The following is a 57,671-nucleotide window of genomic DNA, read 5'->3' on the forward strand; positions in this document are numbered from 1 at the left end:
AAAGTAATCTTTTCAATCACTTCTTTCAATGATTCGGCATTCTTTTTGTTTAATGCATCCTGTAATTTTTCTTCTTCTTTATTTGCCGCTACGATTTCTTTTCCTGTTTCAGTAGCAATAACAGCTAATCCGTTTTTAATCAGATAGTTTTGTCCGTAACCATCTGCAACTTTCACGATATCACCTTTTTTTCCTAATTTTTTTACATCTTGAGTTAAAATTACTCTCATCTTATTCCCCTCTTTCTTCTAAATATTGACTGATCTGCACCTCTAACTCATTGGTTGCATCGTCTAATTTATAATCATGGAGCTGACAGGCCGCCATTGAAAAATGTCCGCCACCGCCAAGTGCTTCCATAATAATCTGTACATTAATATTTCTTGAAGAACGTGCTGATATAGCCACTTCTCCTTCTTCTACATACCCCAAAGTAAAGACTGCATCGATTCCGACTGTTGCCAGTAATTCGTTTCCGACTTTAGCCAGTAATGCACGACTCACATAAGAGTCTTCATTATTATACGCAATTAAAATATTGTCTTGATAACGATACGCTGTCTGCATAATGCTGATACGCGCCATGACATCCTTGAAATCGTCTTCCAAATACTCATAAGCCGTACATACATTAGCGCCTTGTTCTTTTAATTTAGTTGCCGATTGGAATGTACGCACACCCACACGTGCTCTAAAGTTATTCGTATCGACCAGCATCCCAGCATACATAATCGTTGCTTCTTCTTCGGTCAGTTTTATCGCAGATTCCTGATAATCGAACAATTCGGTAATTAATTCCACTGTCGAAGAGGAAGTGGGTTCCATATACGTTAATACCGGTGAATCAATAAATTCTTCACCGCGTCGATGATGATCGATCACAACTACATTTTTCGTGACATCGATGACTTTATGATCAATCGCCAATGATGGCTTATGATTATCGACTATAATAAGCAATGTTGTCGGCTTAGTCAATTCGATAGCTCGATTCGGTGAAATCATCACACCTTGATAGACCGCTTGTTGTTTCATTTCCGCTACCACTCGTCCGGTTTTATCTTCTAATGAGTTGCCATCTATAATAATATTTGCAGGAATTCCATAAGACTGAACGATTTTATACATTCCCAAAGAGCCACCAAAGGAATCCAAATCAGATTGCTTATGTCCCATGATCATAACATTACTGCTTGATTTAATTAGACTACGTAACGTTTTGGCAATAACACGTGCTCTTACTTTATTGTTCTTAGAAGAGGATTCACTGTTTCCGCCAAAGAAACGAATCTGTTCATCCATTGACTTAATGACGACTTGATCTCCACCACGTGAGAACGCCAGATTCAAGGCAGATGCTGACATTTCTTCTAATTCCTTTAAGGAATCATATTTTCTTGCAATTCCCATACTTAATGTCAATACTACACCTAGCTTATCGGCTTCCTCTTTAATTAATTCTAAGATATCAAATTTATTGTGTACTAACGAATCATAAATTTGCTCATTAAAAACTAAAATATACCCATCGGATTTAAAACGACGTAAAACAATACCGTAGTCACTTGCCCATTTTGATATATCATTACGAACAGCGGATTGAATCATTGCCATTTTTTGTTCATCGACACTTGCGATCGTATCATCGTAATTATCAATCGACAAATAGCCAAAGACTGCTCTCTCATTATGATAAGATTCACTTAATTCATTAAAATCAGTCACATCACGTAAATATAAAACACGTGAGCTGGCATTATTAAAAACTTCAAAACGACGTTTGTTTGCTTCAATCATTTTCACAGATTCTTCTTCAAACAAGATTTCTAATCCCGGCTGCCATTCTAATAATTTTTGTCCAACTAAATCCATGCCTAATTCTTTCAAAAGTTCACTCGTCCACATGATGTTGCGATTCTCGTCATACATGATCAAACCAATCCCACCAAAGATACAGGCATTTCCAACATCTTCACCTAAAACTGTGGAAATATCAACCTGCTCTTGATCAAACTGCCGACATAACAGATATAGGATTGCAATCATAATACTGTTTTTAACAAAAATATATAAACTTAAGGCTAATATGAAACTGGATGTCGTTAACGCACTTATAGAAACCACAATAATAAATTCTACCAATAAGATAAACATCACAGCGTTCCTATACTTAAATAATGTTTTTGACAATTCAATCACCACCTTTTACTGCATATGTTTATTATACAGTAATTTTTTCTTTATACCAATCATTATGTCAATAAAACCGAGGATTCCATAGATATACCAGACATATGGAATAATCAGCAAAAGCATTGACAAGAAGTAAAAAACAATCTTTTTATTGAGGGTAAAATAGAGTCCTACAAGCGAAGCCCCCTGAACAATCAGGATCGTTTTTAAAATAACATCTAAATAATGGAGAAACAAGCCACCATCAATAAAGGAGTTCAACGCTATAATAATAAGACTGATAATACCAAATCCTTTAGGAAACTGCATCAATAAAAAATTAAAACGAAACGAAAATGGGACTTTCAATCTCGGCAAAATCAACATCATTAAAAGAATCATGACATATGCTTCAATAATCCCCATAAAGAAGATGACCAAGGGAACAAACTGTAAGAATATCTCAAGGGCAATCATGCTTCCCGTTGGCATAAAGCCTTCTACCAAATGATAAATTGAAGTGGCTTCACTGATCAGATCCATTTCAAACAATTTTGAAAATAGTGTATATATTAATATATTAGACAGCAATGTAATCGTGGTTGTTACTAAAAACAAAGTCGTGGCATTGACTTTCTTTTTTACACAATACCCAACCACGATTCCTGCCAGTAATGCGGATACTGCATAATAAAGACTAATCGGTGACGCTACAAACAGCGTAATAAAGAAAATTGCTACGCTTAGTGTCAACGAATCTTTCAATTCATATTTATATCCATACCAAACAATTAAAGTCGGTAATATAAAATACAAGTAATAACCAAATAATCCCCCGCTGTACATATCAATTAAAAAGAGGGTACCAAAAATAGCGGTAATCGCTGCCCCTTCTACAATTTTTCTTGTTTTTTTCTGTCTCATTTTCTCACCTGATTTGCATATTTTAAAACTTCTGTCGTATAGCTATTGTTTTTCATATCATTTTAATATAATTATAGCCTTTTGACCACTGTTTTTTATCATAATTTGTCATTATCAGCATAATATTCCCAGTATTATATTCTCAAATCGGATTTTATTCACTTAAACAATTAAGATTTATAAGCTAAACTGCAAATAAAAAAACTCCTGTTTACTCAAGAGTTTCATATCATAAGCAGATATAACAGTAGAGAATCTGTCTAAATTATATTGCTTTAGTTCCTTACATAGTTACATTATTTAATAAATAAAAACAACAATCACAGTATATACGATTAAAGTCACGATCATAAACAACGATATAAAGGCGGATTGGAAATCTGCATCTTCTTCGGATTTGTTCAGTGGTGATATCAGCATCGGAATCGCAAAACCGGTAGGACACATGAAGTAGATTAGAACTGCGATCATATAAATCTTATCTGCCATTAAGTGCGGAAAGAAAATAAAGAATCCAATAATCACACCGATGTAAAATAAGACCCTAACTGTTAATAGTTTTATGAGTGACCCTAATGTTTCTTTTTTAATTTTTAAGTTATAACCAATGATGAACAAAATCATTCCAACAATAGGTCCGGTTGCTTGCGAAACCGTATTCGTATAAATATCTATAAACGGAGTGGTGCAAAAAAACGCATAGACTCCTGTAAGGTTCAATATTAATGCAAGACTCACCGCGATAACAAATGAGTTTGTCAGAATTGTTTTCATCAATTCTTTTGCACTTGTTTTTTCTGCTGCGGATTTAGCTGTCAGTATAGGAATCACCACAAACGCAATCAAAGTTCCGGCAATATCAAAAATAACAGTATTGCTTGCAAAACTTAATCCTACAATAGATGTATATAATGGCAAAGCGACATTTCCACCTTCACAAGTCGTTAACAAATAAGGTGAAATATGGACAACTTTTTTGCCGGTAAAGCGTCCTAGCAGCTTCCCTGCAATAATCGCTAATATAAAAGCAATAAATACGTACAGAATAATCCATATTGCAGAAGTTTCTATTGTCGCAGTGAACAACACATTAAAAATCATAATCGGAAATAAGATATTAAAAACAATGTTATTGGCGCCATCTTTTTGCTCCGGTGTAATCCATTCTTTTATTCTTGCCAGCAAACCTAATCCGATCATAAAAAAGACTGGCAATAACGTTGATAATGCTGTCATATTCATTTCTCCTCTCGTATGGGTTTTATTATACCTATTCGTTTTTCTATATCAAATACTTATATTTTATACTTGAGTATAATTAATAGGCATAGATAAACATAACAATTACTACAAGAGGTTGAGGCAATAAAAATCATGCTATATACCTTTTTCGGTTTACGAAGGTGTAAACGCAACATATGAGACTGTATTTATTACTTTTTACTGATAATAAGCATTACTGGAGACTGCTTCTATCATTAGGGACGAAAGGTTTTCTCTTCATACTTGTTCCTATTCTAAAGTAAAATCATTATTTTACAGAATATACAGGCATAAGAAAAGCCAAGAAGCAGCAACTGTCCCTCATGGCTTTATATCCCAACAACGTTATAATTGCATCTGTCAGTATTCCATTTAACGTTTTAATTAACCAATAAGAAAAAATCATTGTAAAGTAATCATAAAATAGAAATGATATTTCCATGAGAAATCGTCATTATTGGTTTAAATTGGTTGTTAGTAGTTGGTTTTTAAATACACAAACCCTATTAGCAATCTGCTCACTGCACGCTATGTATTTCACACTTTTTTCTAATAGATATATTAAAGTTTGGTCATCTACTCTATTAAAGTGTTTTGCATATCCTTCTTCAAAATTTTTTAATATATTTAGTATTAATGATCGATCTTTATCGTTCGTACTGTTACCCAATACGCTTAAATAATGAACAATATATTTTAAAAGCAGTTCTGTTTTATCTTTTGATAACATAGCTCCGTCCTTGAATGGTTCAATATTTTCTTTAAAATTCAATTTATTATGAATATCGTTTACACGCAGACGCCAATTCGTATCTTTTTCATGAGTATCATTTAGTATCTTTTGTATATCAACGTCTTTAAACTTTTTAGTGGACTTCAGTGCCTCTGCCATCCAAAAGAGTGCTCCCCGATTATAAATCTTCACAATATTGTCAGCAACACTTTTCCCGTTATCTGCCCTAGCTAAAAAATAAAGTACCATATGTTCTTGCTGATTCATCCAATACATATTATTTGCTTGGGGAAAATATTCATCATACTTTTGTGATATCTTCAATTCTTCATCAACATTCATCAATATATTGATAAAACAAAAATTCTGTTCTAAGTTATCCATTATTGTCATTTATCTCCATTCTTTCCTAGGATTTTCATTTTAAAATTCAATAAAAAAGCCCATAAACACTAGGTTATCCAGTATTTAAAGGCTTAATTCTTGTTTAGCTTTTAGACTAGTTTTAATTATTCACCAACGTATGGTAATAAAGCCATTTGTCTAGCTCTTTTGATAGCAGTTGCTAACATTCTTTGATATTTAGCACTTGTACCAGTTACACGTCTTGGGATAATTTTTCCGTTAGCTGAAATAAATCTTTTTAATAATTCTACATCTTTATAATCGATTTCAGTAATTTTATTTTTTGTAAAATAACAGATTTTCTTTCTACCCATTCTTTGTTTTCTGTAAGCCATGTTTACACATCCTTCCTAATTAAAATTGTATGTCATCATCCATAATGTCGAATGCATTGCTGACATTGTCAAAATCATTACTAAAATCATTTGACTCAACATTATAGAATGATTGATTTGATGTATCGATTTGTGGTTGCGCTTTTTCACGAGCCGCTTTTGTTTCTAAGAACTGAACAGAATCACATACAACTTCAACAACAGTACGCTTTGTACCATCTTGAGCGTCATATTGACGTGATTGAATTCTTCCTTCTACTCCTACTAAAGAACCTTTTGAACAATAACGTTCAACATTTTCAGCGGCTTTATTCCAAACGACACAGTTAATAAAATCTGTTTGACGTTCTCCATTAGCACTTGAAAAATTACGGTTGATTGCAAGTGAGAAGCTTGTTACAGCTGCTCCAGAAGGAGTTCTTCTAAGTTCAGGGTCTCTTGTCATACGCCCCACCAATACTACACGATTTATCATATCTCTACCTCTTATTTACGAATGATCATATGACGTAAAATGTTGGCGTTGATTCTTGATAAACGATCTAACTCAGCAACATCTGCAGCTGAAGTTGTTGTATCAACAATGACATAGTAACCTCTTGTGAAGTCTTTGATTTCATACGCTAATTCACGTACTCCCCATTCGTTCACATTGTCAACAGTTCCATTATTAGCAGTTAAAATGTTTTTCACATTTTCCAATAATGCAGCTCTTGTATCGTCTTCTAAATTAGGACGAAGGATAAACATAATTTCGTATTTATTCATCTCTTGTGCACCTCCCTATGGTCTATTGGCTTATATTTGATATATAAGCAGGCAGTAAATTATTTTTACATGCTCAATCATTTTAGCATAACCTTAGACCTTTGTAAACAAAAATTACTATGAATCTTCCAACATTTTTCGTTATTTATAAAACATGGCTAACTTCTGCTACCTATCTTTCTATACACTTTATTTTAATAAATTCCTTAAAGATCTTCCGGCGTTGTTATTTTTATATTACCATAATCGCCCTCAACCATCTTTACTTGTACATTTGTCAGCATCTCAACTAATGAAGCATCATCTGTTCCTAAGACTTGCTGTTGTTTTGCTAAACTATAGGCTTCTTTAATAATGGCAGTTTTAAACGCCTGAGGAGTCTGTGCATGCATAAGGCTTGCACGATTCGGTGTCTCTTTCACAAAACCATCTTCATCTACGATTTTAATCGTATCTTTTGCCGGCACCATCAATAAACAAGCTGTATATTGTTCCAATGTCAGCAATAATCGGTTGATACAGGCTTTTGTCAAGTAAGGACGTGCACCATCATGAATCATGACATCATCAGATTTAACACGCAATAGTCCCTGGTACACACTGTCCTGTCTTTCTTTTCCGCCTAAGCACCATTCCACTTTTTTACTGGAACTAAATAATTTCTCAAATTCTTTTTGATCTTTAGGACTAATCACTAAAATAATTTGAACACAACGATCGTCTTCAATAAAAATTTCAACGGTTTTTTCAATAACTGTTTTTTGTCCGTCCATTTTATAAAAAAGTTTATTATAGCCTAAGCCCATTCTTTTTCCCATACCTGCACAAGGTATGACTACACTATAGTTCATAAAAATCACCCATGTGTATTATATCACACATGGGTGTTGTTTAATATCTGCTTGTACATATATTGTTTTACGGCACGCTTTATTGCTCTTGCCCCATACTTTTGAATTTCTTCTTTAGGCAGTAATTCATTTAGTTTATTACTTTCATACCGGATATCCATATTCAACTGCTTATTGTAGGTTTCAATCTGCATATCGGCAATCTGGCGTGCTGCTTCCTCACTGATTGGATCAAAATATATGACCTGATCAATGCGATTCAGCCATTCTTTTGGGAAAATGGAATCGATCACATTATTCTTTTTCTGATCTTTTTTAAATCCAATAGAATCTTTCAAGGCGTCACAGCCTGCATTGGAAGTCATAATAATAATACATTCTTTAAAGTCAATGGTTTTTCCACGCTGATCTTTTAAAACTCCTTCATCAAAAACGGATAAGAAAAGATTTAATACATCACGATGTGCTTTTTCAATTTCATCTAACAAAATGACACTTCGTGGATGACTGCTCATATGCTTTACCAGCAAGGATTGTTCATCGTATCCGATATATCCGGGACTTGCCCCAATAATCTTACTTACACTGCTCGATTCTTTATACTCCGACATATCCAGTTTAATAAAATGATGTTCATCATCTAAATAATACTTTGCCAGCAGTTTTGCAATTTCTGTTTTCCCTACTCCTGTAGGTCCAACAAATAAAGAAACCCATTTAGGTTGTCCATCTTCATATAATCCGCTTTCTACTAAGGAAAGCTGCTGAATGATTGTTTCTATCGCTTCATCTTGGCCTTTTATATACCTGAGTAATTGGCCTTTTAAGTATTGCAAACGATTGCTATGGGCTTTCATATTGGTGAGTTCCTCAACCATTTTATCCACATCACGCTTGTCAATACTTTCACTTTTATTCATTTTCGCTCTGACCAAGATCAAATCCAATAGATCTATGGCACTATCTGGCATAAAGCGATTGTGAAAATGACGCGATGCATTTTCGACCAGATAGGGAATCAAGCTATCCTCTAACTTTACTTGATGAAATTTTTCAAAGGATTCTTTTAACCCTTCAATAATTGCCGTTGTTTCGGTAATTGTTGTAGGATCTAAGTGAACATACTGAAAACGGCGGTTTAAAGCTTCATCTTTTTCAAAATACTTGTAGTATTCATCTTGAGTAGTAGCTCCGATACAAGTAAACTGTCTTCTGGCAATATAGGGCTTGATAATATTTGAAGCATCAATTGCCCCCTCTGCTCCACCGGCACCAATAATATTATGGATTTCGTCGATAAAAATAATGCAATGAGGATCATTGCATACTTTACGTATGATCTTCTTAAACTTTTCTTCAAATTCACCACGATATTTTGTTCCCGCTACAACGCTGACAAGATCTAATTCGTAGAGCGTACATTCTTTCAAGGATTCCGGTACATTCCCATTATTGATTTCTATGGCCAACTTTTCTACTAAAGCAGTTTTTCCAACCCCTGCTTTTCCAACGATGATTGCATTATTCTTTTCTTTACGACTGAGGACTTCTATTAACTGATGAAGTTCCTTATCCCGACCGATGACGATAGTGTTTTGAGCTTTAACTCGTTTATTGATATTGATTAATTCATTGATTTGATCAAGCTCATTTTCTGTCTTTGTCATTTCTTCCAATTCCTCTTTTACTTCTTCAATATCGACATCATACTTTTTTAACAATTCTATAGCAACACTGTCTTCTATGCTTAAAAGCCCTAAACATAGACATTCCACGCTTACCTTTTTTTCACCACGCTGATGTGATTCTTTGATTGCTTTATCTAAGATAACGCGAACAATATTTGTATATTCCATATAAAAGGGCTGCATGTCATTTGTTCCAAACAAGCGAATGATGTCATCCTGCAGTTTCTGCTCCGTAATCTGATACTTTTCCAGTAAGGGATACATTGCATTATCTTTCATTTTCATAATCGATAATAGCAGATGCTCGCTGCCTACGTTTGCATGTCCCAAATCAAACGCAACACTTTCAGCTATCACAATGATCTTTTGTGCTTTTTCACTAAACTTAGTTAACATAGTACACCTACTTTCTCTTTCTATTGTATGAAATTACTTTTAAATTATTAACCTTTTATCCCTGCTTTAAACAACACACAAAAGTTTATTCAAAGCTCGTTATTTTATACTTGAGTATGCTACAATTAATGACAAGGAGATGTATATATGAAACATTTAGATACTAAGCGATTAGTACTCAGAGATTGGGAACAAACTGATTTAGAAGATTTTTTTGCCTATGCTTCAAAGCCTTCTATCGGTCCAGCTGCTGGTTGGCCGCCCCATACTTGTATCACAACTTCACAGAAAATTTTAGATAGCTTTATTAAAAGCCAAGAGGTTTGGGCAATCACAGATAAACTATCCCAGCGTGTCATTGGCTCTTTGGGATTACATCCTGATGAACATCGCAAAAATCCTAATTGTCGGATGATCGGTTATGTTTTAGATGATCTTTACTGGGGGAAAGGGCTGATGAAAGAAGCTGTAGAAGCAGTTTTAGACTACGCCTTTAATGATCTGGCATTGGATCTTATTTCCGTTTATCACTATCCATTCAACCATCAATCCAAAAGAGTCATTGAAAAATGCGGTTTTACTTATGAGGGAACTATGCGCCGGGCTCTTATTCATTTCGATAAAGGTGTAACAGACAGCTGTTGCTATTCCATGACAAAAGAAGAATATGTCCATAAAAAAAGATCTTAGACATTACCAAGATCTCTTTTTTCTTATTGTTTTATCATCACAAATTGAAATGGTTTCAACTCTCCCAGTTGATATTCTGGATAGTTATTTAATAATACTATCCCCTCAATATTTCTTATTTTAATACTATTTCGGCTAAAATTACATAGACAGCTGATCGTTCCTTCTGCACTCACACGTGAATAGGCGATGACATCATCCGGCATTTCTGATAATTCTTCAAAATCGCCTTCCACTAAGATTGGCTCTGCTTTGCGAAGGGCAATCATTTTTTTATAGAATTGGAAAACGGATGGCTCTTTACTAAGTTGATTAGCTACATTGATTTCTTTATAATTATCCATCATTTTTATCCAAGGCTCTGTATCTGAAAATCCAGCGTATTCACTGTCATCCCAATGCATTGGTGTACGTGTATTATCGCGGCTTCTCAAATTTACAAAATGCAATGCTTCTTCCTTACTATACCCTTCTTCTATCGCTCTTTGATATTGCCCGATACTTCCAATATCATTGAATTCATCAATACTTTGACGAGTAAAATTGACCATTCCTATTTCTTGACCCTGATAAATAAACGGGGTTCCTCTTAAATGAAAGAACATTCCTGCCAACATTGTTTTTGAATAATAATTGTGATCTTCTTTATTTACAATCAATTTATCAATTGAACGTGGTTGATCATGATTTTCTAAAAAGCTTGCAACCCAGCCTATTTTTTGAATCTCTCTTTGACTTGTAAATAATAATTCACGATAGTCTTTAGGTGACCATGTTTTTCTTTTAAACCATTCCTCATCTTCACCAATATCAAAGTTAGAGTAGTTAAAATCGAACATCATTGAAAAGCATCCTTGATCCCCAATGAAAATGCCTAAATCAGGGTAGTTGACTCCCACTGCTTCAGCCACTGTCATACAATGATGTTTCGCAAAAGTTTCTCTTTTCATTTCTTCAAAGAATTTTTCTATTCCCGGCTGATTTCTTGAAAAAGCAAAACAAGCAGATAGTCCATCAGCACCATCAACCGCTCCATCTTGATAACGTTGATCTTTTTTAATAAAATTGATTGCATCTACTCGAAATCCTGCAATTCCCTTTTCCAGCCACCAATTGATCATCTTATATAAATCTTGACGCATTTGCGGATTTTCCCAATTCAAATCAGGTTGACGCTTTGAAAAAGCATGGAAATAATAATCCTCAGTATCCCCCACTTTTTCCCAGACTGATCCGCCAAAAACACTTCGCCAATTTGTCGGTGCTTTGCCATTTTTTGCCGATTTAAAGATATAATAATCGCGATAAGGACTATGTGGATTAGTCATTGCTTCTTTAAACCAAGGATGTTCATCCGATGTATGATTGATGACCAGATCCATGATTATTTTAATATTTTTCTTTTTAGCTTCTTGAATTAACTCTTCCAAGTCCTGCATGGTTCCAAATTCCGGATTAATATCATAATAATCGGAAATGTCATAACCATTATCATCCATGGGTGATTTATAAATGGGACACAGCCACAGTAATGTCACCCCTAAATTCTCCAAATAATCTAATTTCTCTGTGATTCCTTTAATATCACCAATCCCATCATGATTTGTATCCTTGAAACTTCTCGGATAGATCTGATAGGCCACTTCATTTTTCCACCATTCGTTCATAAGTTATCCTCCATATATAGTTATATTATACAAAATTAAATCCACAATTTGTGGTTTTTTTGATTTTATACAGTACATTTTTGACAAAAAAACATGCCTAAGCATGTTTAATACAAAGCATTATATGAGGGATAAATAGCGATCAATGCATCTGACTGCAATCGCTGCATCACGCTGGCAAGAACATTTTCCGGTATTGCTACACATCCGTATGTATAAGATCCGATATCACAGTGAATAAAGATAGCAGATCCTACTCCAGGTGTACAGTTTGGATTATAATTAATATTGACGCAATAATTATAGTACCCCGGAAATTCTACAATATGCTCTGCACTATCCCAATCCGGTGTTGTCTGTGAGATATCCACAAATTGATTATAGTATTTTGAATTCACATCATCCACCCAATAATGATTGCTGTTGGCTTGAGTATAACCGTAAGTGGCACCGGGATCACCATTCAAGCCAAAATTTTTTCCTAAACTAAAAACTCCATTTGGCGTTGTTCTTGACCATTCTGTGGTCGGTCCGATACCATTAACCCCGACACGTGCACTGCATTGAAGCACTTCAACCCAAACACCATTGCGTTTTTCATGTAAGGCAAAGTCCGCATTCGATCCGCCTGTTCCCACTACTGTAAGCAATTGTGTCGTGTTACTCGAAGCACTAAGGCTCGCCGCTAAAGATTGCTGAACAGTGGATGCATTCGAAGATTGATTTCCTGTATTTGGTGTCGATGCCCCATTAGCATTACTTGCTGTATTATAGTTTCCTGACTGCGAAGCATCTGTTGTTCCCGTTGCTTCTTCTTTATCTGCGGCCTTTTCGATGACCGTGACAGTTACTGTTTTTTGTGTTTCATTTCCGGCTGCATCTTTTACTGAAACACTCATCGAATATTCCCCGGGTTCATCCTTATTGATAAGAGAGGTATCATATTTTATTTCTTCTAACTCATTTAAGTCTTTTGCTGTGAATAAGTTCTCTGTTGATAATTCTTCTCCCTGAGTCAATTCTATTTGATCAGGTCCGACTAATTCCGGCTTAACAGTATCTTCAATCACAATCTTAAATTGAAGTTCTTCTTTTTTATAAGTAATGATAGCTGAATATTCCCCGGTTTTTATAAAAGAAAGTTCATTTTTCGTTATTTTAGCCTCATCGGGTATATTGATAACGAATTCCATTTTTTCTAATTCCTCTTGAGTTATATTCTCTGTATCCAAATAATCTTTTATTTCTGTATTTAATGTCGTTCCCAATTCTGTTTTAAATACATCTTGCTTTAATTTCAACTCTTTTTTCTGACTGCATCCTACTATTGTGATAATCAATCCCATAGCGACCAAAAATTTACACATCTTTTTCATTTTTATCCCACCTAACACTCTCATTATATCAACTCCCCTACACAAAAACCAAACACTTTCTTTAAAAAAGAAAAGAATGAGTTTTCTCATTCTTAACTAGCTAACACCTTTATGACACCACAAGCAATTTTTTTACCTGCATTTCCTGCCGGCTGACTAGTAAAATCATCTACCTTTTCATGAATAATAATTGTCCGATTCACAATTTGATCAGGTGAAAATTTATCCGTATAGACACACATCCAAGCATATCCTTGATTGGAGAATAAAGGCGGTAAATCTCCAGTATGGTAAGGGTGCGGACAATCGTTCATAGAAAAATGACTGCCTGCATTTTTATAAGGATCTTCTTTATCTCCCATACAGCTATCTCCAGCGTGAATGTGTAAGGCATGGATTCCCTGATTACAGTTTGTTTGTGGAAGTCCAGAGACCTCAACCATGACTAAAGAACCATCAAGATATTTATACGCTGTCATCATACCGGTAATCTCTTTTCCTGAAATTGAAGCATAAACCTGTGGTGTATCATAATATAAAACTTTCAAGATATCAAACGAGTTCAAAGCAATTCCCCCTAGCATACTATATGTTTATCGCTTTGAATTTGTGCCATTTATTATCCACAATATTTACATAATAAGTTGTTTAATAGTTCAACATGATGTTTCTCATCCAAAATAATTCTTTCTAGCATATTTACTATATTTTCATCCGTGATGATAGCTGCTTGCTGCTGATATTTTTTGATTGCTTCTTGTTCGCCTTGAATGGCATACTTTAATAAACAGCTTAATTCTTTTGGATAAGCATGAAATTGCGGTGACCAGTATTCAAAACTTCCTTGATCGCACGACCACCATCGAGGATCAACCCCTTCCAACAAGCAAAATTGACTAAAAATATCTAAATGATGCATTTCGACAATACTGATTCCGTGAAATGTATCTGATATTTCTTTAAATCCGGGATGAGTAATAATTTTATTATAAGTGTATAAACTCACTGCATTGACTTCAGAATTACTGCTTCCAATGTTAGATAAAAGCATATACCCATATTCAGGATAAACGCCACTGATTTGAATTGGCGGGTAGGGTAAATCAACTTTATAATGGCTCATATCAGCACCTCCATTATAAATATACGGTGTCTTTATACATTTATGTAAAGAAAACAAAAAAAGTGGTTTTCACCACTTATATATCTTATTATAACATATAAACCTATTAAAGGAATAGGCTTTTTTAAACATAGAAAAATGATTGTATTTCAAATTATGTATGATTATTATATAAGTAGAAAGAGGAAGAAGTTCTTCAATGATGTAATAATAAAAAGAAGAACAAGTCCTTTGAGCATTGTTAATCTTAACCTATTTACCCCAAACACAACGTCCACAAAGTTAAGATTGAACAGTGGAACAGGTCATCTGATATGGATCGTACAATAGAGCTTTCAAGAAAATTCTAACTCATAGTTAACTAACTGATGATCAACTATTAGATGCAATGTTCAAAAAGAGTTATGACAAAAGTCATAGCTCTTTTTCATTATTTTCATCTTCACTCACAACAAGGGTTGATTCAATTGATTCAATGGCCGGACCATCCAGAACTTTACCTGTATAGTCGAAACGTGAACCATGACATGGACATTCAAAAGTATGTTCCGCTGAATTATATTTTAATATGCATCCCAAGTGACTGCATACAGGAACAAATCCATAATAATGACCGTTTTCTTTATAAACGGCAACCATTGTATCATTTAAGTCTGTAACGGTTCCACTGTGGTTATCCATATTCTCAATATCCACCTTTTTTAATACAATACGATCTACAATTTCTGCTTTCATCGTTCTTAATACTAATCTTGAAAAAGCAGAAGCACTGGTTATAGGTTTAAAACGATGTGGCTCATACAAATCCTGATACTCGCTTGCTTTATTCAAAATTAATTCACTGATTAATTTTCCGGCAACATGACTCATTGTAATGCCCCATTTATTATAACCAGTTGCAACGAACATTGTATGATCCCCTTTATCATAATATCCAACCATCGGCAAACCGTCATGACTGATGCAGTCTTGATTATGCCAAGTTTGAATTTTATCATAGACTCGCAGCGGCTTTTCTTTATCTCCTACAAGCCGTTCATTTGTGACATGCAAATTATAATGATCGATATTGCGGCGACTATAAATATCATCATCTTCACATAAAACAATACGACGATCCCTCTGTGGCGTTAAAAACAGTGCCGAACGAACTTGATGCATTTTTAAAAAATACATGCTAGGAAAATTGAAGATAGGATAACGTGTAGCCACTACTACATATTTAGCCGTAATACGATGATGTTCAGTTTTTAAAATATGTTTGTGCTGAATCTTAGTATGATTAAGAACTTTTGTGTGTTCATAAATATTAACATTATCCAATGTATCTACAATGCCCTTCATATACTTAACGGGATCAAAGGTTCCCAAGGGAAACATCTTAATTTGATTGGTTGTAAATTCCATGGTGGAAATACTTCCTTCCAACATATCATAAACTGTTTTCAAATCCTGTGGTTTATCAATTGAATAGAAGTAATGTGGATTCACACTAAAATCACATTGAATATTGTTTTTCTCTATGATTTCAACCAAAGAAATATATGCTTCCAAATTTGATTTAAAATAACGCAACGCTGTCAGTTCATTAAAACCCTGTTTAATGTTTTTTAAGACACTTGGTTGAAAATACGAAATTTTTCCTGTCATATGAGAAGAAGAATGAGAGCCAATTTCATCTGCTTCTACAAGTGTAATATGATAAGGACTGTCTTTTAAAAAATATGCACACATAAGACCAGTTAGTCCGCCTCCAATAATTAGAACATCTGTTTCAACATCATGGTCTAATGTTGGGAATTGTTTAATTTTAGTTTTTTGTTGCCAATAAGATTCTTTCATTTTATCACCCTAATAAGTATGACCAGAAAATAAAAGAAATATCTATTTCTAATACAAATGTTGATAAATATTCGTCCTTACACCATGCTTCTTCCCGTTTATAAATAGGCAAACAGCAAAATCCGAAATATACATTCCGGATTTTAACTATGAATATTATTTTTTAAATTTCTCGTCATCTGCCACTTGCATTATAAATTTTTTATCTTCTCCAAAAGAAAAGAGAAGATATTTAGCTTTTTTCGTATCAGGTATTTTATAGGACAAAGTCACAATTTTACTTTCTCCGACTGTCACTTGAAAAGTCTTCTCAAATAAAATAGTGTTTTCATATCTTTTTCCATCTATTTCTAACTGCCATAAAGAGCTGTCAAAAGAAAGAGTTTCTTTTGATTGATTATCTACCTTTATATCGATATATAGCGTTGATATATCTGCAACAATAATTTCAGTTAGTTCGGTATCTGCAACACTGATCAATACATTTTTATATTCAATGGTGTCACTCAACTTATAAACTTTTGGTTTCGTACATCCCATTAACAGTAAGAAAAAACAAATAATAATTATTTTGTTATTGGATTTTCTTAGATTTAATAATTTCATCTAAACATTGGATCCACTGTTCAACACTTGTCCACTTATGCCAAATGGGCAAATCAAAATGATTTGGGTCCCCTTTCTTAACAAATTCACTGAAATAATAATTCATTTTATCTGACAATTCATAATCTCCGGGTGTAAATGGTCTCCAACATCTTTTTAAAGTACCAAATTCATACCATAATTCCCCCGAGTGGAATGCTCCCGCCTGATCACCGGGTAATTCTCTTTCAAAGGAATAGACATAGATTGGAGAAGCGTGCAGTTGGCTTTGCAGTTTAGCAAACCCTTTTGTAGATTCAAGAATAGCGTGAGCAGTTTCTTTAGAAAACAATTCATCTTTCGTACACCCAATCATATAAGGAATATCATGGAAAGCCGCTTTTGACAAGATTTTGTCACATTCTTCTGCCAGTAATTCTCCATCGATATTCGGACCCAGTAATTCCAGTGGGTTCATTTGATGTTCACTCATATACTGATGAATATCATGAATAAGTACTTTATACGGTGTCGCTCTTAACTGTGCTAAATCTTTATAGCCCAATCCAGCAATCACTTCTTTCATTATACTTGCCTGCTTTTCTTGAGTAATTTCCTGACAGATGCTGTTTGTTCCGGCTGCACTTTGCATAATGGCTTTAGAAAAAAGTCCTTTTGTCTTATCTGTTGAACAAATAATTTGAACACTTCGGCTTCCTGCAGATTGTCCCATAATTGTAATATTATCAGCATCCCCGCCAAACGCTTCAATATGCTCATGAATAAATTGAATAGCCGCTATTTGATCATAAATTCCAAAATTCCCTCTTTCATTTTCTTCTTGGAGCCATGGATGAGACAAAAACCCCATTACACCTAAACGATAATTAACGGTTACCAGAATGACCTTTCTTGAACAAAACTTTGCTCCATCAAATTCTATTTCATGTCCATATCCACCAGTATACGCTCCCCCATGAATCCATAGCAAAACAGGTAATTTTTCTTCCCTTGACATTGCTGGTGTCCAAATATTCAAATACAAACTATCTTCTGACATCGCTTCTTGATGCTCAAAAAATTCTTTTTGGTAAAATGAACCCAATTCATGTCTAGGTTGAACACTGATTGGACTAAATGTATCCGCAGTATAAACACCATGAAACGCTTCAAGCGGCTGTGGCTTTTTCCAGCGCAAATTTCCAAGTGGTGCCTTTGCATAGGCAATTCCTTTAAATACTGTATACTGTGGATGGTCATCTTGAACCCCCACATAAGTTCCCAATTTTGTTTTTGCTTCTAATAATGCCATAAACAAACCTCCTTGTCCTCATTATACTACAACTTTAATTTAATTATATCGTACTCCCTCATTAATTGTACAACTTCTTTATACACTTGTGCATCTACTTGTTTTAAGTCTCCTAAAATCCGCCCTATCATCGCTTTGTTAATTGTTGTTTGTTTATGGCATCGAATAAAACATTGCTCATGAAGTCCTAATTAATGGCACAGATTCCATGATAAACAATAATCAAATTGGGGAGAATAAAATTCTCTGCGTTTCAATGTCGCAATAGGCAATACCAGAAATTCCTCATCCGATAAAGGATAACTTGCCATGATTAAAGCGGGTCTGGCCTTGTAAGCATAATGATGATTTTGTACGTTATAATAAGGAAACAAAGTAATCACAATTTTACCTGTCCACATCTGCATGTTCTTCAAAGAAGCAACCCCAATCTGTATCAAATGGTTGTATCTTTTTAGCATCTTTTGCTATATCACTTATTTTTAATGGCGCTGTTCCAATTTCATTCTTTTGCATCGATTTTCTCGAATTTTTCCAAGAAGTTTCCATATGTGTTAGATGACACAAATCTAAAGACTGACGATTCCCATACTGCTTTAGCACACTGTCAATTAATATTCTTGCTTGAAGCGATATAGGAACCGAAAAATTTTCAATACGATAAAATACGCTTCTCACTTCCAAAGATACCGGTCCATGCACCCAGCCAAGCAATGACTCGTTAAATAATGGTCGATTATAAAAAGCCAAAGCTTCGCGCTGTAATAAATATAATAATTTATGAAGTTTCATCTCATCAAGCTTCTGTCCGTAAAGTATACAATAACGATTATAAAGATATGCCGCTATATGTTCTACCTGATCCATAATATCACCATCTATATTATAACAGGTCTCAGCTAACCATTCGTCCCATCTTCATTTCAACTTCACAACAAAAATCCCACTGGTTAAGCAGTTTAACCCGTCGGAATTAAATAAAGAATACTATTATGATTTTTGTGGGGTTTCCCTGATAATTTCATCTTCCATCCAATGAAGCTTGCGATCAATAACGAAATGGTCAATCAGCAAACCCAATGATACAGCAAGCAATAAGCCACGATACAAATTAAAGCCTCCACAGAAATAATTCAGTCCGTAAAAAATAAGAAGTCCCAAAATTCTTCCTGCTGCTGTAGGAAATTCACAGGCAATAATGTAGTCACCATCATTAAATCCATCTTTCGCCCTAGAAGAAAGCTGATACTTCATAGTTTGAAAGATAACAGAATTCCAACATAGGATTACCCCATTTAAAATAAAGCACATGACCAAGCTCCATGGTTTAGCTACAATAGCCAAAGTTCCAATAGAAATCAAGTAAATAATTGAAGCCCATAAATGATATTTCTTTTGATTTTCCAGAGTAAATTTACTCGCAATAAAAATTGAACTTAACACTCCAATCAATGACATCGCTGAGTTCAAATTTCCGATGATCTGCTCATTATTTAATATAATATAAGCAAATACCATGAATATCTGTCCGTAAATCGCTTCTCTTAATCCAAAACTAAAATTATAATAACGATTCGCATCCCAATACTTATTATGCTTTAATTTTAAAATTGGTAAAACATGGTATTCCTCATCAAACTTGACGTTTTTAAGCAAACAAGAAATAACAATAGCTAGAATATAAACAATAACACTAAAGGCAAATAAGATATAGTATCCGGTTAATTCACTATAGCGTACTATAATTGCCCCGGAAATCATAGGTGCTACAACTCCAAAAATATAGCTAAATGAGGTTTGATAGCTAAAGAAGGTTGCACGATGTTTTTCACCGGTAAATTTTCCTACCAGAATATTGAACGCAAAATAATACATTCCCATTCCAATCCCATTGAAAATTCCTAAATAAATTAAATATTTACTTGCCTCCGCCTGCAGCAGCAAAATAAGGCTGTAATAAATAACCGATGATATAATCCCTACTTTTAATAAAGTAAGGATAGATCCTTTCTTAACATAATATGTTCCAAACAAAAACGAACCTAATAACGCAATATAATTGGAAACATTTTGCAAAATCATCAATCCCATATTATCCGTTAAACGAATAAGATATACATTAACAAACGTTGCGGCAATCGTCATCCCTGATAGGAATAAAATGCCTACTATTAATAAGATTTTCGCATCTCTGGATAAAGGCTCTCGCTTCTTTTTCTTCTTCATATGATTTTCCCCCTATTAAAGCGATAATAGCGCGTTTATAAGAGGAAATAATCTTTTTTTCAAAGCATGAAAGTGTTTTCATAAATAGGAAATAAGGTCTAGTTTTTTGTTTCTTTTAATAGATCTCTAATCTCCGTAAGAAGTAATTCTTCTTTTGTTGCTTCAGGCACCTTGGGTGTCTCTTCTTGTTTTTGTTTTTCTTTCATCAATTTTCCAATCACTTTCATCATACAAAAAATACTAAACGCGACAATAATAAAACTGATAATAGCATTCAGGAAATTTCCATAATTTATCAGTGCCTCACCAAATTTAAAACTTAAATTTTCAAAATTAGCTACCCCTGTAATGGCTGAAATGAGAGGGGTAAAAATATCTTTAACTAATGAGTTAACAATAGCTGTGAAGGCACTCCCCATTACAACCCCGATTGCCATATCTAATACATTGCCCCTCATAGCAAAATTTTTAAACTCTGTAAAAAATTTTTTCATTGACAATTCCTCCTTTCATTTCATTATACGGACTTATTGACAAAATGCAACATCATACATTTTAGTACCATTTCACATTAATTTATGTTACACTGTTAAACGGAATTGGAGTGATATAATGGACAATTTTTGGTATGAACTTAAACATGTGTGCAAACAAACAGGAGCTCGTTATGGCATCCTGCACACACCTCATGGTGATGTAGAAACACCTATTTTTATGCCGGTAGGCACTTTAGCAACAGTTAAAGGAATTTCTCCTGAGCAGTTAAAAGAAATGAACAGTGGGATTATTCTTTCAAATACGTATCATCTTTGGCTAAGACCCGGTGAAGATGTAGTTGAGCAAGCCGGGGGGCTGCATAAATTTATGAACTATGACCGCCCGATCCTAACAGACAGCGGTGGTTTTCAAGTATTCTCATTAGGAAAAACAAGAAAAATTGAAGAAGAAGGCGTAACATTTAAAAGTATCATTGATGGAAGCAAATTATTTCTTTCACCTGAAAAAGCTATTGAGATACAAAATAAATTAGGAGCAGATATCATAATGTCATTTGATGAATGTGCCCCTTATCCTTGTACTCATGATTATATGAAACATAGTGTTGAAAGAACCTTAAGATGGGCAAAGCGCGGACAGAATGCACATCAAAAAAGTGATCAGCAAGCGCTTTTTGGAATCGTTCAGGGCGGTGAATTTGCGGACCTTAGAGAAATGTGTGCCAAAGCTTTAGTAGAAATGGATTTCCCGGGTTATTCCATCGGTGGTACAAGTGTCGGTGAACCTAAAGATATTATGTATAAAATGATTGATGACGCCGTTAAGTGGCTTCCGGACAATAAACCTCGATACCTTATGGGGGTGGGAAACCCAATTGATCTAATTGAAGGGGCTATGCGTGGGATTGATATGTTTGATTGTGTATTACCTACCAGAGTTGCACGTCATGGTGCATTAATGACAAGTTACGGTCGTGTCAATATTAATAATGAGAAATATAAATATGACTTTACTCCTCTTGATCCGGAATGTGACTGTTATACATGCAAAAAATATACGAAAGCTTATTTACGTCATCTTCATAAATCAGAGGAGCTGTTTGGTAAGAATTTATTATCGATTCATAATGTGCGTTTTCTTCTAAAATTAAGTGAGAATATACGTCAAGCCATACGTGAAGATCGACTAGCAGATTTCAAAGAAGAATTTTTGAGTAAATATGGACGAGATGTTTATGAAAGGGCGTTTTAATATGAAATTAAGTGATTTTGATTTTGATTTACCTGAGCATTTAATTGCCCAAACTCCATTAGAAAAAAGAGATACTTCCAAATTATTAATTTTAGATCGTAAAACCGGAAAAATTGAACATAAGCATTTTTATGACATTATTGATTATTTGAATGAAGGCGATATTTTAGTACGTAATAACACCAAAGTTATTCCTGCACGCTTATTTGGAACTAAGGAAGAAACCAATGGTCATGTTGAAGTGCTGCTGTTAAAAGAACTTCACGAAAATACTTGGGAATGTCTAGTTGGAAATGCTCGTATTGTAAAAGTAGGAACGATCATTACTTTTGGTGACGGATCATTAAAGGCAGAATGCATGGAAGTAAGGGAAGAAGGAATCCGTATTTTTAAAATGATCTACGAAGGCATCTTTTATGAAATATTGGATCGTTTAGGAACAATGCCTTTACCCCCTTATATCAAAGAACGATTAGAAAATCCCGATCGTTATAACACTGTCTATGCGTTAGTTGAAGGCAGTGCGGCTGCACCAACAGCAGGTCTTCACTTTACAGATGAGATCAATAAAAAGCTGCTGGAAAAAGGGGTTCAGATTGTAGACGTTACGCTTCATGTGGGGTTGGGAACATTCCGTCCTGTCAAAGTAGATAATGTACTAGAACATCATATGCATAGTGAATTTTATATGATTTCTAAAGAAAGTGCAGATATTCTAAACAAAGCAAAAGCAAACGGTCAGCGCATCATCAGTGTTGGAACCACTTCAACAAGAGTTTTAGAATCTAACTATACAAAATACCATACCTTTAAAGAAACAAATGAAAGTACCGATATTTTTATTTATCCTGGCTATGAGTTTAAAGCGATCGATGCCTTGATTACTAATTTCCATCTGCCAAAATCGACATTGCTCATGTTAATAAGTGCATTGGCGAGCAAAGATTTAATTATGAAAGCTTATCAGGAAGCCATTGAAAGAGAATATCGTTTCTTCTCATTTGGTGACAGTATGTTTATCCTATAATGGAAAAACGAAATTTTGATTTACTCTTTAAAAAGGAATTAGAAAGAATAAAAGGTACTCGGCCAACATTATTACTGCATGTATGTTGTGGTCCTTGCAGCAGTAATGTTCTCAAAGAATTATGCGAACAATTTGAAATCACAATCCTGTATGCCAACTCGAATATCTATCCTGAAAAAGAATATCAGCGACGTTTTTTGGAATTAATGGATTTCATTCAGCAGTTTAATCAAGATTACTCACAAAGTATCCAAGTAATAGAAGAACCCTATCGGCCTCTTGAATTTCTAAATCATTTAAGCCCTTTAAAAGAAGAAAAAGAAGGCGGAAAACGTTGTTATTTATGCTATAGTTTGAGAATGGAATCTGCCTATCGCTATGCTTCTATACATCATTTTGATTACTGGACAACGGTCTTGAGTGTATCTCCCCATAAAAACAGTCAATGGATCAATCAAATCGGAGAATCTAAACCGCAAGATAAAACTTGTTTCTTATATGCCGACTTTAAAAAGAACAACGGTTATAAAAAATCAGTAGATATGGCAAGTCAATATGGTTTATATCGTCAAAATTACTGCGGATGTTTATTCTCTTATACGGATATGTTGGAAAGAACTGCTAAAGAAAAGGAATAATCACAAACTAAAATGCATCTTCTAATTTGTTTTTTCAAATTACAGGATGCCTTTTTCTATATAAAATAATAAGAGAACAGAAAATAAGGATAGATAAACTACTCCATAATAAAAACTTCCTTTAAGATTTTCTCCTTATCACAAGGAGTCCCAAAAGGAAGTTTTTTATTTTATTATTTAACGAATATGACCTTTAAAACTAAATCTAAAGGTATAATGCTCTTGATTAGATAATAGATATTCATCATGAGTTTTAGCTCCCCATGTATTATCTCCGGCAATTCCCATCTGTACTTGATTGATACGAACAACGCTTTGATATGGCAAAGGCAGCTCAAAAGGATGACGGGCACTCTCCATCTCAATCGGTGTATAAGGAATTGCAGAGAATTCAAAAGCATCATCAATAAAGCTGAAGTGTAATCCAATCTCATCTTTATTGTAAATATCTGCATATCGAACACCTGTTCTGTTTCCGCATTCCTGTGGCATTAAGTATGGTGTTAAGTTTTCATAAATTGTATATTGATACATGCCCAACATGGTTCCCTGTTGACGGTCAATATGATTTTCCATAGGACCTTCTCCATAAAATTCAACATTTTCAAAATCCAATGGCAATTTAAACATCATTCCAAATTCCGGCATTTCAATTTGTTCAGCTGAGGGCTGATAATCTAAAGTGACATCGACCTTACCATTTCCATCCACTAAATAAGTAACTTCCATCTGTGTTTCCACAATTCCCGGTAAAATATGCTGATAAACAATTTCAACACTTGTTCCCTCTTTATTTAGCGTTGCTTTTTGAAACATTGATTTTTGATACAAGCTGGCACTAAACCATTGCCCATAGCGGAATCCATATTTATTTCCTGTGTCATTTTGAGTAGCCGCACGATAGAAGTTTGGCTTAGGCACTTCTTTGATCAATGATTTGCCAAGATAATTATATTCCACAATTCCTCCATGAATCTTTGAAAATATAATACGGAAGTCTTCACCAATAACTCCCACATTAGCAAAATCATCAGCAATATGAATTGGTTTATTTGACACAGTCTGTACAGGCTGATAAGGATAAATATATTCTTCCTGTGCTACAATATGCCCACTTTCACTATAAAGAGTATCCTCCATTGTAGTATATACGACTTGTACACAATATTCATTGTGTTCATCTAACGGTGTAAATGGATTTTTAATTGTAATGGAATCATGTGGTAAAACATTTAAGATCATTTCTTCTGATTCAATCTCCACACCATTGCGCAAAATCATAATCGTAGTAACAAATTCATCAAGATTAGTAAATAAGTAATGATTGGTAATCGTAATATTTTCATCTGTAATAATGGTATCAATGCTTTGGTAATTATATTTTACCTCTTGCATTTTAGGGGTCAGCTGACGATCTGCAAAAACAATCCCATTTCCACAAAAGTCATAATCACTTGGTCTTTCACCAAAATCCCCACCATAAGCATAAAACTCATTGTTATAGCGATCGAGTGTGTATATTGCTTGATCCGCAAAATCCCAAATAAACCCGCCTTGATATTGTGGATATTTTTTAGTTAGATCTGTATATTTATGCATTGCACCATTGGAATTTCCCATGGCATGTGTATATTCACATAAGATAAACGGTTTTTCAGGATGTTCCTGAATGAATTTTTCCACTTCATCTGCCGGCGTATACATTTGACTTTCCATATCACTGGTATTTGGATAACGGCGATCCCAAGTAATCCCTTCATAATGAACAAGTCTTGTATCATCACGCTCTCTAAAGAATTCAGACATCATGAAGATATCTTTTCCTCCGTAGGATTCATTTCCGCATGACCAGATAACGATACTCGGATGGTTTTTATCACGTTGAAACATCGAATTCGCACGATCAATTAAGTTTGCTTCCCATTCCGGTTTGTCATCTGGCAAAATAATCTCTTTATCATAAAAATCCGTCCAAGTACCATGTGTTTCTAAATTCGTCTCATCGATCACATACACACCATATTCATCACAAAGCTTATAGAAATACGACGTATTTGGATAATGAGAAGTACGTATAGCATTCATATTATTTTGTTTAATAATCAGTATATCTTCCAAAATTTCTTCTTTAGTAATGGCTCGTCCAGATTTAGCACTGAATTCATGACGATTTACCCCGTTAAATACAATGCGTTCACCGTTAATGCACATTAAACCGTCTTTCATTTCAAACTTTCTAAATCCTACACGCTGATAAATAACTTCTTTTACTTCATCTTTATAAAGCACAGTTAAAATTAAAGTGTATAAATGAGGGTACTCTGCACTCCATAATAATGGCGATTCTACCGGAATACTCAATAGCGGATTCTTTTCAGTTATTTTGAAATTCAGTTTCAACACTTCTGTTCCATCCGGATCTAATAACTCACTTTGAATAAGACAATGTTCGATTTTTCCTTTAATTTTTAACTCCATTTCGATATTGGCTTTATCAAAAGGCTCTTCCATTACTGTTTTTATAAACAAATCTTTAACATGTGTTGTTGGAATGCTGCAGAGTTCTACATCTCTAAAAATGCCGGAGAAGCGCCAGAAATCCTGATCTTCAAGCCAACTTCCACTGCTGTATTTAAAGACTTGAACTGCCAGCTTATTTTCCCCTTCTTCTAAATAAGGACTTAAAAAGAATGTGGAAGGTGTAAAACTATCTTCACTATACCCTACAAATTCGCCATTCAGCCATAATGCAAAAGCTGTTTCGACCCCATGAAAACAAATATACAGCTTTTGTCCTTTCATTTTTTCAGGCACACTAAAATATTTTACATAACTGCCAACCGGATTAAAATGTTCTGGAATCTCCCCCGGTTTAATCCCTTCTCTGCCTGACCATGGATACATTTGATTAACATACATGGGTTTATCATATCCTTGCATTTGGATATGTCCCGGTACTTTGATATTATCCCAGTCTTTGCAATCATAATCCTTTTGTTCAAAATCACGAATCGTTTCTTTATAATTCTTTGCATAATGGAATTTCCAAACCCCATTTAGACTTTGCTTAAAGCTACTTTCATCCATCAGCATCTCTTGTGAACTAGCATAATAGCTATGATCTGAATGCGCTTTTTCACGATTGATTTCAAAACATTCTGGGTCTTTTACCCATTGATAATCAAATTTCATTTTCTATCCTCCTCGATCTCTATAATCGTATGACTACTTCTATTATAAACTTCATTTCTTCCGTTGCCTAGTTAAATTAACGGCAAAAAAAGACTTCGCTAATATGAAGTCTTATTAATATATTTCTCAATTGCTTCTTGAAGTTTTTCTAAGAATGCTTCTTCACCGAATGTATTGAACTTAAAGATCATACCTTGACTGCCACCCGCTGATATACCAATAATATACACTTCTTTTTGATCAGCTAAAATTGTGATATTCAAACTTACACGATTGCTTCCCGTATAACTATAACGTTCAAAAACCAATACTGCGCAATCTACTCCGTTCAAGTTGATGTAGCTTTCTTCTTCCAATGAAGCTGTAAAACTGCCTGCCATAATCTCTTGTTTTAAACATTCAATAACCTCTTTAAAATTTCCCTGAAAATGCGTTGTATATTTTGCCATAGAATGCCTCCTATGTCTATCTTACACTATTTGCATATGAAAAAACAGATGCATTGCACCTGTTATAATCTTGATTTAAAATCATCATAACCAAATTCTTTAATCAAAACATCTTCTCCATTTACTTTATGTAAATAAATACTTGGCAAATTAATCCCATTAAATGTATTATTTTTTACCATAGAATAGATTGCCATATCTTCAAAAACAATGCGCTGACCAATCTTCAATGGCTGATTAAAGGAATATTCCCCAATCACATCCCCGGCAAGACATGTTGGTCCTCCCAATAAATAACTATAGGGCAGAACTTCAGGTAAATCACCGCCAATAATGCGCGGACGATAAGGCATCTCCAATACATCGGGCATATGACATGCAGCGGAAGTATCCAGGATACAGTTAATCACTCCATTGACATTAAAATCAAGTACTGAGGAAACTAAATATCCAGCGTCAAGGGCTACTGCTTCCCCAGGCTCCAAGTATACATTTAACTCATATTTTTCCTGCATAAATTCAATACACTTGATAAGGGTTTCGATATCATAGCCTTCTTTTGTGATGTGATGCCCGCCGCCAAAATTTATCCATTTCATTTTCTTTAAATAAGTCCCATAATGCTGATCGATAATTTGCAATGTACGCCATAAAACATCTGAATTTTGTTCACAAAGGGAATGGAAATGCAGACCTTCAATCCCATCAAGCTGACCTTTTTTAAATTGTTCAAGAGTGATTCCCAAACGAGAATGACTGGCACAAGGATCATAGATTCCGTGATCCTGTTCAGAATATTCGGGGTTAATGCGTAATCCGCAGCTTATTTTTTTAGATGCATGATCCACTTTATCCTTGTACATTTCCCACTGATTAAATGAATTGAAAACAATATGGTCACAGTAATGTAAAATATCATCAAAATCTTGCGGAATATAAGCCGGGGAAAAGATGTGTACCTGTTTTCCCATTTCCTCATACCCCAAGCGTGCCTCATTAATTCCACTGGCAGTAATTCCGTCAAGGTATTTTCCAATTAATGGGAACACACTGTACATTGAAAAAGCTTTCGCCGCTAATAATATATGGCAGCCTGTACGTTTTTTAATGTCAGATAGAGTCTCAAGATTAGATATTAATTTTTTTTCGTCAATGATATAAGATGGAGTTTTGTATTGATTAAAATTAATCATATTAGTCAACCAACACCGGATTAAAAGATTCGTGCCATGGCAGTCCGCATTCGTTTAACTGTTCCATGAATGGATCAGGATCGAATTCTTCAACGTTAAACACGCCCGGTTTTTTCCATTTTCCTGTCAATACCATCATCGCTCCAATCATCGCCGGTACTCCTGTTGTGTAAGAAACCGCTTGTGATCCCACTTCCTTAAAGCAGGCTTGATGATCGCACACATTGTATAAATAATACGTTTTTTCTTTTCCATCTTTTACACCACTGAAAATACATCCGATATTTGTCTTACCTACTGTTCTCGGTCCTAAACTTGCAGGATCCGGCAATACTGCTTTTAAAAACTGCAATGGAACAATTTGCTTTCCTTCAAATTCAATAGGCTCAATAGATGTCATTCCGACATTTTCCAAACATTTTAAATGTGTTAAATAGCTCTCTCCAAAAGTCATGAAGAAACGAATTCTTTTAATTCCCGGAATGTTGATTCCTAAAGACTCCAGTTCTTCATGATGCAACAAATACATATCCTTTTTCCCTACTTCAGCAAAATCATATTCTCTTTTAATTTCCATTGGCTTTGTTTCTACCCATTTACCATCTTCCCAGTAGCTGCCATTTGCGCTTACTTCACGGATATTAATTTCCGGATTAAAATTAGTCGCAAAAGGATAACCGTGATCTCCGCCATTACAATCTAAAATATCTATATAATGAATTTCATCAAACTCATGTTTTAAAGCATAGGCACTAAAAATACCAGTCACACCGGGATCAAATCCACATCCCAAAACTGCAGTTAATCCGGCTTCTTCGAATTTCTGTTTATATGCCCATTGCCATTTATATTCAAATTTTGCTGTGTCTAACGGCTCATAATTTGCTGTATCTAAATAATCAACTTTACATTTTAAACAGGCATCCATAATGGTTAAATCTTGATAAGGTAATGCTACATTTATGCAGATATCCGGTTTAAATGCGTTCATCAAATCAACCAATTCTTCTACTTTATCCGCATCCACTTGGGCAGTATGAATAATTGTTTTTGTTTTATCTTTTAATGCTTCTTTAAATGCATCACATTTTGACTTCGTACGACTTGCGATCATAATTTCACCAAACACATCACTATGCTGACAGCACTTGTGAATTACCACCCCTGCAACGCCTCCAGCGCCAATAATTAAAGCTTTTTTTGCCATTTTTCTTCCTCCTAATGTTTTTCTAACATATCCAATACATAAGTCGGCAGTTTAAAACAGCCGCTATGTAACTCTGTATTATAATATTTTGTTTTTAAGTTTAGTTTATTCCAAGATGATACATCTGTTTCAGGGTCCATCCCTTTACTAGCGAATCCAAATAGCCAATGACCAGATGGATAGCTGGGGATATGTGCCTGATAGACTTTTGCCAGTTCAAATGTCGAAGCAATCTTTCGATGAGCACGCATCATTGCCAAAGCATCTTCACTGTAATAAGGACTTTCATGCTGATTAATTAAAATACCATTATCTTTTAATGCCTTATAGCAGTTTCCATAAAATTCTTTTGTAAACAATCCCTCACCGGGACCAAAGGGGTCAGTTGAATCGACTATGATTAAATCATATTCATTATGGACCGTCCTGACAAATTTTAATCCATCCTCGTAAAATATAGTGACTCTATGGTCATTAAAACTCTTAGCTATTGAAAAATATTGTTTACACACCTCTACTACTAATCGATCGATTTCCACCACATCAATTTTTTCAATGGATGGATAACGAATTAATTGATTGACCGTACCGCCATCCCCTGCACCAATCACTAAGATTTTTTTAATTTGCGGATTAACTGCCATCGGCACATGAGCTATCATTTCATGGTAAATAAATTCATCTTTTTCTGTCAACATGACAACCCCATCGAGTGTCAGAATTTTTCCAAATTCATAGGTTTTTAAAACATCAATACGCTGAAATTCACTTTGTTTACTATAAAGATGTTCATCTACACGAATGGATAATTTAACGTCGTCTGTATGTTTTTCACTGTACCATAATTCCATTACTCCACCTCCACTATATTCAAATAATTTAAGTCCATATCTTCTGTTCCGGTTAATACACATCCTTTTTCTTTAGCGAAATCAATATATTCTAAAATATCTTTCGTTATTTTTTCTCCTGGAGCCAAAATAGGAATGCCCGGAGGATAACACATCACAAATTCCGCACATACCATCCCTTCGGTTTCCTCAATCGCTACAGCTTTCTTATTGGCATAAAATGCAGCTTGAGGGGAATAAACCACTTCCGGATCAATATATTCATGATCGTAGAGTCCGCTGGGATCTTTTGAAGCCGTTCGACTGATTTCGGCTAAAGCAGCGATCAGACGCTCAATTTCAAAGGGGCGATCTCCTACGGAAATAATCGCTAAGATATTACCGATATCCCCAAATTCTATTTGTATATCAAAATCATCTCTTAATATATCATAGACTTCAATTCCAGCTAATCCCATTTGACGAGTATGAATAGAAAGCTTTGTTATATCAAAATCATAAAGATCATCACCGTTGCATAATTCTCGACTGAAAGCATAAAGTCCTTGTATTTTATTAATTTCCTGACGAGCATAATCTGCCATTTCGACTACTTTTTTAAAGATTTCTTTTCCATGAATCGCTAATTCGCTTCTGGCAATATCCACTGAAGACATCAACAAGTATGAGCCTGAAGTCGTTTGTGTCAGGTTGATTACCTGTCTCACATAATCCGCATTCATTGCCTTACCTAAAAGAAGCAATGAGCTTTGTGTCAAACTTCCTCCTGTTTTATGTGTACTGACAGCTGCCATATCTGCTCCTGCTGCCATTGCATTGACAGGCAGATCTTCACCAAAATAAAGATGTGTCCCGTGTGCCTCATCCACTAATACTTTCATGCCTGATTGATGCCCTAAAGCCACAATTCTTTTTAGATTTGAACAAATTCCGTAATAGGTTGGATTATTTACAAGAATGGCTTTAGCGTCAGGATGTTTTTTTATTGCAGCTTCTAAATCCGCTATTTTCATTCCAAGGGAAATTCCAATCTCTTTAGACATCCCCGGATTGACATAGACAGGAATGGCCCCAGTAATAATCAGGGCATTGATGGCACTGCGGTGAACATTACGTGGCATGATAATCTTATCTCCACGCTTACAAACGGACATGATCATTGCTTGAACCGCACTGGATGTTCCATTCACCATGAAGAAAGCATGAGCAGCACCAAAAGCCTCTGCCGCTAGTTCTTCCGCTTCTTTTATAACTCCAGTCGGATGGCATAGATTATCAAGAGGTTTCATCGAGTTGACATCGACATCCAAACAAGCTTGTCCTAAGAAATCTGTTAAGCGTTTATTTCCTCTTCCTTGTTTATGTCCCGGCACATCAAAAGAGACAATGCGGTTACGCTTATATTCATTAAGTGCTTCATATATAGGAGCACGTCTTTGATCCTCAATCATATATATTTCTCCCACTATAAATTTCTATCATTTCTTTTCTTAAACTCTGTGTAATCTGCAACCGTTCTTCTGGGGTTAATTCATACGTATCTATTTTAAATAAATAATTTTGTAAGATAATATCTTTGATCAGTAGTCTGGAATGAAAAATATTAGACTGATAAACATTCACATCGACTGCATCGTACTTCCTTTTTATCTTATCATCGATATAATCCTGAATAGAGGTGATATCATGGTCAATAAAGCATTTTTTGCCATTTAAATCTCGCGTAAATCCACGTACCCGATAGTCAATAGTAATAATGTCTGAATCAAAGCTTTGAATAAGATAATCAAGGGTATCAAGAGGAGTAATCTCACCGCAGGTTGATACATCGATATCTACCCTAAAAGTAGCAATGGATGTTTCCGGATGATATTCGGGATAAGTATGCACTGTAACATGCGATTTATCTAAGTGACCTACAATGCTTTCCCCATTGCCGTTATTATTAATCTTGAATTCTTCGGAGATCATAAGTGTAACACTGGCTCCTTGTGGTTCATAATCCTGTTTAGAAATACTCAATACCTTTGCCCCTATCATTTCCGTAACTTGACAAAGAATATTGGTTAATCGCTCAGAGTTATACTGCTCATCAATATATTTAATATAATCAAGCTGTTCCCGTTTGGTTTTAGCGTAACATACATCATATATGTTGAAGCTTAAAGTCTTAGTCAGGTTATTGAAGCCATATAATTTTAATTTTCCATCCATAACGGTTCCTCCATTGTATAATATAAAAACGCAGGCAATGCCTGCGATTAAGATAGCTGAAAATAATAGTTCACCATTTCATCTCTTGATCTAATCCAAGCATTAATACTTAGTATAGTCACAAGTTTACACCTGTCTAAAATCGGCTTTTGACCCGGCTGTCCGTCTGGCCTTTAACACTGTCGTGTGGTCAAAAATAAGAAATAACTTATTTCGTATGTTCTTATCGAACGCCAAGATGCGTTCTCCAAAATTAGTGTGATGTATGAAATAGCTTCTTGTTATCACGAACTCAGTATATCCATTTTGAAATTTCTTGTCAATATATTTTTAAATATATTAAACAAATTGTTTCATATTAATAAACTTATGCTATAATTTTAAAGAGGTGAGACTTATGTATAAAATAGATTCATTTTCTTATCAATGTGGTATTATGGATTGTTTTAATGAAATGGTAAAAGCCGGTTTAAAGCCGATGGCTCTGGCACATCCTTTTAAAACGCCGCAGGAACGTGAAGTATTTATTCCCTTTGTTAACCAAATAACAAAACAATATGAAAACTATTATTACTTAGATAATGACCCTTTAATCACTGATTTATTTGCTGCATCATTAAACCTGAATACGTACAATATTATTTTTTATCGTGATGAAGCAGCCATTGAAAAATATAAGGAATTAAAGGAAGCAAAGAAACAGGCTATTGCGAATAAGCATTATCAGGAAGTTAGAGAAAACATTGCCTATAAATTTGGTCGTTTGCTCGGTTATCCTGATTCTCATATTCAAAGGTATATTGAAAACAATAATGAAAAGGAGGAGTATTAATGTCAGGCATTATCGTGACCAATCAAAAAAAGCTTATCGCCCATCATAAAGATGAGCACAAACCGTATGAATATTATAAATATGAGGTCACTCCTCGCCAGGATTTTTCGCAGGCATATATCTGCTTTTATGAAATACCACCACAAAAATATAATTATCCTCTGCACTATCATGATTTTAATACAGAAGCATTTTATATCATCAGTGGTGAGGGATTATTAATTACAGAGGAAGAATCTACTTCAATCAAAACCGGAGATATTATCGTGTGTCCCTCTGGCAAAAAGGGCGGACATCAATTATTTAACAGTTCATCTTCTGAACCACTTACTTATGTTGATTTTGATACGACCCATTCCCCTGATGTCTTGCATTATCCACATTCTAAAAAAATTGGTATTATTGAACATAATGTTTCAAGTCAGTTTTATAAAGAAGAAGAACAAGCGGATTATTACGAAGGGGAATAAAAAAACTTAGTCAAGAATTCTCAAACCAAAGAATTCTGCTAAGTTTTTATTTTGTTATATAATCCATAAATTTTCTATTTTTAGATAAGGTTTCAAATAAAACAGCCCCGATGAGTAAAACTGCCAATTCTCCTATCCAAACATAGACTGCGTTAATGATAAATGGAAACCCAAATGCCAAATGCAATTCAAATCCAATGATTACACCGGTAATGAGAGCCCCTACAAATGCAGCTAAATATTTATTTTTCATTTTATACATTGCAATGCAGACCAACAAAGTACTGAATGTTCCAAAAACCATATCAAACCATCCTAAAGTAGAGGGAATATTAGCAATAAAACATCCAATGACTAAACCTGGTATATATTTCTTATTATAAAAGGCTAAAAAAACTATGATCTCTGATAGTCTAAATTGAATTTCAGAATAGGCTAATGGTGCAATCGCAAGTGTAAAAACTGTATAAATACAAGCTATAATCGCATTTTGGGCAATTAATTTCGTATTAAATTTCAACAAATTCGCTCCTTTCAGTTTTTGTTTCCACTTGTATGTCACCTCATTGAAAACATAATTATTCTAGCGAGTTCTTTTTCTTTTGTCAATAAAAAAGCAGCTATTAAATAGCTACTTGCAGACACAAACCGGCCCCGGTATAGAGAGGTGCTGATCTAAACAGATTAATTCATCATTTCCGATTTTCATGACTTCTAAACGGTTTTTATTCTGACTTGCAACCACCAGATAGTTTCCGATTACATTAAAATCACGAGGATTTTCTCCTACCTCATAAAAACCGATTAATCCAATTTTTCCGGTTTCCTGACTTATTTTATACATGGCAATGGAATTATGTCCTCGATTTGAAACAAACAAATACTTTTCATCCTCACTCATACGGATCGCAGCAGCTGAGCTTGCTTTGTTAAAGCCATGAGGCAGACAGGAAATTTTTTGTCTTAAGACAATCCCGTCACTGCCACAGTCAAATACCATAATGTTATTAGCAATTTCATTGACTAAATACGCATGTTCTCCATTACTAGAAAAAATCATATGACGAGGACCGCTGCCTGGCAATACATTGATGCAAAGATTCTCGTTTTCTTCAATCTTTCCGTCTCCATAATGATAGAGAACAATCTTATCACTACCAAGATCTACACTGTATAAATATTTTTTCTCCGGTGTAATTCCAACGTAGTGAGGGTGTGGCTGTGTTTGACGTTTAAATAAATCCGGTCCCATCCCTCGATGATAAACAACGCATGTTTTTTCTACCACCTTATGATCTTCCAATCGATAAACTACAGTTGTTCCAATATGATAGTTAGCGGCATAAATATAATTTTTATTTGGATCTAAACAAAGATGTGTATATGATCGTCCATGAGAACTGCAATGGCTTAATTCTTTCAAAGTATCTCCCACTACTTCAAAACTGCCGATTCCTCCTCCATTAGGCTTTTTAGTCGCATTTTTATATGCAACATACAAATACTGATCTTCTTTTATCAAGTAAGAAGCAAAATCCGTTGTTTCAATTTTATTTTTTAAGTCTAAGTGTCCTGCTTCATCAATACTGCAAACATAGATTCCTTTTTGCTTGCCATAACTTCCTACGTAAAACGTTGTCATCGTTTTCCCCCCTTACTAATTTAATTATATCAATTTATCCCTTAAAAAGATAACTATTTTAAAATTTATAAACAGGAATTGCCTGTCCGTCACAGCGCGGATCACAACCACCTTCTAAATGATCCTCAAATACTTGTATAATTTCACTTGCTCCACTAGCACTATATTTTGGAATCAATACAATATCATGTCCCATCTTTTTGAGTTCTTCCACTATTTCCTCGGAAATATTTTCTTCTATTTCTATCTGGTGTTTCCCATTTTTATAATTCGCACGCCACTTGATAGAATCCACCGTCTCAAATGCATTTTTCTTTTCATCAATTAAATTGCTGACCATCTGCATATTCCACATAACCTGATAATCACCGCCTGGGGTATTCCCAACATATTTTAAATGTTCATGATCAAAAATCATCCAAGTATTTAATGTATGCACTGCTTTTTTTCTTGTTTCAATGCAGTTTGGATGTCCATGATGCGTGTTCAACCCAACGCCCGCACGGTTGTTTAATAGGATTCCTGTTCCATCAACAACTTCCATGCTTCCCCAAGTTCCGGCGACACTCAAAATAAATGAACATGCATTTCCCCATTGATCTACTACAACAAAAGAAGTGGTATGTCCATTGTTTTGTGCATAGGGATCATCAATCTCGTTATTTGCTTTGTTTAAATCAATTTGACCAGCTAATTCTTTTGAACGTTCTGCTGATAATTCTTCTTCGATATTATTAAACGTCGTTTCACGATGATGAAACGCCAGTTTTTTTGCCTCAATTTGCACATGAAGCTTTTGTGTCGAGGTCAATGATGCCATATCGATCTGATTTAAAATTGCCAATTCTTGTAAGTGTACATAGCCTTGAGATACCGGCGGTGTCTGAAAAACATCATAACCTCTATAATTGATTTTTATCGGCTCAATAATTTCACATTGATAATGATTAAAATCATCTAATTCAAAATACCCTCCATGCGTTTTGCTGTACTGAACGATTTTTTTAGCTAACTTTCCTTTATAGAAACCATCATTTCCATGTTTATTCAAATATTCTAAACTTTTTGCGTAGTCCTCGTTGATTAATTTATCTTCTGAGGTCATCGGTTTACCTTTATTTAAGTACAAACGTGATGCATTATATTTTTTTAATTCAGAAAGATCTGTATGCATATGTCTTTCTACTTTACTCGGAACATCAATTCCTTCTCGTGCATATCTGATGGCATCTCCTGACAGTTCTTCAAACGGCTGTGTCCCCCACTGATCTAAAGCCGTAAACAATACACTTACACACCCTGGAACCGTAACCGATGTCATACCATGCTGCTGTATAGGTGTTTTAATATCATAGCGTTTTGGTATTTCACCACTCCCATTTACTGCATAAAGCTTCTTTGAGTGTTTATGATAATACAACATAAAAGCATCTCCGCCAATTCCGCACATATCAGGCAGAACGACTCCGGCGCTTAATGCCATTGCAACGCTGGCATCAATGGCATTTCCTCCGTTACGCAATACTTTTATTCCGGTTTCACTAATCAGCCAATGTGCTGATGACACCATCCCATTTTTTCCCGTGACTAGCATTCCCAATATCCTCCTTTAAAGTTCTATTTTATTATACTATTGTATTCTTCTTTCTTTATTGTTTTTCAGAATTTGAACTTGAGGATAAAAAATAATGCCTAAAGGATTTTCCTTTAAGCACTATTTATTTTATTTAATTGATAAATGATATTCCTGTAAAGATTTAACTTCATGGCTGCCATGAATTTTCATTTCCATAATTCCTTCTAATGAAGCTTTTGCTGCAGCAATATTTGTTACGTATGGAATTCTCATTTTAATGGCATTTTTACGAATATAACTATCATCATCTGCACTCTGTTTTCCATGAGGAGTGTTGATAATCATTGCTAATTCTCCATTTGTTAGGGCATCCATAATATTTGGTCTGCCTTCATGAATCTTTTTAATTTTTTCAACTGGAATTCCGTTTTTAGAGATTAAATCATAAGTATGCCCTGTTGCAACCAGTGTAAATCCAGCATCATAATAACCTTTTGCAAGATCAACCACTTGAGGCTTATCTAAGTCATTAACACTGATCAAAATTTTTCCCTCAGTTGGCAAAATAGTTTTAGCTCCTTCAGCGGCTTTATAGTAAGCAGCACCATATGATCCGCCCAATCCTAATACTTCGCCTGTTGATCTCATTTCTGGTCCTAAGATCGGATCTACTTCCGGGAACATATTGAATGGGAATACCGCCTGTTTAACACCGATATGCGGAATTTTTTTCTCTTTTAATTCCGGTACCGGAGACGCTCTTCCTGTTAATTCTCTGGTAATAATGTCGGTCGCAATTCTTACCATGTTGATATTACAAACCTTAGATACTAAAGGTACTGTTCTTGAAGCTCTTGGATTAGCTTCTAACACATAAACTTTATCATCTGCAATAGCATACTGCATGTTCATTAATCCACGAACATTCATTTCTTTTGCAATCTTTTTGGTATATTCTTTAATTGTCTCTAAATGACGCATTGGAATATGTTTAGAAGGCAGGATACATGCTGAATCTCCAGAGTGAATTCCAGCTAATTCGATATGTTCCATAACTGCCGGAACAAATACATTTTCTCCATCACTGATGGCATCTGCTTCACATTCCATTGCATTGTTCAAGAAACGGTCAATTAAAATTGGACGATCAGGCGTAACTCCTACAGCCGCTTTCATATATTGTGTTAAGCTTTCATCATCATACACAACTTCCATTCCACGTCCACCTAATACATAAGATGGTCTTACCATCAATGGATAATGAATTCTTTTAGCGATTTCTAATGCTTCTTCAACATTGACTGCCATTCCTGATTCCGGCATTGGAATATCAAGTTTTTCCATCATCGCATTAAATAAATCACGATCTTCTGCCATATCAATTGTTTCCGGAGTTGTTCCTAAGATGTTAACTCCGTTTTCTTTTAACTGAGCCGCTAAATTAAGTGGTGTTTGACCTCCAAATTGAGCGATAACACCTACAGGTTTTTCATTATCATGAATGCTCAATACATCTTCCAATGTCAACGGTTCAAAATACAAACGATCTGATGTATCATAATCTGTTGAAACTGTTTCAGGATTACAGTTAACAATAATTGTTTCAAATCCTAATTTCTTTAAAGCCAATGTAGCATGAACACAGCAATAGTCAAATTCGATACCCTGACCGATTCTGTTTGGTCCTCCACCTAGGATCATTACTTTTTGTTTGTCATGATGAATATGGCTTTCATCAGCACTGTTATATGTAGAATAATAATAAGAACTATCTTTTGTACCACTTACGTGAACTGGAAGCCAAGCTTGTTTAATATTATTATCTAATCTTTCTTTTCTGATTTCTTCTTCTGTAACATCTAAAACCTGACTTAGATATTTATCTGAAAAACCATTTTGTTTTGCCTGTTTTAATACTTCTGCAGGTAAAGATTTACCTTTATAAGCTTTAATTGCTTCTTCTTCCTCAACCAACTCTTTCATTTGTTCAATGAAATAATGTTTAATTTGAGTTAACTCGAATAATTCTTCAACAGTAGCTCCTTTTCTTAAAGCTTCGTACATGATAAATTGTCTTTCACTTGTTGGAGTGGCTAACATTTGTAATAGTTCATCTTTTGATAAGTTGTTGAAATCTTTTGCATAACCTAAGCCATATCTTCCGATTTCTAATGAACGAATTGCCTTCTGGAAAGCTTCTTTGTATGTTTTACCAATACTCATAACTTCTCCAACAGCCTTCATTTGTGTTCCAAGTTTATCTTCTGCTCCTTTGAATTTTTCAAAAGCCCATCTTGCAAACTTAATAACGACATATTCACCATCTGGTACGTATTTATCTAAAGTGCCATATTTTCCACATGGAATATCTTCTAATGTTAACCCGGCTGCCAACATAGCTGAAATTAAAGCAATTGGGAATCCGGTAGCTTTGGAAGCTAATGCACTTGAACGTGAAGTTCTTGGATTAATTTCAATAACAACAATACGGTCAGATACTGGATCATGAGCAAACTGAACATTTGTCCCCCCGATAACACCGATGGATTCAACAATTCTAAATGCCTGATCTTTTAAACGATCTTGTACTTCTTGAGAAATCGTCAGCATAGGAGCACTACAGAATGAATCTCCCGTATGAACACCTAATGGATCGATGTTTTCAATAAAACATACTGTAATCATATTATTGTTGGCATCTCTTACTACTTCTACTTCTAATTCTTCCCATCCTAAGATTGACTCTTCAATCAAACATTGGTGAACTAAGCTTGCTTGCAATCCGCGAGATACAACTGTTTTCAACTCTTCCACATTGTAAACAAGTCCTCCTCCGGCTCCCCCCATTGTGTATGCAGGTCTAACAACAACCGGATATCCTAATGTTTCAGCAATCGCTAATGCTTCATCAACAGTATTGGCAACTTCACTTCTAGCCATCTCAATATGTAATTCGTTCATCGCCTTTTTAAATTCCAGACGATCCTCGCCTCTTTCAATCGCATCAACTTGTACTCCTAATACTTGTACATTGTATTTTTCCAGTACACCTGCTTCATTTAATTCTGAACAGAGGTTCAACGCTGATTGTCCACCTAAGTTTGGCAGCAATGCATCGGGTCTTTCTTTTTCAATAATTTGGGTTACCCTTTCCAAATTTAAAGGCTCAATATACGTTACATCGGCAATCTCAGGATCTGTCATGATCGTTGCTGGATTTGAATTAACTAACACGATCTTATAACCTAAGCTTCTTAAAGCTTTACAAGCTTGTGTACCTGAATAATCAAACTCACAGGCCTGTCCAATAATAATCGGTCCTGAACCAATAACTAATACGGTATTAATGTCTTCTCTCTTTGGCATAATTTGTCCTCCATTTTCTTATATTTAATTCACAAAAAAACATATCAAATAAAATGATATGTCTATTAAATGAACTATAAAAAATGAGGAAAACAGAAGTGTTTTTTCAAATTGAATGCTAATGCACGATCTAATAAATACTTCATTCTCCTCATTCCTTTCTTATTCTTATACATTATAGTAGAATTGTATCAAATATGCAACAACAAATTAAACAAAAGTCACGATCCATAAAAAAAGCAGGAATCCCTGCTTAATCTTGGTTTACGGTTTTAATTTCCAATCCATTTTCTTTAAATCCGTCAATAATCTGTTTAATATGTTTTTCACCATTTGTTTCACAAGTTACACGCAGTTCTACTTCGGAGAAACGAGGAAGATTAATAAACTGGTTATGTTCAAGACTAATTACATTAGCATTTAAAGCTGCCAATAAATTAGAAACTTTTGCCAATTGCCCTGGAACATCAGGTAATTCCACAGTAAATGTAAAAATTCTGCCTCTGGCTACCAACCCTTTATTAATCATAGAAGAGATATTCTTCACATCAATATTTCCGCCGCTGATTAAACATACGACTTTTTTATTTTTAACATTAAGTTTCTTTAATGCAGCCAATGAAAGTATACCTGAGTTTTCCGCAACTAATTTATGCTTTTCAATCAGAACCAGAAAGGCTTTCATTAAATCATAATCTGATACTGTTACAATTTCATCAACATATTCACGAATATATTGAAAAGGAATATCCCCTATTCTTTTTACCGCTGTACCATCAGCTATCGTAACTGCATCTTTTAAAGTAACTACTTCATCCTGTTCAATAGCTGCTAAAGCACTGGCTGCTCCATCGGGTTCCACACCTATAATTTTCACATGAGGATTCATTTGTTTTGCGGCACAGGCAATCCCTGAAATTAATCCGCCTCCGCCTACAGGAACTAAAATGATATCCGTATTCGGCAATTCTTCTAAAATCTCCAGTGCGATCGTACCTTGCCCTTCAATAACATCCTCATCGTCAAAAGGATGAACAAAGGTATAGCCGTGTTCTTTCTGCAATTCACAGGCTTTACCATAAGCTTCATCATAAACCTCTCCATACAATACAACATTGGCTCCATGAGAAGCTGTTGCTTCAACTTTGATCAGCGGCGTATGCGCGGGCATTACAATCGTAGCGTCTACATTTGCTTGATGTGCAGCATAAGCTACTCCTTGAGCATGATTTCCCGCAGAAGAAGCTATCAAGCCTTTTTTCTTAAGTTCTGGATCCATTTTTGAGATTTTATTATATGCCCCCCTTAATTTGAAAGACCCTGTACGCTGCAAGTTTTCCGGTTTAATATATACATCATTGCCACTTTCATTAGAAAACGGTTCACTGTAGATTAACGCTGTTTTCACCAAAACCGGATCTAATCTGTTTTTGGCTTCCTTAAAATTTTCTAATTTAAGCATAAAATATCCCCCTCGTTTTTTAATAGTATAGCACAATACCCTTATTAAAAAAAGAGTCTAAAACTGACCGATTTAGACTCTATTTTGCCTTGATCTGATTGATTTCTTTCTGATATTCATATCCATTATCCATTAGAATACGAATGATTTCTTCATAGCTTTCCCCTTTTGTTTCAATGATGGTTTCCAATAACATATCATCATCTCTAAGCATCATATTCAACATACTTACCAAAATATTAATATCTCTAGGCAAACTCATTAAAATTCAATCCCTTCGATTAATTGGCTCAGCATATAGGCAATCCCATCTTCGTCATTGCTAAGCGTTACTTTATCTGCTTTTTCCTTTACACCATCCACAGCATTTCCCATTGCTACACCTACTCCGGCATATTCGACCATTGATAAATCATTATAACCATCACCAAACGCAATTACTTCTTCTTGCTTGATGCCTAAATGTTTTACTAAGCAATCTAACGAGGCTGCTTTATCAATATTTTGAGCCATGATTTCAATATAAAAAGGTGCCGAACGATAAATGCTTAACTGTCCGTCATAAGGAGCTTTAAATTCGTCTAAGATACTTGCTACATAGTCAGGATCTGCAGCTAACAATACTTTATTTACAGGGAAATCAATGAACGCAGTTAAATCATCAATTTGGCGTAACCCCATATCATTTAATTTCGCTTCTCCTAATACATAGCTATTATCTGACTGATCAGAAATTAAATCCTGATCCAGATAAGACATAGCCGCTAAACGATATTCTTTTGCACGCTGAATCATTTCTTTAGCTTGATTAACTGTCAATGCTTTTTCATAAATAATTTCACCTGTTTTATAATCATTGACCTTAGCCCCATTAAAAGATAATAGATACCCTTCATATTTTTCTAATTCTAATGCTAACGCTTCATGACGCAATCCAGGTGTAGGGCGTCCAGAGGCTAATACTACCTTAATCCCTAACTCTTGACATTGAATCAGTGCTTTTCTTGTTTTTTCAGAAATTGTATTCTGACTGGTTTTTAATGTTCCATCTAAATCTAATGCAATCAGTTTATAGTTCATGTTAAGTCCTCCACTTCTTTAATATCAAAACACGAAACTATAAAATTGTCAAAAGAAATATTAGCGGGCGTAGCTGATGATTTTATTTGTTGTCTGATATCCTATGATAGGCAAATGAAGTGTATATTCTGTTTCTACTTGATATAGTTGCTCTTTAGGATAAAATTCTAAATCATGATCTATTGTGCAATCCGTATAAGTGACACGATATTTCTCTGAGTTCGCCATTATTTCCATAATTCCCTGGTCAAAATGACTTTGTGATATTTGTGCGATCATATAGTGATGATAATTATAAGCTGTATTAATCTGTGATGCTATATTAAACAGTCCCATAACCAATACAATAAAAAAAGTAATTAATAAGCTATCCACAAACCATTCCACTGATATTTTCATTCGTCCACCCTCACATCTACAATTTTATCAGCCCACTGTCCATTGCTGTTTTTTACTGCAAAACGCACTTTGTAATACCCTTTTTCTTTAATATTAATATTATCATAAATCTCTACATTCTTTGAAATATCCCCATCTATTTCATCTGTTGCCAATACAAAAGATTTAAGATCGTAATCTTCATTTAACTTCAGTGCAATTTTATCTGCATGAATCGAAAGAGCAGAGTACTGAATATCCGGTGTTATAAATTCATTTGTTGTTAGCGTAGGCCGATTGTTCATCTGTAGAAGAAATTGTGTAAAGCCATATAAAAACAACGTGCATAAAACAATATAGAGTGCTAGCTGGCTTGCCTGCTTTATACTAAAATCCATTATATCAGTCTTCCAATCATCATTTTTACAACATCCCCAAACAAAAGAAAATGTATTCCTTTCAAAAAAACAATCGTAATAACCATTGCAATCAGTAAATCGCAGAAATTCTCAAAAGTATAATCCATAACTAAAACCGATGAACATTATTAACACATTGATACGCAATCGTTAATAATCCGCCGTATAAAATTAAATTCATGATTAGCTCAAATCCTTGTTCTAAAGAAAATTTCATAATTATCCTCCCATAAGTGTATTCGATAACATATTGGCAATTAATAAAATATAGATACTTAATAAAAATAGCGGTACAGAATTAATTGCACCAATAAAAAATAAGTTCTGCTCCTGTGAATGTTGACGATTGCTTGTATTGATTGCATTAAGACGTTTATGTAAAACAGCAAATTCACTGATCATCAATGATTTATCTAAGTAATTAAATTGATATAAATCCAACATCAGTTCATTAACATCTGATAATTTATACTGTGATAAAAACTCAATATAACTTTGCTGATTCATTGGGTCTTTTTCAATTTTATTTACCAAAATTTGTAAATCTTTTTTAATAGAGTTGGGACAAGTCATCAAAGATTTTTTCAATGTGTTCGGTATATTATTCGATAAAATCAATACTTCCAGTGAAGACAGCCATAAGGGAAAGTCTGCGGATACTTGTTCTGTTTTTTGCTTAACCTTAACTTTTATATAAAAATAGGGAATTTTGTATCCTACCCAAAATGCTCCTATCATACCATAAATAAAAATAGGTTTATTAAATACAATTGGTCTGCAAATAAGCATATAGCCGCTTATCCATAAACCTATGCATAACCCCCCTATGATTAAGCGATGCTTAAAAAACTTCTGCATACTCGTATTAGAAATTATTAAATAATCATTTAAGTTTCTTTCATTGAGTCGAGATAACCATTTCATTCTTTACTCCTTTCGATTGATCCATTTACCATTTAATCCACATGTCACCAATGTATATGCAATGATCAGCATTTCAAAATATAGGAAAGTCATCAGTTGGAATTGTGTAAGGCTGAATAGATTCCTCATAAGATCCATCGGAAACATATAAAGACAAAACAAAGATATGCCTACACTTAATAATGTGAAATATATATTTGTCTTTTTAACATTATTTTTCTGCTTTTGAAACCGGATCACATCACTTTGCCAATCTTCAAAGTCAACATTATTTAAAGCCTGATAAACATTATCTCCGCCGATCTGCTCTCCTAAAATCATATAGGAATGCAGTTTCAAAATATAGGAATTGCAATAGTGATCTTCAATATGGCTTAATGCGGTTTCAAAGTTTTCCCCATCCTCAATATCTTCTATCGCTTTTAAAATACAGGTATGCATTCTTGAAGAGTTTTCCTTGAAAGCCTCAGCTGTCTGTAATAATGCACTCTTAATTTTCTTATGTGTCTTATACTGGATAGTCATTTGTTTTAAATAAAGACAGTAGTCATTAAAACGCTGAAATTCATAAGTATAACTAAATTGAGCATAAATAATAAACGGCAGCAGTAAGATAACCGTCAAAATTAATAATACCGCAAATTGCCATTTCAATTTGTGAGCTAAAGCTACTGCTGATAACAGCAGACTATATATTCCCAAAGATTTCAAGTAATCCAGTACAGAATAATGATATCCTAATTTTTCAATGGAGCTTTTTAAACGGTTAATTTTAAACAAGTTTTTCATCTCCTTTCCATTGAAAACGACAATTGTATTCCGCATACTGATCTTTCATCCACTTGGGCATAGGATGATAACTGACAAAAAATTGATTATGCCGTTTAACCACTTCATAAATCATTTTATGATGTCGACGATTATTTACATCTAACCAAAATACAGCTATCTGACTGATATAACGAAAAGTTTTTATATCCGTGATATCCGCTTTCACACGGATGCCAATATCCACCGATTGATAAATAATATTTTCTATCTTATCATTACCTAGTTCATTCCCTTCAAGCATATTTAAGATTCGCTTAGGGATATTAAAAACATGATCAGTATGCAAAGTGGTAATAATTTTTGCCCCAGTTGAAACAGACTTAATTAACTCTTTAACCTCATAACCTCTGGCTTCCGATAACAGAATCCACTTGGGCAGCATTCTCATACAGCTTTTGATTGCCTGATTGTAATCCACCCTTTCATTCACCTTTAATTCCACAATATCTTTACTTGGATACAGCTGGTTTAAATGCAGTTCAATTGTATCTTCTATTGTGATAATACGTTCATGATTTGGAATATAAGATGTTAAAAACTTTGCCAATTCTGTTTTTCCATCCCCTGTCATGCCGATAATGAAAAAATTCATATGGCTTTGAATACTGTTTTTGAATAATTGAATAACCTCTTTAGGACAATATTCCTGATCGGTCATTTTCTCCTCACTCATCCTTGCAATACAGGGAGTTTTACGAATGGACATCGAGGTTCCGCTGGTAGAAAAAGACTGATGGGTAAACTGTAGTCGTAAATCATTAAAATCAGCCTCCAATATAGGAGAAACTACATTAAATTGTTTATTTTCAACATTGGATATCTTATATGCCAGCTTCTCTATATCTTCATTACCTAATACAACATCATGACATTGATATCGTCCTTTACTAATATGATTAATCCAGACCGAACGGCTGTTGCAATTTATATCAGTAATATTGATATCGTCAATCAAATATTGAATTTTTCCAAAAAAATTTGGATCATGGATATTTTCTATTTTTTGTGGAACCTCATGAGGTTCCGCTATATAAGGCTCCGGTTCCTCCTCAATTCTTGAAACTCTTTCAAAATAGTCTATATCCTCGTTCTTTTTAAACCACTTCATACTACGCCTCTGGAACTACATTAATCGCTTGTTCCCACATTTTTGTCTGCGCCCCTTGAGCACTCTCGTTATTAGTATTGGTTATACTGATTGCTGCCACAACAACTAATGCTGCTACAGCTATTACAACAACAACTCCTAACGCTTGTTTAAGACTAAAATCCATTATATTTCCTCCTCGATTATGATTGTCTGACGACTCTGAATCACTTCTTCTTGACCGTTGATATGTTGATAAGTTTGAATGATGTTAACATCCAGTAACCCATTAATATGATCAACGCCTAAAACCTGCACTTTAATATCACAGTCACTTTGCTTACTGAAGACAACATGTTTCAATACTTCTGCCACTAGTTGATCATTAGATGTAATTTGCTGATAAGGTGATGCCAACTGTTTCAGCGGATAATAAGTGCTGTCATAGCTAATTCCATGAGTTTCATTTATTTTAAACGAACGGTCATTGATATCCGATAAGCATATAAAAAATATAAACATACAAATAAATAAAAAAGAGAATTTAATTGCTAATTTCATGTTTCTCCCCTATCTTTGCCGATAAGCATTAAAAAAAGACAAATCCAATATTTGCCCGTTGTTTAATAACTCCTTTTTTAACATATTATTTTCTTCCCTGCTCCATTCAAAAATATAAAGACTGTTTTCATCTGTTGCTTCCTTATTTAAGGAATCATTTAGAAGTTGATGAATTGATCCATTTATTCGCCATTTCGATTGTGGAAGCAAAGTATTCATATAACTGTTTCCAATATATCGTATCGTTTTTTCAGACTCCCTCTCTTTAGGCTGCAAGAAATGAATAAGTACTGTCTTGTAAACAATCTTTTGATATCGATCTGTCACACTAAAAGTGACTTCACCTATACCTTCTCGATGCGAATCTATTGCTTGATTAAATATCTTCACTTTATTCGTTATATTGCCATCTTCTTTATCTGTTGCCTGCACCCCTTGCAATAACAAGGCATCCGTTATTTCATCATCTACAAAAAAATAACGATCCGTAGCTTTAATGACAGGTGGCTCATTGACAATCACGGTTATTGTTTTTTGAACAATCGCCCCGGCAAGATCGGTAATTTGATATGTTACTTTGTAACGACCGCTTTTAATTGTTTTTAATTTTTCATCCAGTGCGACCTCATTGCTTGTCACAATCAGTTGACTTGTAATATCCCCGTCTTCTTGATCATAAGCAGTCGCATAGTTTAAAGCCTCAAATTTATCCCCTAATTGAATAATAAGATCTTCACCCTCAATATAGGCCTCTCCTCCACTCACAACTGGACTGGTGATTATCGGAGAATAGTTTACCCATTGTGCGGTTAAAGCAGCTTGTCCTTTACTATGGATATACTGGTTGTTTTCAAAATGACCGACCCCTAATAGCTGCCAACGATCAAAACTGTAGCCGGGACGGCTGACTTGATTAATTATGGTTGTTTCACCCGCCATTTTCTGAATAACTGTTACTTCTTTTTTGTCATTGTATATTCCGCCATTAGGATCAATCGTCAGTGTTCCTGTAAAGTTATCTGATTTTACCTTTAAAAAAGCACTGTCTTTTTGCGTTCCTATTGATGACAGGGATACTAAAGCCTGATTATTGCCTTGACTATGTCCGACGACTTGTGACATAGGATTCTGCGGATCTCCTTGAATCATGCTGTTATACCCACTAATTTGTCCTTCATAATCCGGTATTTTGCACGTAATCTTCATTTTATTACCGATTATTGTGACCTGTATCTTATCATTGGCATGAAATTTAAACCTTTCCACAATATGATGTGAATCTTCTAAAATCGTATAGTATTCTTTTGTTTTTTCATCATATTGATTCAAATAAACGGTAGGTGCTTTATTGACTTGATTGGAAGTAAAAGAAGGTATAAGCGAATGTTGAAACATTTTCTTTTCATACTCATCATAAAGAGAATTAAATCGATTCAGATGTTGCTGATTTGTTCCCTGAAGCAAATGCGTAATTGCCGTTGTTCCCTTTTTTGGTCCAATATAATCAAAATTTTCATTTCGTTCCTCACACATAACTTCCCATATTAATGTCTGAATAACCAAATAATGAAGCCTTGTTTCATTCGTTCCATCATCATAGCGATACTGTTTTTGTACTAACTGCAATAGCTTTGAAACATTCAAATACTTGCTGTCCGGTGTCGTTTTAGAATTATACGCCTTGACAAATAAAAGCGGTACGTTGCTCCCTTGATATTGACTATTATCAATTGAAACTACCCCGGGTTCTATACAATAGACAAATTCATTATTTGCTCCGGCAATCATTATCTTAAAATCATCATACTTAGCTCCACCTTTACCGTTAAAATATTCTTCATTCCCAATCTTTCCCTGTGCCTTTGTCATAATTCCGGCAACAACTTCCCTCATGGTAAATACCTTATCACCATTTTCCAAGGCACTAACAGAGGTAAAAGAAATACACCCGACCAGAATACTTAACGCCACTTTACAAATAGTTAGACATCTTTTCATACTTTCCCCCTTTTCAATAAAATAAAAATAGAAAAAGGTATCTCCATACTTTTTTCTACACTATCATATTACCATGTTTTATATAAAAAAATATCCCAAATCTCAGCCAAAATTATTTATCAATATCGTCCCTGTTCATTATTTATTATCGCAGCATTTACCCGACATTTTCTTAAATTCATACAATTCGTCGCAAATTAAAAAGTGACAGCTTCAAAATTGCTTCTAAAAGTTAGATCAAACCTCTAACAAATCAAAAACAATTCTTTCTATCTGTCACTCCATTATTCACTAATTGGAAAATTTCTTAGTACATTGCGGATAATAACTTTCATCAAAGACATACCCTAACGCTTTCATTTCACTGGTTGATAATAATTGGAATCCCGTACCATAAATACGTTCGTAAGCAACATCAATATGATAATAATTTTCGCCCACCTTCACAATATTCCATACCATTTCCATATTATTATATGTTCCCTCAACATAATAACAATCAATCTTTTGCTGCTGACACATATATAAGAAAGCACGTGCAAATCCTTCATCTGTTGCCGCATTATTGCATATTGCGCCATAAGAAGAATTGGCATATTTACCGGGAGCATCCGCCGGCAGATATTTAGTAAATTTTACCAAATAATCATTCATTTGCTTAACCAAATCATAATGATTGGTCGCTGTAAACATTGCTCGGCTGATGGTCAGATAGTTCCCTTCCAACTGACGATATTTTTCTTTTGGCAAGTATGGTCCATTCGCCACATCCTGCACACTGTCTGCTTCATCTACCCCATCAATTTGTACCGTAATCGTACGATTGACCGTCGTGATGTTTCCTGATAAATCAGAAACAGTATATGTCAATGTATAACTTCCTGCTGTATTCGTATCTACCATTCCGGTCACTTTTATTGAAGTGGTTAGATCTCCATCTGTTTTATCATTTGCCCTTACACCTTCTAAAGCATTAAATAAAGTCCCTACTTTCACTACTTTATTTTCTACACCACTAAATATCGGTGCTTCATTATCCTGACTCACCACAACACTCAAGCGCAGCTTGTTTGAACGGTTTCCGTAGATATCCTCCACAATAATAAAGACATCATTATAAGTTTTTGCTTCTGTAAACGTCTTTGTTTTCGGTCTGTCCTCTTCATCAAAATACACAATGTATTCCGAAGCATCTTGGATATCTTTAACTAAATCAGCAGCAATCAATGTATCGCCCACTTTAATCTCATATTTTGTTTGTATCAAAGAAGCAATCGGTGCTTCCGTATCTCGGATTTGAATTGTAAAAGGGTACTGTTTTCCTGCATATTCCGCATAGGCAGTATATATACCAATTTGATCAATTTGAACATCAGATAAATTTATAACCGCATTTTCTAATACTTTTTCATTTGCGTTCAAATAATTTTCGGCTGTCGTAGGGATTTCAGAGTGAATTTCATAAGTAAATTGTCTTTGTTTAACCGCAACAGGATCAACTGTAAATAAAAGACCAACCAGTGAGACGGAACCCACCAGCAACGCTCCCATTATACCCGCTATTATCTTCTCCCGTTTATCCATAAACTTCACCCTTCATTCCGACTAAAATATCTAAATCATTATATCATCAAATCCCCAGTTTGACATACAATTAGATAAATAATTAGCAATTCTTAAGAATATTTAGATTTTCTTAATATATCTCTATTTTAACATAAATTTGTGATAATAAAAGTTGTTTTGTCGAACTATTATGACTTATCATAAGTTTTAACACGCAATAGAAATTTTATTAGAAAAATATCTGATATTCCACCTTTTCTTGTATACAAAATTCTTCTATTTGTTTAGATAACAATTCAAAATAATGTCGATTCCCTTGATTATAAATCTGATGATAAAGAGGCAGCAGAGTGGGAGCATGCTTCTCAATTTGTTCCATTACCCACTTCTTATTCTCGCCTTTCAAGCGCAATGCATCAAACATATAATAGTCGACATAAGATTTACTCTCTCTAATAATCTCTTTGTAATTGGTTAATTTAGGTAAAATCGGAGCTACAAAAACATACGTGGTTATACCGGCGTCATGAATTTTTTTCAAAGCATCCATTCTTTCTTTAATCGGCGATGCCCCCTCTTCCATGATTCTTCTGAATTTTTCATCCACGGTAGCAATACTCATTCCCACCTCGACATGATCGATCTGCTTAAATAAATCAATATCCCGAACAACCAGCTTTGACTTGGTTAGGATTGAAACGGTCCCGCTAAATCCGATCAAATGTTTCAAGGCGTTTCGCGTCACTTTATATTTTGCTTCTATTGGCTGATAAGGGTCCGTAACTGAACTCATCATAATCCGTTTGGCATTTTTAGGAATAGGATATTCTTGAATCCTTTTAACATCCACATAATCTCCCCAGGCTTCAATGTGTTGAGTATAGTCTTTCATATAGTGAGCATAACAATACTTACACCGATGGGTACATCCTCGATAAGGATTAAAAACATGACCAAACGCTTTACTTTTCGTTAAAAAACTATTTACATCTATTTCCTGAATCTCCATGTTTCTTCTCCTTATTCGTTTGATAATAAAAAACACTCACATAATAATCCTCTTCAGGCAAATCTTTTACATAATGAAAACCTAAAGACTCATATATTGTTTTTAATTTTTCATTTTTATAATAGCAATCCAAATAAATCGTTGTTTTATCCGGATAATATTGATTTAAAAAATTTATGATATTTTTAGTCACGCCATTACCTTGGAAATAAGGGGTTATTGCCAACCGATAAAAGTAATACTCGTGATCTATCGTTTTCATCGAAAAAGTGCCTATTAATTCTCCATTTCTAAATATTCCAAACACTCTGTTTTCACTTACTTCTTTCATTAAAAACACGTTGTCCCAAGGGTATTGCCACTGGGGAATACCACGATTCAATAAATCAATAGTGACAATGTCAAGCAGCTCTTTTAGTTTATCTGTTTCTTTTAATTCTAAATGTCTGATCATTATAAAAATAGAGATAACAAAGTTATCTCTATGGTAATGGACGATCTACAGATAAATAAAGAGCGTACCAGTCTTCTCGACTCAATTCAATATCAACAGCTTGACATAGTTCTTCTAAATGTTCAGGTGAGGTCGTTCCGGCAATTGGTTGCATTGAAGCAGGATGACGTAATATCCAAGCTAAGGATAGCGTACTTGGGTTTACCCCGTATTTCTCACCTAGTGTTTTTAAAAGATCGTTTAATTTCTGATAGTCAGGATGATTTAGGAAAGTTCCTTTTTCCCATGACGCCTGTAAAATAGACCAAGGCTGAATTGTAATATCATGAATACGGCAATAATCTAAAATTCCACCGTCATGGTCTATCGATTGTGGATTCGTCATGTTTGCATTGATCCCTGAATCAATCATACCGGCATTGACAACATTGAACTGAACCTGATTAAACAATAATTTATGCTTTGTATATTTTTGAATCAGCTCGATTTGATATGGTGTCATATTCGATACACCGAAATATTTTACCTTTTTATTTTCATATAACTCATCAAAAGCTTCTGCGACTTCCTGCGGATCCATTAAAGCATCAGGACGATGCAGCAGCAACACATCTACATAATCTGTTTGTAATCTTTCTAAGCTCTTATTTACTGAGTCAATGATATGTTTTTTAGAAAAATCATAGTAACCCTTGCAAATTCCACATTTTGTCTGAATAATCATTTTTTCACGCCAATCCGGATGCTTTTTCAATACTTCACCAAATACTTCTTCTGATTTTCCACCTCCATAAATATCAGCATGATCAAAGAAGTTAATTCCTAAATCCATAGCTTTTTTAATCAACTGTTCCAATTGTTCCGGTGTCTTTCCGGCAATACGCATACATCCTAAAGCAATTTGCGAAACTTTTAAATCACTGTTTAAAATATCTATATATTTCATTGTTTTCTCCTATTCTTCATCTATCGATTGATTTCTGCTTAAATAATGATATAAAGCGCCTAATAAATTTGCTCTGTTTCCGAATTGATTCACTGCAATCTTTGGCCGAATTTTAGCGTCTGGCAATGATTCCATAATATCGTCCATTCTTTTTTCAACTTCGGCTAAGAAATCTTCTCTTTCACTGATGGCTCCGCCAAGTACAATAATTTCAGGATCATACTGATATTGAATATTATAAATTCCGATAGCCATATAATAATAGAAACGATCAATAGATTCAATTGCATCTTGATCCTGATTAGCGGCCATTTCAAACACTTGTAATCCACTTAAAGTGTTAGGATCACATTGCTTTCTTTTTGCGACTTCTCGAACTAATGCCACGGTTGATCCTACTTGTGACCAAGTTTTAAATCTTTCCGGTGCTTTTTGAGAAGGATCGAAATCCATGATACAATAACCGAATTCACCACCATGCTGATGAATTCCTCCATGGATTCGCTTATTTTTAACGACTGCTCCGCCAATACCGGTACCACATACGACAAATGCTGAATCCTGATGTCCTTTTCCGGCACCCAGCCAGCATTCCCCTAAAGCGGCACAGTTGGCATCATTTTCAATCTCCACATTAAGCCCTGTTTTTTGATTTAATATTCGTCTGAAATTAGGTCCATGTATATATTTGATTGCACTGCTGCCGCCAATCACACTGGTTTCACAATTAACAGCTCCCGGAGCACTGATGGCAATCCCCATTAAATTATAGCTTTTTAGTTCATTTGTTTTATCTGCTAACGCGTCGAAAAAGGCATCCGCATCGTTTGGGACCGCTATTTTCCCATCGGTTAATATATCCCCAAATTCATTGGCTACTGCCCACTTAATGGCGGTTCCACCTATATCAAACACCATATAATTGATATCCATTACTTCTCTCACTCCTTTGTTATCTGCCTATTAACAGGCGTCTATGATAAGTATAGTACATAGAATTTGCGGAGACAGTGTTTTTCAAATCAAGAAATATTTTCTAAAATTATACAAAAAAAACAGATCTCGACGATCTGCTACTCCCCATGATGTTCAACAACCTTTTTTAGCTTCTTTTCAAACTCCCTGCGACTAAACATAATCACAGCCCCGCAGCCTAAACATTTAATCTTGATATCAGCACCCATACGAATGATCTGCCACTGCGTTGACTTCTTACATGGATGCTGTTTTTTCATTTCTACAATATCATTTAACCCATATTGATGATCAATCATTATTTTATCTCCCTATTCTATATTTTCTCTTAGTTTATACGCTTTTAATGTATTATGCAAAAGCATGGCAATCGTCATTGGCCCTACTCCTCCCGGAACAGGTGTAATCGCTTGAGCTTTATTCTTACATTTTTCAAAATCCACATCTCCGCACAGTTTATTATTTTCATCACGATTCATTCCTACATCTAGTACCACAGCCCCCGCTTTGATATAGCTGTCGTCAAACATCTTCGCCACACCTACAGCCGCAATCAAAACATCTGCTTTTTGGCAAACTTCTTTCAAATTTTTAGTACGGCTATGTGCGATAGTCACTGTTGCACTTTTTGATAAAGCAAGTAATGCTACCGGCTTTCCGACAATATTGCTGCGTCCCACCACGACAACTTCTTTTCCTTCTAAATCATACCCGATACTCTCCAGCATCACCATCATGCCATAAGGCGTACAGGGCAATAGACCTTCTTTTCCTAAAAATAAATTTGCAATATTTACAGGATGAAACCCATCAACATCTTTTTTAGGATCAATCGCTTCAATAACCGTTTTTTCATCGATATGAGCAGGTAAAGGCAACTGCACTAAGATTCCGTCTACGGTGTTATCAGCATTTAACGTATAAATCTGTTTCAATAATTCTTCTTGAGTCGTCTGTTCAGACATTTCGATTTTGATTGAACCGATACCAACATAACGACAGCCAATTTCTTTATTTTTCACATAAGTCATGCTTGCAGGATTTCGTCCAACTAAAATAACAGCTAAAGTAGGCACTCTTTTACCATGTTCGTTAAGTCTTTCTACTTCTTGTTTTACTTCATCTTTAACCTTTAAAGAAATCTCTTTTCCATTAATGATCATTCTCCCTGCCCCCTTTTAAATTACTACTAATTATACTCAAAAACAATACGACAAACAAGCAGAAAATCACCCTTCTTATCTCCCCTTTTCATCATATCAGCAATAAATTTGACAAATCTTTCAGAGAAGTATATGCTTTATCTGTAAATGTTTAATAATGGTTACTATTACTAATTTCAAAGGAGAAAAATATGAAAAAATTTTATCGCTTATCTGCCTTATATGCCATCATCGGTATTATCGGCGGGGTCTTTTATCGTGAGTTTACAAAGTTGAATCAATTTACCGGCACTACGCCGCTTGGATTTGTCCATACACATGCTTTTATGCTAGGTCTTTTCTTTTTCTTAATCGTTTTATTATTAGAAAAACAGTTTAAATTAACTGAAAGTAAAAAAATGAAGTCATTCTTACTGTTTTATAATGGGGGATTATTTCTTACCATTATCATGTTAGTGGTACGTGGTATCACTACTGTCCTAAATACTACTCTGACTACTGCCATAAACGCAGCAATCAGTGGAATTGCTGGGGTAGGACATATTCTTTTAGGTGTTGGATTGCTTTACTTTTTCTTAATCCTAAAAGAAAGACTGGATAACGAATAAAAATCTCTCTCTTCATCTTTTCATAAATGACATTTTGTATTATGATTAGATAAAAACTGGGGGAATGAACATGGTTGATTTTAGTAGTCTGATAGATTTACAAATAGAGTTGTTTATATTGATGATCATTGGCTATGTCTTGCGGAAAATCAATATGATTCCCGCTACAGCGAGAAAATCACTGACTGACTTAGTCATTTATGTGGTTTTACCGGCTAATATTATTAATTCATTCTTAATTGAGATGAATTGGGATATTATCCAATCCGGAATTATTGTTTTAATTATCTCAATTATGATTCAGATATTTTGTCAGTTACTGGGAAAACATTTATATCCCATGGCAAATAAAAAACAAATACCGGTATTATCGTATGGAACCATTTGTTCAAATGCCGGATTCATGGGAAATCCGCTGATTGAAAGTATCTATGGTTCAATGGGATTATTGTTTGCTTCTATTTATTGTATCCCGCAAAGAATTGTCATGTGGTCTGCCGGTGTTTCCTGTTTTACGGATTCCAAAGGGAAGGATGTTATCAAAAAGGTGATTACTCATCCCTGTATTATTGCCGTTATAATCGGCATGATTTTAATGATGACACAAGTTCAATTGCCTTTATTTCTGACGAAAACCATCAAAGTCACCAGTAATTGCACTACCGCCTTATCGATGATTGTCATTGGAGGAATATTAGCTGAAATTAATTTAAAAAGTGTATTGAATAAACTATCTTTATATTATAGTTTTTTACGTTTAATCATCATTCCCGCTATTGTATTAAGTCTTTGCTTTTTATTTAAACTTCCCGCTTTAGCCGTAGCCGTTTGTACTGTTTTATCGGGAATGCCTGCTGGAACAACAACGGCAATTTTAGCCGAGAAATATGAAAGTGATGCAAAACTGGCAGTACAGATTGTCTTTTTATCTACTGCTTTATCATTAATCACTATTCCCATTCTTTGCATGATTATTGAATTGCTCTATTAACCAGTAAAGGTACCCCATGTCGGGTACCTTTTTATATTCCTTTCAATTCCTGATACAAACTTTTTGCGTAACTGTCTGTCATTCCGGCAATAAAATCACATCCCAGCAACAATCGATGATATAAACGTTCCCCTTCGTCTTTAATCCCTTTAACACTTCGATGATAATTATCCAAATAATTACGCGACAATAAATCAATATACTTCGATTGAATTTCCGTAATAGAATCTGTCTCATAGACGATTAATGCACTCATGAAACGATCTAATAAAAAGGTGATTATCTCATTTCCCATTAACTCCAGTTTTAAGATAGGTGAGACATTGTAAATACGGTCAAAAGAGAACTGTTTAAGACCATCAATCAGTTTAGACTGTGTGCATACCGCTAATAATTCTTTATTAAAGGTTCCCTGCATGATCTCTTCATAATGATGAATAAAAGCGTCACTTGTCTG

At 34.7% G+C, this 57,671-nt stretch carries 59 protein-coding genes (2 of these 59 running past the window's edge); 8 read left to right on the forward strand and 51 right to left on the reverse strand.

From position 1 onward, the window contains the following. The 10 genes from rplI to BN1225_RS01245 all read right to left on the reverse strand — a co-directional run. Nucleotides 1–230, reverse strand: partial view of a 50S ribosomal protein L9 gene (gene rplI, locus BN1225_RS01200; RefSeq protein WP_041138001.1) — the 5' portion only. 220 nt of this gene lie to the left of the window's left edge; 230 of the gene's 450 nt are visible here — the first part of the coding sequence; the start codon lies at nt 228–230; its stop codon lies beyond the left edge, outside the window. Between the two features lies 1 nt (nt 231). Further along, the gene (locus tag BN1225_RS01205; RefSeq protein WP_317621622.1) at nt 232–2,199 is read right to left on the reverse strand and encodes a GGDEF domain-containing protein; all 1,968 of its coding nucleotides are present in this window, start codon (nt 2,197–2,199) and stop codon (nt 232–234) included. A gap of 6 nt (nt 2,200–2,205) precedes the next feature. Next, complete coding sequence (locus BN1225_RS01210) at nt 2,206–3,096, reverse strand: DUF2232 domain-containing protein (protein WP_041138003.1); 891 nt, start codon at nt 3,094–3,096, stop codon at nt 2,206–2,208. Between the two features lie 300 nt (nt 3,097–3,396). Continuing rightward, nucleotides 3,397–4,332: an AEC family transporter gene (locus tag BN1225_RS01215; protein ID WP_041138004.1), complete on the reverse strand. Its 936-nt coding sequence runs from the start codon at nt 4,330–4,332 to the stop codon at nt 3,397–3,399. 481 nt (nt 4,333–4,813) lie between these two features. After that, the gene (locus BN1225_RS01220) at nt 4,814–5,476 is read right to left on the reverse strand and encodes a hypothetical protein (RefSeq protein ID WP_147585159.1); all 663 of its coding nucleotides are present in this window, start codon (nt 5,474–5,476) and stop codon (nt 4,814–4,816) included. Between the two features lie 125 nt (nt 5,477–5,601). Then, nucleotides 5,602–5,832 (reverse strand): 30S ribosomal protein S18, encoded by a 231-nt coding sequence (gene rpsR / locus BN1225_RS01225; RefSeq protein ID WP_041138006.1) that lies wholly within the window; start codon nt 5,830–5,832, stop codon nt 5,602–5,604. 19 nt (nt 5,833–5,851) lie between these two features. Further along, on the reverse strand, nt 5,852–6,307 hold the full coding sequence (gene ssb / locus BN1225_RS01230; protein WP_041138007.1) for a single-stranded DNA-binding protein: 456 nt from the start codon (nt 6,305–6,307) through the stop codon (nt 5,852–5,854). An 11-nt stretch (nt 6,308–6,318) separates the two neighbouring features. Beyond that, complete coding sequence (gene rpsF / locus BN1225_RS01235; protein WP_041138008.1) at nt 6,319–6,600, reverse strand: 30S ribosomal protein S6; 282 nt, start codon at nt 6,598–6,600, stop codon at nt 6,319–6,321. Between the two features lie 206 nt (nt 6,601–6,806). Continuing rightward, complete coding sequence (gene ispD, locus BN1225_RS01240) at nt 6,807–7,451, reverse strand: 2-C-methyl-D-erythritol 4-phosphate cytidylyltransferase (RefSeq protein WP_041138009.1); 645 nt, start codon at nt 7,449–7,451, stop codon at nt 6,807–6,809. 23 nt (nt 7,452–7,474) lie between these two features. After that, nucleotides 7,475–9,535: an AAA family ATPase gene (locus BN1225_RS01245; RefSeq protein ID WP_052466181.1), complete on the reverse strand. Its 2,061-nt coding sequence runs from the start codon at nt 9,533–9,535 to the stop codon at nt 7,475–7,477. A gap of 147 nt (nt 9,536–9,682) precedes the next feature. On the opposite strand from BN1225_RS01245, the gene BN1225_RS01250 reads away from it, so the two are divergent. After that, the gene (locus BN1225_RS01250) at nt 9,683–10,225 is read left to right on the forward strand and encodes a GNAT family N-acetyltransferase (RefSeq protein ID WP_041138010.1); all 543 of its coding nucleotides are present in this window, start codon (nt 9,683–9,685) and stop codon (nt 10,223–10,225) included. A 23-nt stretch (nt 10,226–10,248) separates the two neighbouring features. Here the strand turns inward: BN1225_RS01250 and BN1225_RS01255 are convergent, their stop codons facing one another. The 11 genes from BN1225_RS01255 to mscL all read right to left on the reverse strand — a co-directional run bounded on the left by BN1225_RS01255 (nt 10,249) and on the right by mscL (nt 20,850). Further along, complete coding sequence (locus tag BN1225_RS01255; protein WP_041138011.1) at nt 10,249–11,892, reverse strand: alpha-glucosidase; 1,644 nt, start codon at nt 11,890–11,892, stop codon at nt 10,249–10,251. 107 nt (nt 11,893–11,999) lie between these two features. Beyond that, complete coding sequence (locus BN1225_RS01260; protein WP_052466183.1) at nt 12,000–13,268, reverse strand: hypothetical protein; 1,269 nt, start codon at nt 13,266–13,268, stop codon at nt 12,000–12,002. Nucleotides 13,269–13,360: 92 nt separating this feature from the next. Next, complete coding sequence (locus tag BN1225_RS01265; protein ID WP_052466185.1) at nt 13,361–13,834, reverse strand: superoxide dismutase family protein; 474 nt, start codon at nt 13,832–13,834, stop codon at nt 13,361–13,363. 53 nt (nt 13,835–13,887) lie between these two features. Beyond that, on the reverse strand, nt 13,888–14,391 hold the full coding sequence (locus BN1225_RS01270) for a ferritin-like domain-containing protein (protein WP_041138013.1): 504 nt from the start codon (nt 14,389–14,391) through the stop codon (nt 13,888–13,890). Between the two features lie 414 nt (nt 14,392–14,805). Further along, nucleotides 14,806–16,233, reverse strand: coding sequence for an FAD-dependent oxidoreductase (locus BN1225_RS01275; RefSeq protein WP_041138014.1), 1,428 nt, complete (start codon nt 16,231–16,233; stop codon nt 14,806–14,808). 156 nt (nt 16,234–16,389) lie between these two features. Next, the gene (locus BN1225_RS01280; RefSeq protein ID WP_041138015.1) at nt 16,390–16,839 is read right to left on the reverse strand and encodes a DUF4352 domain-containing protein; all 450 of its coding nucleotides are present in this window, start codon (nt 16,837–16,839) and stop codon (nt 16,390–16,392) included. Next, nucleotides 16,808–18,130, reverse strand: coding sequence for a carboxylesterase/lipase family protein (locus BN1225_RS01285; RefSeq protein WP_041138016.1), 1,323 nt, complete (start codon nt 18,128–18,130; stop codon nt 16,808–16,810). The genes BN1225_RS01280 and BN1225_RS01285 overlap by 32 nt, the downstream gene beginning before the upstream one ends. A gap of 191 nt (nt 18,131–18,321) precedes the next feature. Continuing rightward, nucleotides 18,322–18,531: a hypothetical protein gene (locus tag BN1225_RS01290; protein ID WP_041138017.1), complete on the reverse strand. Its 210-nt coding sequence runs from the start codon at nt 18,529–18,531 to the stop codon at nt 18,322–18,324. Next, on the reverse strand, nt 18,518–18,997 hold the full coding sequence (locus tag BN1225_RS01295; RefSeq protein WP_041138018.1) for a Panacea domain-containing protein: 480 nt from the start codon (nt 18,995–18,997) through the stop codon (nt 18,518–18,520). The genes BN1225_RS01290 and BN1225_RS01295 overlap by 14 nt, the downstream gene beginning before the upstream one ends. Before the next feature lie 123 nt (nt 18,998–19,120). Next, nucleotides 19,121–20,356 (reverse strand): MFS transporter, encoded by a 1,236-nt coding sequence (locus BN1225_RS01300; protein WP_041138019.1) that lies wholly within the window; start codon nt 20,354–20,356, stop codon nt 19,121–19,123. A 98-nt stretch (nt 20,357–20,454) separates the two neighbouring features. Further along, nucleotides 20,455–20,850, reverse strand: a complete 396-nt coding sequence (gene mscL / locus BN1225_RS01305; RefSeq protein WP_041138020.1) for a large conductance mechanosensitive channel protein MscL — start codon at nt 20,848–20,850, stop codon at nt 20,455–20,457. 118 nt (nt 20,851–20,968) lie between these two features. On the opposite strand from mscL, the gene tgt reads away from it, so the two are divergent. Genes tgt through BN1225_RS01320 form a run of 3 tightly spaced genes read left to right on the forward strand, consistent with a single transcriptional unit; the run spans nt 20,969 to nt 23,770 of the window. Beyond that, a complete protein-coding gene (gene tgt, locus BN1225_RS01310; protein WP_041138021.1) occupies nt 20,969–22,105 on the forward strand; it encodes a tRNA guanosine(34) transglycosylase Tgt in 1,137 nt (378 codons plus the stop codon). Nucleotide 22,106: 1 nt separating this feature from the next. After that, nucleotides 22,107–23,132 (forward strand): tRNA preQ1(34) S-adenosylmethionine ribosyltransferase-isomerase QueA, encoded by a 1,026-nt coding sequence (gene queA / locus BN1225_RS01315; protein ID WP_041138118.1) that lies wholly within the window; start codon nt 22,107–22,109, stop codon nt 23,130–23,132. Further along, nucleotides 23,132–23,770 (forward strand): epoxyqueuosine reductase QueH, encoded by a 639-nt coding sequence (locus tag BN1225_RS01320; protein ID WP_041138022.1) that lies wholly within the window; start codon nt 23,132–23,134, stop codon nt 23,768–23,770. Before queA ends, BN1225_RS01320 begins: the two co-directional genes overlap by 1 nt. 177 nt (nt 23,771–23,947) lie before the next feature. On the opposite strand, the gene BN1225_RS01325 is transcribed toward BN1225_RS01320, so the two are convergent. The 7 genes from BN1225_RS01325 to speD all read right to left on the reverse strand — a co-directional run bounded on the left by BN1225_RS01325 (nt 23,948) and on the right by speD (nt 32,876). Beyond that, nucleotides 23,948–26,962, reverse strand: coding sequence for a beta-galactosidase, LacZ type (locus tag BN1225_RS01325; protein ID WP_041138023.1), 3,015 nt, complete (start codon nt 26,960–26,962; stop codon nt 23,948–23,950). A 98-nt stretch (nt 26,963–27,060) separates the two neighbouring features. Continuing rightward, nucleotides 27,061–27,411 (reverse strand): DUF6054 family protein, encoded by a 351-nt coding sequence (locus BN1225_RS01330; protein WP_041138024.1) that lies wholly within the window; start codon nt 27,409–27,411, stop codon nt 27,061–27,063. Nucleotides 27,412–27,473: 62 nt separating this feature from the next. Then, a complete protein-coding gene (gene nspC, locus BN1225_RS01335) occupies nt 27,474–28,604 on the reverse strand; it encodes a carboxynorspermidine decarboxylase (protein WP_041138025.1) in 1,131 nt (376 codons plus the stop codon). A 1-nt stretch (nt 28,605) separates the two neighbouring features. Beyond that, nucleotides 28,606–29,811, reverse strand: coding sequence for a saccharopine dehydrogenase family protein (locus BN1225_RS01340; RefSeq protein ID WP_041138026.1), 1,206 nt, complete (start codon nt 29,809–29,811; stop codon nt 28,606–28,608). 11 nt (nt 29,812–29,822) lie between these two features. After that, on the reverse strand, nt 29,823–30,662 hold the full coding sequence (speE, locus tag BN1225_RS01345; RefSeq protein WP_041138027.1) for a polyamine aminopropyltransferase: 840 nt from the start codon (nt 30,660–30,662) through the stop codon (nt 29,823–29,825). Further along, nucleotides 30,662–32,113: an aminotransferase class I/II-fold pyridoxal phosphate-dependent enzyme gene (locus BN1225_RS01350; RefSeq protein WP_041138028.1), complete on the reverse strand. Its 1,452-nt coding sequence runs from the start codon at nt 32,111–32,113 to the stop codon at nt 30,662–30,664. Before BN1225_RS01350 ends, speE begins: the two co-directional genes overlap by 1 nt. After that, on the reverse strand, nt 32,106–32,876 hold the full coding sequence (gene speD / locus BN1225_RS01355; protein WP_041138029.1) for an adenosylmethionine decarboxylase: 771 nt from the start codon (nt 32,874–32,876) through the stop codon (nt 32,106–32,108). Before speD ends, BN1225_RS01350 begins: the two co-directional genes overlap by 8 nt. A 397-nt stretch (nt 32,877–33,273) precedes the next feature. Between speD and BN1225_RS01360 the strand changes: the two genes are divergently transcribed. Further along, nucleotides 33,274–33,708, forward strand: a complete 435-nt coding sequence (locus tag BN1225_RS01360) for a hypothetical protein (protein ID WP_041138030.1) — start codon at nt 33,274–33,276, stop codon at nt 33,706–33,708. Beyond that, nucleotides 33,708–34,178 carry a cupin domain-containing protein gene (locus tag BN1225_RS01365; protein ID WP_041138031.1) on the forward strand — a complete coding sequence of 157 codons (471 nt, stop codon included), beginning with the start codon at nt 33,708–33,710 and terminating at the stop codon, nt 34,176–34,178. The genes BN1225_RS01360 and BN1225_RS01365 overlap by 1 nt, the downstream gene beginning before the upstream one ends. A 46-nt stretch (nt 34,179–34,224) precedes the next feature. Here BN1225_RS01365 and BN1225_RS01370 read toward each other — a convergent pair whose 3' ends face one another. The 22 genes from BN1225_RS01370 to folD form a co-directional block, all read right to left on the reverse strand. Further along, nucleotides 34,225–34,698 carry a QueT transporter family protein gene (locus tag BN1225_RS01370; RefSeq protein ID WP_197066516.1) on the reverse strand — a complete coding sequence of 158 codons (474 nt, stop codon included), beginning with the start codon at nt 34,696–34,698 and terminating at the stop codon, nt 34,225–34,227. 111 nt (nt 34,699–34,809) lie between these two features. After that, complete coding sequence (locus tag BN1225_RS01375) at nt 34,810–35,820, reverse strand: lactonase family protein (protein WP_041138033.1); 1,011 nt, start codon at nt 35,818–35,820, stop codon at nt 34,810–34,812. Between the two features lie 58 nt (nt 35,821–35,878). Further along, nucleotides 35,879–37,414, reverse strand: a complete 1,536-nt coding sequence (locus BN1225_RS01380; protein WP_041138034.1) for a gamma-glutamyltransferase family protein — start codon at nt 37,412–37,414, stop codon at nt 35,879–35,881. A gap of 129 nt (nt 37,415–37,543) precedes the next feature. Then, nucleotides 37,544–40,762, reverse strand: a complete 3,219-nt coding sequence (gene carB, locus BN1225_RS01385) for a carbamoyl-phosphate synthase large subunit (RefSeq protein WP_041138035.1) — start codon at nt 40,760–40,762, stop codon at nt 37,544–37,546. 253 nt (nt 40,763–41,015) lie between these two features. Beyond that, nucleotides 41,016–42,224 (reverse strand): threonine ammonia-lyase, encoded by a 1,209-nt coding sequence (gene ilvA / locus BN1225_RS01390; RefSeq protein WP_041138036.1) that lies wholly within the window; start codon nt 42,222–42,224, stop codon nt 41,016–41,018. Between the two features lie 79 nt (nt 42,225–42,303). Beyond that, complete coding sequence (locus BN1225_RS01395) at nt 42,304–42,486, reverse strand: DUF4250 family protein (RefSeq protein WP_041138037.1); 183 nt, start codon at nt 42,484–42,486, stop codon at nt 42,304–42,306. Continuing rightward, nucleotides 42,486–43,304, reverse strand: a complete 819-nt coding sequence (locus BN1225_RS01400; RefSeq protein ID WP_041138038.1) for a Cof-type HAD-IIB family hydrolase — start codon at nt 43,302–43,304, stop codon at nt 42,486–42,488. Before BN1225_RS01400 ends, BN1225_RS01395 begins: the two co-directional genes overlap by 1 nt. Before the next feature lie 60 nt (nt 43,305–43,364). Next, nucleotides 43,365–43,703, reverse strand: a complete 339-nt coding sequence (locus BN1225_RS01405; protein WP_041138039.1) for a hypothetical protein — start codon at nt 43,701–43,703, stop codon at nt 43,365–43,367. Next, nucleotides 43,700–44,080, reverse strand: a complete 381-nt coding sequence (locus BN1225_RS01410) for an immunoglobulin-like domain-containing protein (RefSeq protein WP_041138040.1) — start codon at nt 44,078–44,080, stop codon at nt 43,700–43,702. The genes BN1225_RS01405 and BN1225_RS01410 overlap by 4 nt, the downstream gene beginning before the upstream one ends. Before the next feature lie 240 nt (nt 44,081–44,320). Further along, on the reverse strand, nt 44,321–45,025 hold the full coding sequence (locus tag BN1225_RS01415; protein WP_052466187.1) for a hypothetical protein: 705 nt from the start codon (nt 45,023–45,025) through the stop codon (nt 44,321–44,323). A gap of 3 nt (nt 45,026–45,028) precedes the next feature. Next, nucleotides 45,029–45,805, reverse strand: a complete 777-nt coding sequence (locus BN1225_RS01420; RefSeq protein WP_052466189.1) for a hypothetical protein — start codon at nt 45,803–45,805, stop codon at nt 45,029–45,031. Next, complete coding sequence (locus tag BN1225_RS01425; protein WP_052466191.1) at nt 45,798–46,964, reverse strand: ATPase, T2SS/T4P/T4SS family; 1,167 nt, start codon at nt 46,962–46,964, stop codon at nt 45,798–45,800. The genes BN1225_RS01420 and BN1225_RS01425 overlap by 8 nt, the downstream gene beginning before the upstream one ends. 1 nt (nt 46,965) lies before the next feature. Further along, nucleotides 46,966–47,130: a hypothetical protein gene (locus BN1225_RS14670; RefSeq protein ID WP_156133040.1), complete on the reverse strand. Its 165-nt coding sequence runs from the start codon at nt 47,128–47,130 to the stop codon at nt 46,966–46,968. Continuing rightward, on the reverse strand, nt 47,130–47,504 hold the full coding sequence (locus BN1225_RS01430) for a hypothetical protein (RefSeq protein ID WP_041138042.1): 375 nt from the start codon (nt 47,502–47,504) through the stop codon (nt 47,130–47,132). The genes BN1225_RS14670 and BN1225_RS01430 overlap by 1 nt, the downstream gene beginning before the upstream one ends. 9 nt (nt 47,505–47,513) lie before the next feature. Then, entirely contained in the window at nt 47,514–49,502 is a 1,989-nt protein-coding gene (locus BN1225_RS01435) for an immunoglobulin-like domain-containing protein (protein WP_041138043.1), read from the reverse strand. Between the two features lie 291 nt (nt 49,503–49,793). Next, on the reverse strand, nt 49,794–51,086 hold the full coding sequence (locus tag BN1225_RS01440; RefSeq protein ID WP_082029234.1) for a DUF5011 domain-containing protein: 1,293 nt from the start codon (nt 51,084–51,086) through the stop codon (nt 49,794–49,796). A gap of 211 nt (nt 51,087–51,297) precedes the next feature. Continuing rightward, nucleotides 51,298–52,077 (reverse strand): radical SAM protein, encoded by a 780-nt coding sequence (locus BN1225_RS01445; protein WP_041138045.1) that lies wholly within the window; start codon nt 52,075–52,077, stop codon nt 51,298–51,300. Beyond that, nucleotides 52,049–52,531 (reverse strand): GNAT family N-acetyltransferase, encoded by a 483-nt coding sequence (locus tag BN1225_RS01450; protein ID WP_041138046.1) that lies wholly within the window; start codon nt 52,529–52,531, stop codon nt 52,049–52,051. The genes BN1225_RS01445 and BN1225_RS01450 overlap by 29 nt, the downstream gene beginning before the upstream one ends. Nucleotides 52,532–52,559: 28 nt before the next feature. After that, on the reverse strand, nt 52,560–53,477 hold the full coding sequence (locus tag BN1225_RS01455; RefSeq protein WP_041138047.1) for an aldo/keto reductase: 918 nt from the start codon (nt 53,475–53,477) through the stop codon (nt 52,560–52,562). A gap of 9 nt (nt 53,478–53,486) precedes the next feature. After that, a complete protein-coding gene (locus BN1225_RS01460; RefSeq protein ID WP_041138048.1) occupies nt 53,487–54,410 on the reverse strand; it encodes an ROK family protein in 924 nt (307 codons plus the stop codon). Between the two features lie 140 nt (nt 54,411–54,550). Then, nucleotides 54,551–54,751 (reverse strand): DUF951 domain-containing protein, encoded by a 201-nt coding sequence (locus BN1225_RS01465; protein ID WP_041138049.1) that lies wholly within the window; start codon nt 54,749–54,751, stop codon nt 54,551–54,553. A gap of 12 nt (nt 54,752–54,763) precedes the next feature. After that, nucleotides 54,764–55,615 carry a bifunctional methylenetetrahydrofolate dehydrogenase/methenyltetrahydrofolate cyclohydrolase FolD gene (folD, locus tag BN1225_RS01470; RefSeq protein WP_041138050.1) on the reverse strand — a complete coding sequence of 284 codons (852 nt, stop codon included), beginning with the start codon at nt 55,613–55,615 and terminating at the stop codon, nt 54,764–54,766. A 191-nt stretch (nt 55,616–55,806) separates the two neighbouring features. Here folD and BN1225_RS01475 point away from each other — a divergent pair, with 191 nt between their 5' ends. Both BN1225_RS01475 and BN1225_RS01480 read left to right on the forward strand, forming a co-directional pair. Continuing rightward, nucleotides 55,807–56,223, forward strand: a complete 417-nt coding sequence (locus tag BN1225_RS01475; RefSeq protein WP_041138051.1) for a DUF2871 domain-containing protein — start codon at nt 55,807–55,809, stop codon at nt 56,221–56,223. A 70-nt stretch (nt 56,224–56,293) separates the two neighbouring features. Further along, on the forward strand, nt 56,294–57,214 hold the full coding sequence (locus BN1225_RS01480; protein ID WP_041138052.1) for an AEC family transporter: 921 nt from the start codon (nt 56,294–56,296) through the stop codon (nt 57,212–57,214). A 31-nt stretch (nt 57,215–57,245) separates the two neighbouring features. Here the strand turns inward: BN1225_RS01480 and BN1225_RS01485 are convergent, their stop codons facing one another. Continuing rightward, nucleotides 57,246–57,671, reverse strand: partial view of a deoxyguanosinetriphosphate triphosphohydrolase gene (locus tag BN1225_RS01485; protein WP_041138053.1) — the final stretch only. 996 nt of this gene lie beyond the right edge of the window; 426 of the gene's 1,422 nt are visible here — the last part of the coding sequence; the start codon falls outside the window, past its right edge; its stop codon occupies nt 57,246–57,248.

It is taken from the genome of Beduini massiliensis (assembly GCF_000829905.1).
In the GTDB taxonomy this organism is placed as follows: Bacteria; Bacillota_I; Bacilli_A; order Erysipelotrichales; family Coprobacillaceae; genus Beduini; species Beduini massiliensis.

Excerpts from the sequence above, each read along its gene's own strand:
- BN1225_RS01210 (WP_041138003.1), bottom strand. The coding sequence starts at position 3,096 with ATGAGACAGAAAAAAACAAGAAAAATTGTAGAAGGGGCAGCGATTACC.
- BN1225_RS01215 (WP_041138004.1), bottom strand. The coding sequence starts at position 4,332 with ATGACAGCATTATCAACGTTATTGCCAGTCTTTTTTATGATCGGATTA.
- BN1225_RS01220 (WP_147585159.1), bottom strand. The coding sequence starts at position 5,476 with ATGGATAACTTAGAACAGAATTTTTGTTTTATCAATATATTGATGAAT.
- rpsR (WP_041138006.1), bottom strand. The coding sequence starts at position 5,832 with ATGGCTTACAGAAAACAAAGAATGGGTAGAAAGAAAATCTGTTATTTT.
- ssb (WP_041138007.1), bottom strand. The coding sequence starts at position 6,307 with ATGATAAATCGTGTAGTATTGGTGGGGCGTATGACAAGAGACCCTGAA.
- rpsF (WP_041138008.1), bottom strand. The coding sequence starts at position 6,600 with ATGAATAAATACGAAATTATGTTTATCCTTCGTCCTAATTTAGAAGAC.
- ispD (WP_041138009.1), bottom strand. The coding sequence starts at position 7,451 with ATGAACTATAGTGTAGTCATACCTTGTGCAGGTATGGGAAAAAGAATG.
- BN1225_RS01245 (WP_052466181.1), bottom strand. The coding sequence starts at position 9,535 with ATGTTAACTAAGTTTAGTGAAAAAGCACAAAAGATCATTGTGATAGCT.
- BN1225_RS01250 (WP_041138010.1), top strand. The coding sequence starts at position 9,683 with ATGAAACATTTAGATACTAAGCGATTAGTACTCAGAGATTGGGAACAA.
- BN1225_RS01255 (WP_041138011.1), bottom strand. The coding sequence starts at position 11,892 with ATGAACGAATGGTGGAAAAATGAAGTGGCCTATCAGATCTATCCGAGA.
- BN1225_RS01260 (WP_052466183.1), bottom strand. The coding sequence starts at position 13,268 with ATGAAAAAGATGTGTAAATTTTTGGTCGCTATGGGATTGATTATCACA.
- BN1225_RS01270 (WP_041138013.1), bottom strand. The coding sequence starts at position 14,391 with ATGAGCCATTATAAAGTTGATTTACCCTACCCGCCAATTCAAATCAGT.
- BN1225_RS01275 (WP_041138014.1), bottom strand. The coding sequence starts at position 16,233 with ATGAAAGAATCTTATTGGCAACAAAAAACTAAAATTAAACAATTCCCA.
- BN1225_RS01280 (WP_041138015.1), bottom strand. The coding sequence starts at position 16,839 with ATGAAATTATTAAATCTAAGAAAATCCAATAACAAAATAATTATTATT.
- BN1225_RS01285 (WP_041138016.1), bottom strand. The coding sequence starts at position 18,130 with ATGGCATTATTAGAAGCAAAAACAAAATTGGGAACTTATGTGGGGGTT.
- BN1225_RS01290 (WP_041138017.1), bottom strand. The coding sequence starts at position 18,531 with ATGTGGACAGGTAAAATTGTGATTACTTTGTTTCCTTATTATAACGTA.
- BN1225_RS01295 (WP_041138018.1), bottom strand. The coding sequence starts at position 18,997 with ATGGATCAGGTAGAACATATAGCGGCATATCTTTATAATCGTTATTGT.
- BN1225_RS01300 (WP_041138019.1), bottom strand. The coding sequence starts at position 20,356 with ATGAAGAAGAAAAAGAAGCGAGAGCCTTTATCCAGAGATGCGAAAATC.
- mscL (WP_041138020.1), bottom strand. The coding sequence starts at position 20,850 with ATGAAAAAATTTTTTACAGAGTTTAAAAATTTTGCTATGAGGGGCAAT.
- tgt (WP_041138021.1), top strand. The coding sequence starts at position 20,969 with ATGGACAATTTTTGGTATGAACTTAAACATGTGTGCAAACAAACAGGA.
- queA (WP_041138118.1), top strand. The coding sequence starts at position 22,107 with ATGAAATTAAGTGATTTTGATTTTGATTTACCTGAGCATTTAATTGCC.
- BN1225_RS01320 (WP_041138022.1), top strand. The coding sequence starts at position 23,132 with ATGGAAAAACGAAATTTTGATTTACTCTTTAAAAAGGAATTAGAAAGA.
- BN1225_RS01325 (WP_041138023.1), bottom strand. The coding sequence starts at position 26,962 with ATGAAATTTGATTATCAATGGGTAAAAGACCCAGAATGTTTTGAAATC.
- BN1225_RS01330 (WP_041138024.1), bottom strand. The coding sequence starts at position 27,411 with ATGGCAAAATATACAACGCATTTTCAGGGAAATTTTAAAGAGGTTATT.
- nspC (WP_041138025.1), bottom strand. The coding sequence starts at position 28,604 with ATGATTAATTTTAATCAATACAAAACTCCATCTTATATCATTGACGAA.
- BN1225_RS01340 (WP_041138026.1), bottom strand. The coding sequence starts at position 29,811 with ATGGCAAAAAAAGCTTTAATTATTGGCGCTGGAGGCGTTGCAGGGGTG.
- speE (WP_041138027.1), bottom strand. The coding sequence starts at position 30,662 with ATGGAATTATGGTACAGTGAAAAACATACAGACGACGTTAAATTATCC.
- BN1225_RS01350 (WP_041138028.1), bottom strand. The coding sequence starts at position 32,113 with ATGATTGAGGATCAAAGACGTGCTCCTATATATGAAGCACTTAATGAA.
- speD (WP_041138029.1), bottom strand. The coding sequence starts at position 32,876 with ATGGATGGAAAATTAAAATTATATGGCTTCAATAACCTGACTAAGACT.
- BN1225_RS01360 (WP_041138030.1), top strand. The coding sequence starts at position 33,274 with ATGTATAAAATAGATTCATTTTCTTATCAATGTGGTATTATGGATTGT.
- BN1225_RS01365 (WP_041138031.1), top strand. The coding sequence starts at position 33,708 with ATGTCAGGCATTATCGTGACCAATCAAAAAAAGCTTATCGCCCATCAT.
- BN1225_RS01375 (WP_041138033.1), bottom strand. The coding sequence starts at position 35,820 with ATGACAACGTTTTACGTAGGAAGTTATGGCAAGCAAAAAGGAATCTAT.
- BN1225_RS01380 (WP_041138034.1), bottom strand. The coding sequence starts at position 37,414 with ATGCTAGTCACGGGAAAAAATGGGATGGTGTCATCAGCACATTGGCTG.
- carB (WP_041138035.1), bottom strand. The coding sequence starts at position 40,762 with ATGCCAAAGAGAGAAGACATTAATACCGTATTAGTTATTGGTTCAGGA.
- ilvA (WP_041138036.1), bottom strand. The coding sequence starts at position 42,224 with ATGCTTAAATTAGAAAATTTTAAGGAAGCCAAAAACAGATTAGATCCG.
- BN1225_RS01395 (WP_041138037.1), bottom strand. The coding sequence starts at position 42,486 with ATGAGTTTGCCTAGAGATATTAATATTTTGGTAAGTATGTTGAATATG.
- BN1225_RS01400 (WP_041138038.1), bottom strand. The coding sequence starts at position 43,304 with ATGAACTATAAACTGATTGCATTAGATTTAGATGGAACATTAAAAACC.
- BN1225_RS01405 (WP_041138039.1), bottom strand. The coding sequence starts at position 43,703 with ATGAAAATATCAGTGGAATGGTTTGTGGATAGCTTATTAATTACTTTT.
- BN1225_RS01410 (WP_041138040.1), bottom strand. The coding sequence starts at position 44,080 with ATGGATTTTAGTATAAAGCAGGCAAGCCAGCTAGCACTCTATATTGTT.
- BN1225_RS01415 (WP_052466187.1), bottom strand. The coding sequence starts at position 45,025 with ATGAAATGGTTATCTCGACTCAATGAAAGAAACTTAAATGATTATTTA.
- BN1225_RS01425 (WP_052466191.1), bottom strand. The coding sequence starts at position 46,964 with ATGAAGTGGTTTAAAAAGAACGAGGATATAGACTATTTTGAAAGAGTT.
- BN1225_RS14670 (WP_156133040.1), bottom strand. The coding sequence starts at position 47,130 with ATGGATTTTAGTCTTAAACAAGCGTTAGGAGTTGTTGTTGTAATAGCT.
- BN1225_RS01430 (WP_041138042.1), bottom strand. The coding sequence starts at position 47,504 with ATGAAATTAGCAATTAAATTCTCTTTTTTATTTATTTGTATGTTTATA.
- BN1225_RS01435 (WP_041138043.1), bottom strand. The coding sequence starts at position 49,502 with ATGAAAAGATGTCTAACTATTTGTAAAGTGGCGTTAAGTATTCTGGTC.
- BN1225_RS01440 (WP_082029234.1), bottom strand. The coding sequence starts at position 51,086 with ATGGATAAACGGGAGAAGATAATAGCGGGTATAATGGGAGCGTTGCTG.
- BN1225_RS01445 (WP_041138045.1), bottom strand. The coding sequence starts at position 52,077 with ATGGAGATTCAGGAAATAGATGTAAATAGTTTTTTAACGAAAAGTAAA.
- BN1225_RS01450 (WP_041138046.1), bottom strand. The coding sequence starts at position 52,531 with ATGATCAGACATTTAGAATTAAAAGAAACAGATAAACTAAAAGAGCTG.
- BN1225_RS01455 (WP_041138047.1), bottom strand. The coding sequence starts at position 53,477 with ATGAAATATATAGATATTTTAAACAGTGATTTAAAAGTTTCGCAAATT.
- BN1225_RS01460 (WP_041138048.1), bottom strand. The coding sequence starts at position 54,410 with ATGGATATCAATTATATGGTGTTTGATATAGGTGGAACCGCCATTAAG.
- BN1225_RS01465 (WP_041138049.1), bottom strand. The coding sequence starts at position 54,751 with ATGATTGATCATCAATATGGGTTAAATGATATTGTAGAAATGAAAAAA.
- folD (WP_041138050.1), bottom strand. The coding sequence starts at position 55,615 with ATGATCATTAATGGAAAAGAGATTTCTTTAAAGGTTAAAGATGAAGTA.
- BN1225_RS01475 (WP_041138051.1), top strand. The coding sequence starts at position 55,807 with ATGAAAAAATTTTATCGCTTATCTGCCTTATATGCCATCATCGGTATT.
- BN1225_RS01480 (WP_041138052.1), top strand. The coding sequence starts at position 56,294 with ATGGTTGATTTTAGTAGTCTGATAGATTTACAAATAGAGTTGTTTATA.